Origin of the sequence: Lachnospira sp. CLA-JM-H23, from assembly GCF_040096425.1 — a bacterium.
GTDB classification, from domain to species: domain Bacteria; phylum Bacillota; class Clostridia; order Lachnospirales; family Lachnospiraceae; genus Lachnospira; species Lachnospira rogosae.
On record NZ_JBBMET010000005.1, the window covers coordinates 230,686 to 271,600 of the forward strand.

A 40,915-nucleotide genomic window follows, 5' to 3' on the forward strand; every position below is an offset into this window, starting at 1 on the left:
TCTTATAAATATATTAATAATGGTAGAGCAGATATGTTAGCGTTATGTTCGGGCGATTATAATCATAGACCTGAGCATAAGAGCGCATTTAAAAATGTAGTTGCGTTAACTGATAACAATATGATAATGATTTGCGATAATAAGGTATTTTGCTTTAGCCAGATAAAATATATATCATTATTTATAAAATGGGTAAAACAGTTAAAAAGTATTTTTACAGAGTTAGATGAGAGGTTATATTATAGTGGACAGATACTTAAAGTGTTTGTTGCTTATAATGATTGGCAAAATATATGTAAGAAAAATAATATAGCTGTTAGATTATTAATGACTTATTGTGATGTGATGCCAGTTGACAGTTATTTTACACAAAAGTTTAACAACGATAATAAAATGACAATAACATTACAACATGGTACCTTTAATATTAATAATAATTCTTGGGGATACCTAGGTTCTAGGAGTACATATTTTTTAGCTGAAAGTCAGGCAGCAAAAGATACAGCAATTGAAGCAGGTTACAAAGGTAATATGATTGTAGCAGGGTCACCACATCATTTAGGTGATAGTGGTGAAAACAAAGAAAAAGTAATGAACTCAATAGGTGTAGTGATGAATAGTCCAATGCAGCCGATTGAAGATAATTTGCAAATGCTTAAATTAGTACAAGATTATTGTAAACAGAATAATAAAAAGCTATATATAAAATGGCATCCAGCGGATGACAATAGTAAATATTTAAATATTTTAGATAAGGATAATGTATATACATATGGTACTGAAATTAGCATAGACAATTTTTGCTCAATGATGGAGATAGTGGTTGTATCAGCATCAACTTCATTTTTAACAGCTATTAAATTAGGTATTCCAACCTTTTTGTTTATAAGAAAAGAAAATGATATAAATTTGTTCCCTAAAACTGATTATGTTAAATTTTCTAATATAAAAGAATTGGAAAAACTTATTTCTGAAATAAATACAGAATTTTATAATCAGAAAGTGATGGAAATAAAGCAGTATTTGATTGGCACAAATAACTTAAAAGAAAATTATAGGAATATAATAAACAAAATAAGAGAAACAGGTTAAATAGAACAATTGAAAGGAAAAAGAAGTTGTTAAAAAAAATAAAGCTATTTTATAACAAAATACCACAAGGGATAAAAGCAAGTATATGGTTTACTGTTTGCAGTATTATTCAGAAAGGGATTCAGTTAATTACGGTTCCTTTTTTTACAAGAATATTGACAGCAGAACAATACGGACAATATTCGTTATATCAATCTTGGCTTAGTATAATTAGTATTTTTGCAACATTAAATCTTTCATCTGGAGTATTTAATAACGGAATGTTGAAATATAAAGAAGAAAGGACAAAGTATATTTCTTCTATGCAGGGATTATCAACAATTGTTTCTCTATTAGTTATAGGTGTTTATATAAGTTGTAAAAATATGTGGAATAAAATAATAGGGTTACCAGATATAGTTATAGTTGCGATGCTTATAGAAATATTTTTTACACCAGCATTTCAGTTTTGGTCAATGAAACAAAGATATTTATTCAAATATAAGGCGTTAGTAATTATAACTTTGGTAATTGCAGTTTTTAATCCAGTAGTTGGTTTGATTGCCGTTAGTAATACAAGCCAAAAGGGAATAGCTAGAATTTTATCGGTTGTAGTTGTAAATGTTTTTGTTGGACTATTTTTTTATATTTATAATTTTATAAAGGGAAAGACTTTTTATTATAAAGAATATTGGAAATTTGCATTACTGTTTAATCTTCCTCTAATACCACATTATTTGTCAATGGTTGTATTGTCACAGGCAGATAGGATTATGATTGAAAAAATGTTTGGTCAGGAAAAAATTGCTATATATAGTGTTGCTTATTCAGTATCGATGGTTATGAATATTATTGTTACTAGCATCAATTCTTCATATGTTCCTTGGACTTATCAAAAAATTGAAAATGGACAATATAAAGAATTTAGAAAAATGTCAAATATATTGTTATTTATAGTCGGAATAATAACATTAATACCAATGTTGATGGCGCCAGAGATAATATCAATAATGGCACCAAACAGTTATTCAGGTGCTATATGGGTCATTCCACCAGTAGCGTTGAGCGTCTATTTTATTTTCTTATATTCTTTATTTGCTAATATAGAGTTTTATTTTGAGGAAAGTTATTTTGTTACAATAGCATCAGTATTGGGAGCGGTATTGAATATAATATTGAATATGATATTTATGCCTATATTTGGCTATATAGCAGCAGGCTATACAACATTGATTTGTTATATGATTTTTGCAATAGCACATTATTTGTTTATGAAAAAAGTGTGTAAAAAACATATTAATGGTAAGAGATTATATGATATAAAAAATATAATTATAAATATTGTTATTTTGTTATTTATTAGTGGTATAATAATGTTATTATATTCGTTTGTTTTGATTAGGTATATTATTATATTGTTAACTATTATAATTGCAGTTGCTAAAAGACAATACATTATGAATATATTGAGGCAAATAAGAAATAAATAAAAAGGTAAGGTGATAAAAATGATAACAGCAATTATTCCTGTAAGAGAAGGAAGCCGAAGGTTAAAGAATAAAAATGTAGCTCCATTTGCTGGTACTAACTTATTAATTAATAAGATTAATCAATTAAAACAAGTGAAAGAGATTACTAATATTGTAGTATCATCTGATTCTGATAATATGTTAGAAATGGCAAGGTTACAAGGAGTTAGTACACATAAAAGGGCAGTGGAATTCTGTGATGAGAAAAGTAAAACTTTTGGTGAGGTTGTAGCTCATATATGTGAGAATGTTGATGGTGATGATATATTATGGGCAACTTGTACAGCCCCTTTGGTGTTTCCTAAACAATATAAAGAAGCAATTTCTTTATATTATAAAGCTTTAGAAGATGGATATGATTCATTGGTATCTATGGAAAAGTTCAAGAGATATCTGTGGGATGATAATGGACCAATAAATTATGAATTAGGAATTAAACATGTCCCATCGCAGCAATTAAAACCATTATATTTTGTTACAGATGGAATTTTGTTAGCACCAAGAAGAAAAATGATAGAATGGAAGTATTTTCATGGGTCTAATCCATATAAATATATATTAGATAAAAGAACAAGCATTGATATAGATGATGGATTAGATTTGGCATGTGCAAGAGCTTGGTTAGATATGGATGAAAGTGTATCACAGATAGACCCTTATTCAATAGATAACTATGAAAATAGGGGGGAATAATCTCCGATTAAATTACATTGATGTTTGTTATATGTCTACTTCTAAGGAGGTGGCATAATGAAAACAGAGTGTTTTGTTCCTATCAAAGCAAATAGTGAAAGAGTTCCTGGAAAAATCTTAGAGAACTTAATGGAAAGTGCAGGATAGGCAGAAAACCATATATGCATATAGTAAATAAATATGAAGCTGTAGATATTAATACAGAAGAACATTTGCTTATTGCAGAATGTATAGGTAATATAATATATAATAAATATATTAAGAAAGACATAAATTATGAAAAAGGTATTAATAACAGGTGGAGCAGGATTTATAGGAAGTGAGTTAGTTAATCAGTTATATGATTTAGGTGAATATGAAATTACAGTGTTAGATTGTATGACAGAACAGATACACGGTTCGGATTGGCATAATTCATATTTGTATAACAAAATTAAAGATAAATGTAATTTTATATATGGTGATGTAAGAGATTATGATGTAGTAGAAAAAGCAGTAGATGGTAAAGAGTATATTATTCATTTAGCAGCGGAAACAGGAACAGGACAATCTATGTACAGAATTAATCAGTACAATGATGTTAATATTATGGGAACATCAAATCTTTTACAGGTTATTTCATCAAAAGGTGAAGATAGTAAAGTTAAAAAGATTTTATTGTCATCTTCACGTTCAGTTTATGGTGAAGGAAAGTATAGCTGTCCTAACTGTGGGATTGTCTATCCTAAGAGCAGAAAAAAGGAAACGATGTTAAATAAAGATTTTAATCTTTATTGCGATAAATGTGGTGAGAAGCTTACTTTGTTACCTACAACGGAAGACAGTGTTATTATACCTGGTTCATTGTATGCTTATACAAAATATGCACAGGAAAAAATGTTGCAGACAATGTGTCCGGCATTAGGAATAGATTATACAATATTTAGATTTCAGAATGTTTATGGAGTTGGACAATCACTTAAAAATCCATATACAGGTATTTTATCAATATTCTCTACATTATTGTTAGAGAATAAGTCTGTCAATATATTTGAAGATGGTCTTGAAAGCAGAGATTTTATTAATGTTGTTGACATTGCAAAAGGTGTTATAGCAGCTATAGATAATGCTAAGAGTAATTCGGAGATTATTAACCTTGGAAGTGGCGTTGGAACAAGTGTAATAGATATTGCTAATATGTTAAAAGAAATTTATGATAGCAATAGTGATATTAATATAACTGGTGACTTTAGAATTGGTGATATAGCACACAATATAGCTGATATACAAAAAGCTGAAGATATATTAGGATTTAAGCAGACTATATCGTTAAGAGAAGGATTAACACAATTCTGCCAATGGGTTCTTGGCGAAGATAAAGATAATAGTGGCTATGAGAATTCACTTATTGAGATGGAAAAAGCAGGGATGTTTATAAGGGGATAAATAATATTAGTTATAAAAAGTGTGAGGTATGTTATATATCTTACGCTTTTTGTATATTTGTAAACATTCTACATTATATATCTAGGGTGGAGTGTTTACGGTAAACGCTCCAACCTATGTACCTACAAATATCACGAAAAATTTGATATAACCATAATAATCCAGTTGCACAAGTTGTACGATTTTAACGAATTGTACAATTCGTACAACTATCACAAATTTTTCAGGAGGTTACAATTATTGAACGCTAAGGAGTTAGAAACACAGCACAATCTTAAAAAGTGGGCAGCTATAATAAAAGAATGCCGTTCAAGTGGCATGAAGATACTTCAGTGGCTTGAGATAAACAACATATCAAAAGACCAGTATTACTACTGGCAGAAAAAGCTTAAAGAAATATGTATTGATACTTTTGAAAGACAGGCAGCTACATTTGTGGAACTTCCTGTAACTAAAGAAGTCCCGGCATCAACAGAATTAACTATTACACATACTATATGTGAAAACAAAAATGATGGCTGTTCTTTTAAAGATAATACAATAGCTGCTGTAATAAAAACCAATGGAGTTACATTTGAAATCACTAATACTGCTACACCTGATTTTATAAAAAATCTTATAGAGGCATTTAACCATGCTTAATGATGCAGCCGGTTTTAAACGCATATTTATAGCAGCCGGCTACACGGATTTACGGAGAGGAATAGACGGACTTGCAGGAATCGTACAGTATCAGTTTGAACTTGATCCACACGATAAAGATACAATCTTTTTATTCTGCGGAAGAAAGAATGACAGGATAAAAGCACTTCTATGGGAAGGTGACGGATTTCTGCTTATGTATAAAAGGGTTGAAGAAGGCAGTTTCAAATGGCCAAGAAATGTAACAGAAGCACTGGAGATAAATGAGCAGCAGTTTGAACAGTTAATGAAAGGCTTTGAGATTATAGCAAAACGCCCGATTAAGCCACAGGATAATCCTGGAACACTGATGTAAACATTGTGCAGAAAGTAGATTTTTTATAATATAAAAAGTTTTCAAAACTATAATCGTGACAGCAAATATATGGATTATCCACTAAATGCAGGACATAAAAGAATTAATACATCCCTGTGTCCTGCCTTATGTGGATAATAGTTCTAAAGAACCAGAAATACCGGCTTTTTAGAAGTGTTATCCACCGTCATAATGACGAATCAGACAAATGCCATAAGTGGCGAAATAACACGATTTCTGCTATACTTAATGCCATGAAAAGGAGTATGTGGTTATGGAGATTAAGTATACAGAGAAAGAACTGAATAGCATAGATAAGACACTTCTTATAAAGATGTTTCTTAATCTTCAGAACCAGATGGAAACTCTTACAGTAGAAATGAAAGCACTTAATGATAAGATGCAGAAAATGATGGAACAGCTGGTGCTTGCCAATAATAACAGGTTTGGAAGAAAGACAGAAAAAATGTCTGATACAAACCAGATATGTTTTATGGAAGTAGATGGAAAGATAGTATTCTTTAATGAAGCGGAAGCAGTGTCTGATCTTGATGCAAATGAGCCGGAAGAACTGGAAATAAATGCCATACATGGAAAGAAGACAGCCGGCAAACGTGCCGTGGATATGGAAGGACTTCCTGTTGAGCGAATAGACCATTACATGACCGAAGAAGAATTAAAAGCAGAATTCGGTGAAAATGGATGGAAACAGCTTCCGGATACAGTCGTTAAAAGGTATCACTTTACACCGGCTAAGATAACAGTTGATGAGCACCATATAGGTGTATATGCCGGCAAAGAAGACGGACATATGAAGCGTGCACCACATCCAAAGGGATTACTGCCATCAAGTCCTGTAACGCCATCACTTGCAGCGGCAGTCATGAATGGCAAATATGTAAATGCTGTACCTTTATACAGGCTTGAAAAAGAGTTTGAGAGATACGGACTTGCCATAACACGCCAGAACATGGCTAACTGGATGATACGTCTTGCAGATGAATATCTAGGAGTAATGTATGATTATCTTCATATGAAGCTTTATGGATTTCATGTAATCCAGGCAGATGAGACTCCTGAGCTTGTAAACAAAGACGGCAGACCAGCCGGTTCCAAGAGCTTTATGTGGGTATACCGTTCAGGATATATGTATTCAGATGAGCAGATAGTCCTGTATGAATACCAGCGGACAAGAAATGCTTCACATCCAAGGCAGTTTCTTAAAGATTATTCCGGGGTATGTGTAACCGATGGTTATCAGGTATACCATACAGTAGAAAAGGAACTGGAAGATCTTAAGATAGCCGGATGCTGGGTACACTGCAGGCGAAAATTTGATGAGGCATTAAAGGCAGTTCCAAAGGCTGCCCAGAAAGAAAGCCTTTCATATCTGGTAATAAAACAGATACAGGCAGTCTACCGTGAAGAGGATAAGCTGAAAGAACTCAAACCAGAAGACAGACTTAAGCAGCGTCAGGTGGTAATAAAGCCACTGGTTGATGCTTTATTTGCGTACCTTAAATCAAACGAAAGAAAAGCCAGCACAGCTAAACTGAAACAGGCTGTCACTTATGCACTCAATCAGGAAAAATATCTGAGAGTATTTCTTGAAGATGGTGAAGTCCCAATGGATAACAACGCATCGGAACGTGCAATAAGGGGCTTCTGTATAGGCAAGAAGAACTGGGAAATGATAGATACAATAAATGGAGCGACATCATCAGCGATAATATACAGCATAGCAGAGACAGCCAAAGCTAATAACTTAAAGCCATATGAGTACTTTGAATATCTCTTGACCCAGATACCGGCACATATGGATGATACAGACCGCTCATTTCTGGAAGATCTTCTTCCATGGTCACCAAAGCTGCCAGAATATATCAGAAAACAAAAAGACCGTGGTTAGCGGTCTTTTAGAAGTCAAGGTATATGGGTTGGAGCGTTTACTGTTTACGAATGGATAGCTTAAAAGTAAGCGCCTTATAATCAGGCGGTATACCATATGGCATCGTTTTGCCATTATTAAAAATGAAATAAGAGCATTTCACTCCACTTTAATTATGGCAGGTTTAAATTACTTCCTGTTTCCATGGCAGAACAGCTGACAGCTGTTCATCAGTCATCTTGTAATTAGGACGATGTTCTAAAAGATATTTTAAATATTTATATATGTTCAGATTATGTGCTTTGGCCATTTCTACCATTGAATAAACTATTGCACTGGCTTCAGCTCCTGTCTGGGATTCTGAAAACAGCCAGTTCTTTCTGCCAACCGTAAATGGTCTGATAGCATTCTTTGATAAGTTATTAGAGAAGCTACAGCGGCCATCTTCAAGATATGTCTCCAGAAACGGCTTACGATTTCGGACATAAGTTACTGCTTTGTCCATTCTTGAGCTCCTTACAGGATGCTGTTTATCAAGCCACGACCAAAAAGCATCCAGTACAGGCTTTTCCTGTTCCAGACGCATTGCACCTCGTTTTTCGTATGAGAGACCCTGTTTTTTATACTTGTCCTCATATTTAAATAATTCATTGCAGAATGAAACACCCTGCACAGCTGGATTGCTGTAATCATACTCTTTGCCTTTGGGCACTGCTTCAATAAAGTACCTGCGCATATGTGCCCAACAGCAGCACCTTTTTATTCCGGACACCTTGTTGTATCCCTGATATCCATCAGTTTCAAGATATCCACAGAATCCCTCAAGGAACTCTCCGGCATTATATCCACCTCTGGTTGGCGTATATCCGTAAAGGATTATGGTTGGAAGACCATCTTCACCGGAACGGAACAGCCACATGTACGACTTGTTCTGTGGTGTTCTGTCAGGTTCTTTTAATACCTGGACAGTTGTCTCGTCAGCCATTAAAAACTGCCGCTTTAACAGTTCTTTATGCAGATGGTCATACACCGGCTTAAAATAGTTTCTGGCGCAGTAGATAATCCAATTAGCCAGCTGTGATCTGCTAAGTTCTATACCGTATTGCAGCCAGTCCTTTTCCTGTCTGTAAAGAGGCAGACCATTAGCATACTTCTGATACATAGTCCATGCGGCTGAAGATTCTGATGCAATGCTATGTTTCATTAATGCCCTGGGCACAGGAGCTTTTATAATAAATGATTCATCCTCAGCTTTACAGGCAGGGCATCCATAACGGACACTTATATGTTCAATAACCTTTACTCTGGCAGGAATGTATTCAAGTTCCCTGCGGATAACTTCACGCCCGATTTCTTCAAGGGCTGAACCACATATCTCACATATGCGTTCTTCTTCAGGAATGTCGTGAATCACCTGCTCTACATGAATTCCTTTAAGTTTTTCTGTCAAAGATTTTCTGGACTTGCGTGTATGAGATTTAACTGTGGTTTCAAGCTTTGGCATTTCCTCTTCGGATGCCACATTTTCAGCTTCATCAAACAGGCTTAACTGTCCCTCGAAATCATTACGTTTTTCACTGGATGATCCAAAGAGCTTTTTTGTAAGGTAAGCTATCTGTTCATTAAGCACTCAAACCATTCAACAAATCGAGTTACTGGATAGCCAATTAGAAAAGATTGAAGCTGAGATGACGGACATCATGAAATTTAACGATTCTGTCTATAAAATGTCAAGACCGAATGTACAAAAAATATTATATAAAAATGTACAATTAGTCTGTTTGCCTTAAATGATCTTTTAGCCTGTATGATTTTCCTGATATGGGTACTACATGTGCATGATGTAATATTCTATCCATGATTGCATTTGCAACTACTGCATCATAAAACACTCCGTCCCATTCATTAAAATTCATATTTGTAGTAAGTATTGTGCTTTTCTTTTCATAACGCATATCTATAAGCTGAAAGAACAGATTTGAATCCTCTTTGTTAATCGGCAGGTATCCTAATTCATCTATGATAAGAAGACGATATTTGCCAAAGTGTTTTAATCTTGCATCAAGGCGGTTTTCCAACTGTGCACGCTTTAATTGCTGCAATAAATCATTACATTTAATAAAATATGTGCTTGCATGTTTTTTAGCAGCTGCAATACCTATAGAAGTTGCAAGATGCGTTTTCCCAACACCGCTGGGTCCTAAAAATACGATATTTTCATTCTTTTCCAGGAAACCAAGGCTGGCAAGTTCCCTCATTTCCTGTTCATTTATACTTGGCTGAAATTCAAAGTCATAATCCTTTAGTTCTTTTACAAAAGGAAATGCTGCAGCTTTTATCATAGATTTGGAGGCATTCTGTTCTTTAAAATCAACTTCATAATTGCTCAGTTTCAATAAGCCTTCCGTAAACGATAGTCCGTTTGTTGTCACAAAATCTCTTATTTCATCAAGATGTAGTTTCATCTGGGTTAATTTCAGCAGCTCCAGATTAGCAGTCAGCTGATTGTATGTACTGTTACTCATAATCATAAACCTTTCCTATAATTTCTAAATTTTCTTTTGCCCTGTCCATTATATGCTCATCCCTGAAAATATGTGATTTTCTTGCAATTGCAGCATAATGCTCAGAAATATAATTCAATTTTTTTGAACTTAATTGATGAATGGTTATGAATTCTGTGTTACAATACACGTGTATATAACCATCATATACTTGTAATGAGACAATCTTATCAATGTACTCTGGTGGTACAGAGTATTGACAGCCTTTATAATTAAACATACTTGAGTGATTGACTTTTACAGTATTTGTGGCGATCTGGTAAGGCTTTCTTATGTTATCAGCGGGCAGGCTGTTTAAGAAAGCCTTTTCTTTGTTATAATACATCAGCGGAATTCTTCCTGTTCCCTGGTTTACCTGTGCATTGACACGATTATTTATTCTTGTCACTAATTCAACTAATTTCATGTAATTCAGTTTTCCATTATAAGCTCTTATTTCATCCAGTATTTTCATGGGTGCTTCAACCTTGGCTTTAGTATGGGGATGTCTGGCAATGCAAGGCTGGACTTTAAAACCATAATCATCAGCAAACTGCTGGAATTTATTATTAACTTTACCGGTTTCAAAGGCATCATCAAGAAATGAAAAGAGTATTTCCTGGTTTTTTGAAAGTGAAACTCTGTATACACGAAATCTTGAATACGAAAGTAATAGAACAAAAATGTTTACGTCTATAGTTTCACCAGAAGAAAGGATAAATGGAATTGATTCTTTCCAGTCCAGCTGAGCCTGTTTACCCATAGGTGTTTCATATCTGATGGTAACCTTATTGGTATTTGATGGTCTGCTTTTTCTGAAATAGGAATCGAATTCAGGATATTTTCTAAGATAATGACAAAAGTTACAATAAACACCCGTAAAGCCATGGTTATCGACCAGGTACTGCCATAATACTTTTCTATAGTAGAATACCTGCTGATTTTTATCAGATAACAACTCTGCAATAGTGTCATAAAAAGGTGTAATACAGTCGTCACAATTTCTTGTTTCCGGCTTTGTATATCCATTTATATATTTATCAACAGTACGCCTATCTACCTCCAATTCTCTAGCTATTTGACTTTTATTAATCTTCAATGTGCCATCCTCCAAAAATGGTTTTAATTTGTATAGGTCATTGACACTTTCTATTCTTATATCTGTTATGATTTGATGCTTTAGTATCATTATGAGTTCCTCCTTGCAACTCATATATCATAACATTTGTACATTCTTATTTAATATTTATTGTACATACTTAAGTATAACTTTATACTGTCATCATGACCATTCCTGGTATCGGTTATATCAATGGTGGAATGATCCTTGGTGAAATAGGTGATATGCACCGTTTCTCCAATCCAAACAAGCTGCTTGCTTTTGCAGGTCTGGATCCTTCTGTTTATCAGTCTGGTAACTTTCAGGCTAAAACAACAAGGATGTCAAAACGCGGCTCTCGTGTTTTACGATATGCCCTTGTAAATGCAGCTTGGAACGTTGTCAGAAACAACGCTACCTTCAAGGCTTATTATGATGCCAAGAGGGCTGAAGGCCGGTCTCATTACAATGCACTTGGGCACTGTGCCGGCAAGCTTGTCAGAGTCATCTGGAAAATGCTCACTGACGAAGTAGAATTTAACCTCGAATAAGAGGTCTGTATATCAATATCGATAGATTTTGAAAAAGCACCTTAAGGGAGCTTTATTAAAGTTACCCTTTTTTGCCACCGATATGAAAAAGAAATTTTCTGCTAATTTATGGTTGACTTTTCATAGCTGGTCTCCTTTATGTATTTTAAAAATATATCATAATTGATTAAAAATAGTAATATATTATTACAAAATACAAAAACAATGAGTGTGTGTGATGATATCAGAATAGTTTCAATATGTACAGATTATTAAAGATTATTCTGGCGAGGTTGTTTTTGTTGAAATTAATTATGGCGTTGGTAAAGCTTGAATATATAAAACTGACTTGAAATTATGGAGGAGAAAAGTGTTAATTTTAAATGTACCATATAAAGAAAAAGATCAGGCAAAGGCACTTGGAGCAAAATGGAATCCAGACATAAAGAAATGGTATGTACAGAACAGGCAGGATTATGTTAAGTTTTGTAAATGGGTTGTGCCACAAGGAAATATAATAGTTTGTAATAATCTTTATGTGTTAGAAGGAAGACAGAGCTGTTTTAAATGTGGTAAGGAAACAAGAGTTATTGGTTTTGGAATAGAAGATTTTTATGATTTTAGTGATTATGATGTGGAGGAGAGCTCCTTAGATGAAGTTGAGTATTGGAGTGGGGTAATAAGAATGGCAGGTCATATCAATCCGATTCCAGAGAAAATACTTATATATCTTCAAAAGAATTATAATTATAAGATGAGATATTCTAAAACAACTAATGAAAGTCACATAAACAATTGTTGTGATAATTGTGATGTGCTTCAGGGAGATTTTTATTTGTTTTCTGAGGTGGATAGCCCGTTTTGGATAGATTCAGAAGAAAAAGTAAAGGCTTTGAAGATATATAAGATACCATTGAAACAGGATATTATAATAGATGCGAATATTGGATATTCAAATACGGATGAGTGGTTAAAGCTATATGGAAATATAGAATTATTAGATATTGAAAAATATATTGGATAAAATTTGCTGGAGCAATTCAGCAGATTGAATTAATAAAAAGACAGTATAAAAAACGCCTGTAGCTACTAATAAATCGCCCCAAAAGCAATCGTAAAAAAATACGATTGTTTTTTTGTGCATTTCTGCATATAATATATTTAATAAGAACAAAATGGAGGCAATTGATATGCGTGAAACAAGGACATTAGAGTTCAAAGAAACGATTACGAACACATTTTTAAAAACAGTCAGTGCCTTTTCAAATTATGACGGCGGAATAATCCTTTTTGGAGTAGATGATGATGGGAATATAAAAGGTTTGTCAGATGTAAAGCAAGCTTGCCTGGATATTGAAAACAAAATAAATGACAGCATTACACCGCAGCCGGACTATATGCTTGAGATACAGAATAATGATCAGATGATAAAACTTACTGTGAAAAGCGGATTCCATAAACCATATCTATATAAATCGAAAGCATACAAGCGTAATGATACAGCAACGATAGAGGTAGATACATTGGAATTTTCAAGGCTCGTATTGGACGGAAAAAATATTCGATTCGAGGAATTGCCTTGCCAATATCAGGAGCTGTCCTTTGAAATTTTACATCGTAAGTTGAAAGAAAATATCCGGATTAAAAATTTTGATAAGGATACGTTGAAGACATTAAACTTATATGATGATGTAAATGGATTCAATAATGCAGCAGGGATTTTAGCAGATAATAATCATTTTCCGGGAATTGATATTGTTAAATTCGGAGAAAACATCAGTATTATTCAAAAAAGGTCAACTTTTGAAAATATATCAGTTTTAGAGGTATATGAAAAAGCAATCGATGTATTCAGGGACTATTACCAGTATGAAGTTATACAAGGTGCTGCTCGAAAGAAGATGGACAAAATACCGGAAGAGGCTTTCCGAGAAGCAATCGCAAATGCTTTGATTCATAGGGTATGGGATGTAGATTCGCAAATTAGAGTTTTGATGTTTGATGATCGAATCGAAATTGTTTCTCCAGGTGGGTTACCATCTGGAATAACAGAGGAAGAATATCTATCTGGTAAACTTTCTGTTTTAAGAAATAGAAATCTTGCAAATGTATTTTACAGATTGGGATTCGTAGAGATATTTGGAACGGGAATTACAAGAATAAAACAGTTGTATGCGGAAGGCTTGATAAAACCGGCGTTTGAAGTTTCAGAAAATGCTATAAAAATTGTGCTTCCGATATTTGAAAAAAATGCTGATCTGACAGAAGATGAAATCGTTATCTATAAACTTTTAAGCAAGACGATGCTAAAGCCAATCAGTGAAGTTGCACCATATGCACCTTTTGGTAAATCAAAGACAACAAAGCTGCTAAAAGAAATGTGTCAAAAAGGTGTTATTACAGTGGAAGGCAAAGGCAAAGGCACTAAATATATTATTAGCTAAGATTAAAATTTCCTAAGCAGTGTTTATGTTTTTTTGCGGGCGTATAATTATATAAAAGAGATTTTATATTGCTAAATGCTGTGAAAAAAGTTGGATTTTAAGAATACTTTTCGAGATATGACCTAGAAGAGATTCTGGTTGGATTCGCACCAACAGGGAAAGATTTCTCTATTAAAACGGCAGTTCATATCCGTAGAATATTTGAAAAATTCGGATATTATTGAGCCGATATCTGGACACGGAAAAGGCAAATATAAGTTTAAAAATCAATAATCAGTTTGAGGTGTTGGCAAAATGCGATTTTCTATTTTATGAGAGTAAGGATTAAGAAATAGTAAATTATGATACAGTAAAGGGAATTCCAGAAGATGATGATAGAATTGAATTGTTAAGATTACTTGAAATAGAGACTAGTCAACCAGATTTGGAATCAATTGAGAAACAGTTGATAGAGGAAACTCAGCCAGATAAAGAATATCTACCTATTGATGTATCTGAAAGAGTAAGAAAAGATGTGTTCTGGAATGGTAACATTATATGTGATTACGGTGGCTGTAATATTGGTTGGAAAAGTATTGTGGACCTGTTATAAAGAAGAGGGGGATTTTTATGTTATTCAATTATATTCCTTGGATATATAAAGTTATAATAGAAATTCTTAATACAATAGATATAATAAGTATAAGACCGACAATCCAATAAAGTAAAGACGAGGAGTGAGGGCAATTATGAAGGACTTAAATATTTCTGTTGGAGTATCGGATTTTACAGAAATTCGGAAGAATGGATATTATTATATAGATAAATCGGAATTTATAAAGGATATTTTAAAAACAGCTTCTACTAAGGTTACTTTGATTACAAGACCACGGAGGTTTGGAAAAACATTAGCAATGAGTATGCTTGATTCATAATTTGATATTCGCAAAGACAGTAAACAATTATTTGATGGATTAGAAATATCACGGAATCAGGTTTTATGTAGTGAATGGATGAATAAATATCCAACAATCTTTGTGTCGTTCAGACAAGTTGAAGGACTTGATTTTAAAGGTGCTTACGATATACTTACAGTAGTTATTTCTAATCTTTTTAATGAATATATTTATCTCCTTCACAGTAAGAAAGCAACTGAATTTCAGAAGACTTCATTTAAGAATTTACTTAGTGGTAATGCATCTGTAAAAGAAGTTAAGAGTAGTATATATCTTCTTATGAATATGATGAATGATTATTATAATGAACCGGTCATTCTGCTTATAGATGAATATGATGTTCCAGTAGTAAAGGCTAATAATAATGGTTACTATAATGAAATGTTAGATGTTATGAAAAGTCTTATGCAGACAGTAAAGGATAATAAAACACTTAAGTTTGCTATTATTACGGGATGTCTTAGAATTGAGAAGGAAAGCATATTTACAGGTATGAACAATTTTGTTTCAGATACGATTGTGTCTTCGCGTTTGAATGGATATTTCGGTTTTACTCAGAAAGAGGTTAATAAAATTCTAAGTGATGCAGATGCAATAACGTATGCTGATATTATAAAAGAATGGTATGATGGATATCATTTTGGTAATTATGATATATATTGAAGGAACACTGCCAGTTGGAGGATTGTCATCTTCAGCGGCAGTTATTCTTACATATCTTAATGCTGTATGTATAGCTAATGATATTCAGATTACAAGGCCTGAGATTATAAGTAATGCTATATGGGCGGAGCGTAATTATATAGGAGTTAATGTCGGCAAGCTTGACCAGAGCTGTGAGGTATATTGCAGGAAAAATGGCCTATTATTTCTTGATACACTGGATGATTCCAATGAGATTATACCGGTAAGTTCCAATATGAAACCATTTGAGATTATGATTGTATTTGGTGGAAAGGAAAGACAGCTTGCTGGTTCTGCATATAATACCAGAGTTGATGAGTGCAAGGCGGCGGCGTATGCATTACAGGCGTATGCAGGTATGGATTATGGTAATTATAAAGATACATATTTAAGAAATGTACCTATAGGCGTTTATTTGCAGTACAAGGACAGGCTTCCAGAGAACTGGAGAAAAAGAGCAGAGCATTTTTATGGTGAAAGACAGAGAGTGAAAGACGGAATTAAGGCCTGGAAGAAAGGTGATATTGAAGAATTCGGACAACTTATGTTCCAGTCTAGAAGAAGTTCCATAGAGCTTTATGAAACTGGCTCTGATAATCTGAGAGATTTACAGGATATATTTGAAAATACAGATGGAATATATGGCGGAAGATTTTCTGGTGCAGGCTTTAATGGTTCAAGTATTGCTCTTATTAATCCAGATAAGAAAGAAGAGATTGCTGATAAGGTAAGAAAAGAGTATATAAAGAGGCATCCTAATTTAGAGAAGGATTTTGCTATTTATTTTGTTAATACAGCAGATGGAGTTAGATTGTAAGAATCTGATTCTGATGAGAATGTAAGGTGTATATATTATTCACCTTGCATTTTTTTACTATTATAGAATAGTTTAAATAATATTATTATATTGACAGAATTTTAATTGTGTAATATTATAATAATAAAAGAAATAGTAATACTAAAGTTATAGCGTAAAGAGGCAGGTATGAAATTTATATTTGGGACATATTTAGAGAATAGCATTGGTACTTATAAAAATATTATTAAAATATATAATAGATTTATTTATGGCTGCAATGAGGATATAATATTGGATTTTTCCAATACTAAAAGATTTGAAAGCAATTTAATGGCTGTTTTATATCTTGTAATAGAAGATGCATATAAGAAAAATATAGATGTCAAATTTATTCTGCCGGATAATAAGGAATATGTTGGAAAAGATGGTGCATATAAGTGCTTTAACTATTATACTGATGAAGAATATCGTAGGTCATTTTTTAAACCAAGATGTATAGCAGGTAATCCTAACACAAAGGAAGTGGAGGATGTATTAACAAAATTTTTGTTTGAATTGGATTTATGTGAACAAGATAAAATTTCAATAATAATTAGCGAATTGATAGCTAATATAAAAATGCACGTTATTAATAGAAAAATAAATTGTAAAGGCTTTATGAGTTCGACTGTTATTAGAAAAAATAGTTCTTTATATATTACAATTGTAAATAATGGTCGAAGTATACGAAATATATTAATAGATAATGGGATAATATTTAATACTGATATAGATGCAATATATTGGATACTCAAGAAGACTAATTCTACAAGAAGGTATGATGAAACAGGAGGGCTGGGGTTGTATCTGGTGAGGAAATATATAAGTGAACTTGGTGGGGATATAATAATCTGTTCAGGTAGCGAGATTATATCATTGGAAAATGGAGGCTACATATTGGAAGATGAAAATTATTATCTAAGAGAAAATAAGTCGGAAATAATTAATGATGCTTTTGAAGGGACATTTATTACACTAAGGATTCCATATAAGAAAAATATGTTTGCTAGTGATAAATCTCAAAATCAAGAGACAGATACTGATTTGATAAATATTTTAAAGGAGTAGAGATATGGATTGTATTAAAGATTTTTTGGATGATAGTTATCAGGCAAAACTTAGAAAATTTGCACAGGGATTGAGCGAAAGGCATGAAGATACAATAGATAGTTATAGAAAATTATTTATAACACATTATAATTATGTCAAATATGAAAATGAAAAATGTAAAGAATGTAGTTTGTTGAAAAGTTGTAAGCAGATAAGAAATAAAATTTCAGACATTGAAGAAAAAGACATAGAAGATTTTTTTAACTGCGTTAAGGAGATATATTTGAAATGGATTAATTCAAACCCAGTTGATGCTATTAATGCATTTGAAGATTTATTAAATAAACATAATTTATTAGGGTATGAAAAAGAACTCAGTAAAGAGCAGATATATTTTAAAGCTCGTAATTCAGACAAAGTATTAACTCGTTGGGATATGTTTCATATACCGTTTAATAAAAGATATTTAATAGGTAATCAAAGGTATAGCCTGACAGGACAGCCAATGTTATACATAGGAAGCTCTGTGATAGATGTAGCGACAGAGATAGATGTAAAAGATATTAATAATTTAAAAGTATCAGTTGTAAGACTTCCTGATAATAATTTTAAGATATATGATTTAAGATGCAGTATATTAGATGTGTATACTGAAATTTCATTTAATAATATGACAGAAAGTGAAAAAAGAACATATACAAGTTCAGATTTCTTTAAAATGATATTGGCATCTGTATGTAGTTTTCAAAAGAAAAGTGAATTAAAAGGGTATAGCTTCTGCGAAGAATATATAATACCACAGATATTAGCTCTTATTTTAAAAAATAATAATTATAATGGCATATCATATACATCTACTAAGAAGTATTATGAATATATTGCGACAAAAAGTGATAATTATAAAGAAAATATTGCAATTTTTACTAAATTAGATAGTGAACATGTGTATGATAGAGAATTATATGATAAAATAAATTTGACTGTTCCAGTTGATATAAGTAAAATTGATATAATAACGGAAGATGAGATTATAGATTTGCTAAAAGAGATTGAAAAATTACATTCACAAGAAAAAATAACATGTTCTCAAAAAATTTATAGCTCATATAAATATATAAGTGATGAAGTGTCAGTTGGCGGCAAGGAATATTCTGATACGGATTATGGAAAAATACATTTATATGAATTATATACAGTGCTTAACAACATTCTTGTGGAATAGGAGATGAATTGTATGAATAATGCTGATAAAAACATAGAATTAAAAGTTAAAGAAATAATAGATTCAAAAATTGCATTTGATGATTCCAATGGAGATAAATTATTTGAAAAAATTATTGAGGTTACCAATGGCAATTCCCAAACTGTAATTTTAGATTTTGATGGTATTGATTTGGTTAATACTGCGTTTTTAAATAATGCAATAGGTAGATTATTTGACAAAGAAGTTTATAATATTGAAAAAAATAGAGTGCTTATTCGTAATATGGATGATACTAAAAAAGATTTATTAAAAGAAACAATATCGAATGCGGTAAAGAGATATTCAGATAGAGTTTCATAAAATATATAATATAAAATATAATAATACGAGGAATGATTATGAAATGTATAGTATTAGCAGCAGGTTATGCAACAAGATTATATCCATTAACAGAGAATTTTCCAAAGCCATTATTAGATGTTAAAGGGAAAAGTATATTGGACTGGCTGTTAGAAGATGTTAAATCAACGGGTATGGTTGATGAAGCTATTATTGTGTCTAATCACAAGTTCTATAATATATTTAAAGATTGGACAGATAAGGCAGATAATTTATCAGGTGCAATGAAGCTTACTCTGTTGGACGATGGTTCAACAGATAATGATAACAGGTTTGGGGCTGTTAAAGATATAGCATTTGCAATTAATAAGTGTCAATTGATCAAGGAATGCAACGAAGATGAGAAGAATGATGGTGTGCTTGTGCTTGCAGGAGATAATTTGCTTGATTTTTCAATTAAAGGATTTCTTGATTTTTATAAAGAAAAACGTGCAACCTGTATAATGAGACATTTTGAGCCATCATTAGAAAAGTTACAGCGTACAGGAGTTGTCGAGGTTAATGATTATGATAAGGTTATTTCAATGGAAGAAAAGCCGGCAAAGCCAAAGAGTAATTGGGCAGTTCCACCATTTTACATATATGGTAAAGATGATTTGCCAGTGATTGTTAATTGTGTCAATGACGAGGAGATTAATCTTGATGCACCAGGTGGATTTATCGAGTGGTTCTGTAAAAAACGTGAAGTCTATGCGTATGAAATGCCAGGAAAAAGGTATGATATAGGTAATAGAGAAAGTCTGGAATGGATTAGGGAGAATTATTAAAAATAATAAACCAAGAGGTTGTTTATGGAATATAGAAAAATATATATTGAGAATTTTGTAAAAATAAGGAGTGCAGAGATTGAGCTTGCTCCTATGTTGCTTTTTGTTGGTGATAATAATAGTGGAAAAAGTTATCTGACATCATTGATATGGGGACTTCAGAATTATGGAAGAACAGAATTTTTTTCACCCCAAAATATGAGAAAAAGCACTTTTTATAAAGAAATTTATGATTGGATTGATAATAACATTGGTAATTCTGTTACTGGAGATTGCAGCTTAGAATTAAAAGAATATGGCGCTATTATTCAGAATTTAATTAATGATTGTCTTGATTATGAAAAGAAGAATTTTGTGAAATGGCTTTTTAATACAGACGAAGTCGGTATAGATAAGATGCAGATAATGATACCGGCTTTAGAGTCGGTTAAAGTTGAATTCAGCATTAAACATAATAAAAAATTACTGGAAAATGATAGCGAAACTGAGCGTATTGAATTAACTATGCAGATAGCTCAAAAAAGAAGAAGAAGCAGAGCAGTATGTCTGTTTTCTGCATTAGATGAATTACATGACGTACACAATATTGAGTTTATGATGTCTGTGCTATGTTATTTCTTATTAGGAACTAATTATTCTAAGGATACATCTATATACCTTCCGGCATCAAGAACTGGTTTTATGTTGACCAAGGATATTATTAATCAGGTAGGAAGAGACAATACATTTAATGAAACACAGGGGAATATTATTACGCCGTTTACACGTCCTATTAATAATTTCCTTACAGTTATTAATAATTTATCGCAATATTCGCAGACAAAGAATGATAAGTATGGTGGTATAGTTGGTTATATAGAGACTGATATGGCAGATGGAGTGATTGCTGTGTCAGATTTACCTAACAAGGAAGTTAGATATGTTCCTAATGGACGAAGCAAAAGTCTGCCATTAAGAGTTGTATCGGGCGTTGTAACGGAATTATCACCACTATTGTTATTATTAAAATACAGTAGAAAAATTACTAATATATTTTATGAAGAACCAGAAATAGGTCTGCATCCACAATTACAGAAGGCTATGGGAAGAGTATTATGCAGAATTGTGAATTCTGGAATTAACGTATGTATGACAACACATAGTGATTTAATAATACAGCATATTAATAATATGATTGCCTTGAATAATAATTCTGAAAATGAGAAGTTAATGGAAAAATACAATTATTCATATGAAGATTTGCTTGATTATAGGAAAGTCAGAGTATATCAATTTAATACAGAAGTGTTTAGGGCAAAAAAAAGAACAATTCTAGAAGAAGTTGAATGTGGTGTTAATGGGTTTGCAGTACCAACTTTTAATGATACTTTAGATGATATAACTGATGAGGCGTATAATATACAGGAGTAAATAATTTGCAATGATATTATAAAAAATAATTGCTGTTATAGATACTTGTAAATATGTGGTAAATGTACATTAGAGTGGGAATTAATATGAAAAAAAGAATACAGTTTATAATCGATGAATTATTAAAAGAAAATTTTATTACAGTAAAAGAAGATGATAATGTCATTATTCTTGAAGAGAATGAAGAAGGCGGAGAAAGCAGACTTAAATTTAAGACAAAATCTAGTAATACAATGACAATAGAGAATATAGATAAAAAACATACGGAAATGTACTTTTTTAAAGATACTTCTAAGTTTTCAATGTATAAAAGAGTTGATCATATTATTATGGATAATGTGGATATACAAAATAATAAATGGGATATTTATTTAATTGAAATGAAATCTAATATAGCAGATAATACATGGATGGAAGTTAAAGGCAAATTTAGGGCAAGTTATTTATTTATAAAAGCATTTGCAGCAATGATTGAAATTAATATAAATAATGTGTATATGTATACAACTTATAGGAAAGCACATTTTGAAAGTTGTACAATTCCTTCATCAAAGAGAATAAGAACTGGAACAAGGAATGTACCTCATATTGAAGAATTTGAGGGTGATAAATTCGCTATAAATCTAGGGGAATATATTAAATTTAAGCATACACCTATTCTGATGAGAGATGATATTACCGAACATAGACTTATAGGAGAATATGAAGTATCTGATTAATTAATCTGACATTTTGCAAAATAATTAACAAATTTTTATTTTTGTATGGTAAATATACTTGAATTATGATATTATTACAATATCGGTGTTATATAGACTTGAATAATTTGATAAAATAGTTCGAAGATACGATATTTTACAGACATTTATAGCTTGTTCTGCGTTAATAAGGACTGTGATAGTATGTCTGTTGCTGGGAAATGGGAGTTGTATTTTATAACCCGCTGTTGTGCGTATATAGGAGAATGAAAGTATATGTTTAGAAAAAAGACAGAAGAGAACTTATTGCCAGAAGGTGATGTCAGGCGAATGATTGAGGCAATTGACAATATAGCCTCAGGTGATTTTAATGAGATAGATGCGACGGATTTTAATAATCCGTTGTATGCAGATAAGCTTAATTCAATGCTTAAAGCGGTTAAGCAGGTTAATAATCCAGTTGTTATGCGACTTAATGAAACTATGGAGATTCTTGGCGATAATACTTTGATTAAAGATACACTTAATCAGGTAGAAACACAGACTAAGTCGATACAGCATATGGAGAATGCCAGCCAGCATCTTGAGAGTTCTATAGAGAACATTTCTATGGCTATGGGACATATCCGTGATAATGCCCACGATATAATATCAGTGTCTCATAATGTAACGGTAGATATGAACGATAGTATCAAAGCCGTTAATGCGTCATCTAAGAAGATTCAGTCTATCAATAATAAAGTTCAGGATTTTAAGGGTAAGATTGGTAAGATTGAAGCGATTGTAGACCTTGTTAAGAAGGTATCTAACCAGAGTAATCTTTTGGCTTTAAATGCTTCTGTTGAAGCTGCAAGAGCCGGAGAAGCAGGAAGAGGCTTTGCCGTTGTTGCTGATCAGGTAAGATTATTATCTAATAATACAGCAGAGTCTGCTGGAAGTATAGTCAAGTATGTTAAAGAATTAAGAGATAATATAGATGAGCTTGCAAAAGCAATGGATGAGACTACCATAAGCCTTGGTGAAGGGAATGAAAAGGTAGAGAAGTCACTTGAAGTTATGCAGCAGATGAACAGCCAGATTGATGACATAAGTGAGAAGGTTGACAGTGTCTTTAATGACATAGATACACAGACAGGTGTTACAAAGTCATTTTCTAAGCAGATAGAGAATATTTCACAGAGCTACAGCATACTGTCTGATGACTGCCTTAAATCAGGACAGAGGGTATTTAAGGTGGGCAGATATCTTGATAAGACAAGAAGTGATCTTGTAAGAGGCTGTTCTAAGATTACACAGCAGGATTGGATGAGAGTGTTTGAAGTGGATCATTATATTCTTACATGGAGAGTATATAACAATATCGTAGGATTTGAACATCTTTTAAAGAAGCAGGTAGATGATCCGTCACGTTGTAAACTTGGTAAATGGATTGCACAGTTAAAGGATGATAAGATTGTAAATAGTTCTGAATTCAAGCAACTTGTAAAGGCACATAATGATTTGCATCATTATGCAGAGCTTTCATGGCATGCTAATGAAGATGGAGATAAAGAAAAGGCAATGCAGTATTTTGATGATACATATAATACTTTTTCACAATTTGATGAGGCACTTAATAAGCTTCAGAAGAAAATGCAGCAGCTTGGTTATAATGATATTACCGCTATTGTGACATTTGAGAAGTGATTAACAGGAAGAATTAATAATAAAGATTAATAATAAGGATTTATATAAGAGTTGATAAAGGGTGAAATATAGTCGTAATCTATGGTGGACGTGAAAAGCAGAAGTTAATAAAATATGGACTTAAAATAAATATTCTATACTCTTGTAATTAGGAACGGAATAATATATTATAAAGTGATATGAATTTTTAAAAGAGAGGAATATATCTATGTGTGGAATAGTTGGATATGTAGGTAATGAACAGGCAGCACCAATACTTCTTAACGGTCTTGCAAAGCTTGAATATAGAGGGTACGATTCGGCAGGTATTGCAGTTCGTGACGGCGATAAGCACGTTGAGGTTGTTAAGGCGAAGGGAAGGCTTAAGGCATTAGAGGAAAAGACTAATAATGGTCTTGCCATTAAAGGGACTTGCGGTATTGGACATACAAGATGGGCAACACATGGTGAGCCTTCTGAGAATAATGCACATCCTCATATATCAGATGATTATAATGTTGTTGGCGTACATAATGGAATTATTGAGAATTATCAGGAATTAAAGGATAAGCTTGTTAAGAATGGATACGAGTTCTATTCATCAACAGATACAGAAGTGGCTATTAAGCTTATAGATTATTATTATAAGAAATATGAGCATACACCTGTAGATGCTATTAACCATGCTATGGTTCGTATCCGTGGTTCTTACGCATTTGCGATTATGTTCAAGGAATATCCTAATGAAATATATGTAGCAAGAAAAGACAGCCCAATGATACTTGGTGTCAGTGATGGCAACTGCTATGTTGGCTCTGATGTACCGGCTATACTTAATTATACAAGAAATGTATATTATATTGGCAATATGGAGATTGGACGTCTTGCAGATGGTAATATAACATTTTATAACCTTGATGGTGATGAGATAGAAAAAGAGCTTGTAGAGATTAAATGGGATGCTGAGGCAGCAGAAAAGGGTGGATATGAGCATTTTATGATGAAAGAAATCCACGAACAGCCAAAGGCAATTGCTGATACACTTAATTCTGTATTAAAGGACGGGAAGCTTGATTTATCAGCAGTAGAGCTTTCAGATGAAGAGATTAAGAAGATTTCACAGATATATATCGTAGCCTGTGGTTCGGCATATCACGTTGGCGTAGTTGCACAGTATGTTATGGAAGATCTGGCTAAGATACCGGTAAGAGTAGAACTCGCTTCTGAGTTCAGATACAGAAAGCCTTTGTTAGATCCTGATGGACTTGTGATTGTTATAAGCCAGTCAGGTGAAACAGCAGACAGTCTTGCGGCATTAAGGCTTGCTAAGGATAAGGGACTTAGGACACTTGGCATTGTCAATGTAGTTGGAAGTTCAATTGCAAGAGAAGCAGATAATGTATTCTATACACTTGCCGGTCCGGAGATTTCTGTTGCTACAACTAAGGCTTACAGTACACAGCTTATAGCCGCTTACTGCCTTGCAATTCAGTTTGCCAGAGTAAGAGGTGAGATAACAGATGATGTGTACAGCACATATTTAGAAGAACTTAAGACTATACCTGATAAGATTGAGAAGATTCTTGAAGATAAGGAAAGAATTCAGTGGTTTGCCGCAAAGGTTGCCAATTCAAAGGATATATTCTTTATAGGAAGAGGGATTGATTACGCAGTCAGTCTTGAAGGAAGCCTTAAGCTTAAGGAGATATCTTATATTCATTCAGAAGCGTATGCCGCTGGTGAATTAAAGCACGGAACTATAAGTCTTATTGAAGATAATATTCTTGTTATTGGTGTGCTTACACAGAGTGAGCTTTATGAGAAGACGATAAGCAATATGGTTGAGTGCAAGAGCCGTGGTGCATATCTTATGGGACTTACTACATATGGAAAATATGAAGTTGAGGATACAGTTGAATTTACTGTATACATTCCAAAGATAGATGAACATTTTGCAGCATCACTTGCTGTTGTGCCACTTCAGTTACTTGGATATTATGTAAGTGTAGCTAAGGGACTTGATGTAGATAAGCCAAGAAATCTTGCTAAATCAGTTACAGTGGAATAAAATGAACTATATCCGTTCCACATAATAGAGTGGGACGGATTTTTACATTATTGACAATTATGTCGAATATAGTATAATTATTCAGATTGCATAAATAATAATATACTATCAGGGGGCTTATGACGAATATTAACAGAACTAAGGAAAGTATACAGAATATACTTATATTTTTTACAGATGCAATAGCGATAGTGTTATCGTATTATGTTGCAGGAATAATCTGGCTGGGGTTATATTGGGGAATGAATAACAGACAGATTTTTAGTGAACTTAATAATAACTGCGTATCAATACTGGTTGCGACAGTTATTACAGCAGTATTTTATAATGTCAAGAATGATTTTATAAGCAGAGGTTATTTTGAAGAATTCAGGTCTGTAGTATGCAAGAGTGCACTGTTTGCTGCTATACTCGCTGTCTATGAATTATTAAGAAGAGATGCAGAAGGCATCCAGAGAGGCATATATATTGTTACAGTTATCGTTGCAATAGTTATTATGTATGTATCAAGACTGCTTGTTAAGGCATATCTTAAATCACATAACGAAAGCAAGAGGTCAAGCCGTGTCATAATGGTTACAGTTAAGGACAGGGCTAAGAATACACTTTCAAAGATTGATGAGAAGGACGACTGGTTAAGAAAGATAGACGGAATTGTAATTATGGATGAGAATATGACAGGTCAGGATATCAATGGAGTTCCTGTTGTCGCAGATATCCATACGATGATGAAGTTTATTAAGAATGAAATCGTTGATGAAGTCTACATAGATGTTACAGATCGCATAAGAGAACGTATCAAGCCTATGGTTATGGAACTTGAGGATATGGGTGTTACTGTACATCTTAAGATTGAAGTATTAGATGTATACAGGGATTTCGATGCGAAGCTTGGTTATCTTGGAAGTATTCCAGTTATTACATTTGCTAACAGGATATATAGCTGGAAGTCTTTATTCGTAAAGAGATGTATTGACATAGTTGGAGCTATCGTGGGTCTTGTATTTATGACAATTGCGATGATATTTGTTGCACCAGCTATTAAGATTGAGTCAAAAGGTCCATTATTCTTTAAGCAGAAGCGTGTAGGAAAGAATGGACGTTATTTCTATATTTATAAGTTCCGTTCAATGTATATTGATGCCGAGGAACGTAAGAAAGAACTTATGGCACAGAATGAGATGAATGGTCTTATGTTCAAGATGAAGGATGACCCTAGAATTACCAAAGTTGGTAAGTTCATAAGAAAGACAAGTATAGACGAGCTTCCTCAGTTTATTAATGTGTTAAAGGGAGATATGAGCCTTGTCGGAACAAGACCACCTACGGTGGGTGAGTTCAAGCAGTATAAAGGACACCACAAGAGAAGACTGTCTATGAAGCCGGGTATTACAGGAATGTGGCAGGCATATGGACGAAATAGTGTTATGGACTTTGATGAAGTTGTAAAGATGGATTTGGAGTATATCGATAACTGGAGTGTAATGCTTGATATTAAAATTTTATTTAAGACAGTTGTTACAGTGTTTACTAATCACGGAACATAATTGATATAGTAAGTGTCAGAATATTTAAGTATATAGAATTTTATGAAATACGAATACATAATGTGAGATAAGGGAGATTAAGCGATGATTATTACTAAGACACCTTTTAGAATGTCTTTTTTTGGTGGTGGAACAGATATGGAGTCATTTTTTATGGAAAATGGTGGGGCAGTTTTATCGACAACATTTGATAAATATTGTTATGTTAATGTAAGACACCTGCCAAGATTCTTTGACTATAGTACAGAGTTATCATATGCCAAAATAGAAAGAGTAACAGATGTTAATGATATTCAGCATCCAGCAATAAGAGAGGCAATGAAAATGCTGGATATGCATGAAATCAGATTAACATATGAAGCAGATCTTCCAGCTAGATCCGGTTTAGGTACATCTAGTTCATTTGCCGTTGGAATGATTAATGCTTTTTATGCTTTGAAGGGAAAGTATGCAGATAAGAAAAAGCTTGCTGATGCTGCAATATATTTAGAAAGAGAATTGTGCAAAGAAGCAGGTGGATGGCAGGATCAGATTGCTGCATCATATGGTGGATTTAATAGAATTAATTTTAATTCAGATGGATATGAAGTGCTGCCATTAATTATTAATCCGGAAAGAAAGAGACAGCTTAATAATAATTTAATGATGTTTTTCACGGGATTTACAAGATTTTCATCAGATGTTCAAAAAGCAAACGCATCCAACAAAGCAGATAAAGTAAATCAGCTCAAAGAAATGCTTGCTTTAGTAGATGAAGCAGAAAAGGTTTTAGTGGATAAGCAGAGTGACTTAGATGAATTTGGAAGACTTCTTGATCATACATGGAGAATTAAAAGAAAAACAGGTAATACAGTATCTACTAATAGTATTGATGAATTATATGATAAAGGATTAAAGGCTGGAGCTTTAGGTGGGAAATTACTTGGAGCAGGAGGCGGTGGTTTCTTAGTGTTTTATGTAGAGCCAGATAAACAGGAAAAAGTGAAAAAAGCAATGGAAGATCTGTTGTATATACCATTTGAATTTGAAGATGGTGGAACAAGAGTAATTCATTATAGTCCAGAAACATATGAACCTATAATATAATTTGAATTACAAGGAGACTAAATTGAAAGAGAATATTGCGAAACATATAGATGTATTATTTGAAAGATATCCAGAATTGGATTTTAATAGGGAATACATAAAAAAAGCATATGAATTATTAGAACAGACTTTTTTGAATGGTGGAAAGCTTTTAGTTGCAGGTAATGGTGGTTCAGCTTCGGATGCTGAGCATATTGTCGGTGAGTTAATGAAAGGCTTTGAAAAACAAAGAAGACTTCCTGTGGAATATAAGGATAGATTAATTAATGAAAATGAGAAACTTGGAAATGTTTTAGCTGATAATTTACAGATGGCACTACCTGCAATTGCGTTAGATGGTCATATAGCATTATCTACTGCATATATGAATGACTGCAGACCAGAGTTATGTTTTGCACAGCAGGTTAATGGGTATGGAAATAGTGGAGATATTTTCTTAGGGATTTCAACATCTGGTAATAGTAAAAATATTTTATATGCTGCAATAACTGCTAAAGCGAAAGGGTTAAAAGTTATAGGACTCACAGGTGCAAATGATAGTGAATTATCTAAAATAGCAGATGTAACAATCCGTTCATCACAGACAAGAACATATATGATACAGGAGCATCACTTACCTATTTATCATTGTCTATGTTTAATGCTGGAAGAAAGATTTTTTGGAGAGGAATAGCTGATGGAAAAGCAGGCACTTTTAAATACATATGTAAATAATGTAGATATGTCAGAGACAATTTGTGCGATAGAAGAGATGATTGCGTCTAAGAATAAATCGTACATAGTTGCTATTAACGTAGATGTGGTTATGAAGATTGAGAATGACAGCTATTTGAAAAAAATTGTTGATGATGCAGATATGGTTCTGGTTGATGGAAAACCATTAGTTTGGATTTCTAAGCTTCATAAAAGACCGGTAAAGGCTAAAATATCAGGTTCTGATTTGGTTCCAGAGTTATGTAAAGTTGCACAAAAGAAAAAATATACAATATTTATTATTGGTGGTAAAGATGGGATAGCTGAAAAGGCTAAGGCTAATTTAGAAAAAAAGCTTCCTGACATAGAGATTGTTGGTGTATATGCTCCTCCATTTGGCTTTGAAAAAAATCAAGATGAGTTAGATAGAATAAATGCAATGATTTCTGATGTTCATCCGGATTTATTAATTGCTTGTTTTGGATGTCCTAAGCAGGAAAAATGGATATATGAAAATATAGATAAATATGATGCAAAGGTCACTATATGTGCAGGTGCAACAGTGGATTTTCTTGCTGGAAATGTCAAAAGAGCACCTCGCTGGATGAGTGACCACGGATTGGAATGGTTTTATAGGTTATTACAAGAGCCTAAAAGAATGTTTAAAAGATATTTAATAGATGATGTAAAAATATTACGATTGGTAAGAAAATATAAATAATATAATGAGGGTATAGTTTTGGATAATAAAAAAGATGTTGCGGTTATTATATTAAATTTTAAATCTTGGCAGGAAACAATACAGGAAGCCGATATATGTAACGAATTTCTTGGGATTGATTATGAAAATATCATTATTGTTGATAATGCTTCTCCTAATGATTCATATGTAAATCTTAAAAGTACTTCAAAAGAAAAGAATTTCATATTAATTAAATCAGAAAATAATAATGGATATGCTGCTGGAAATAATATCGGAATGAGGTATGCTTATAAGGCAGGGTATAAATATGCATGGATATTAAATAATGATATTTTAATTAATGACAAAGAGATTGTTACAAAGCTTACGGATGTATTTAAAAAAGACTCTAGTGTAGCGGTTGTTAATCCAGATATATATGCTTCAGATGGGCATATGTATAATAGAGATTCTATAAGACCCGATTTTTTTGATTTGACATTTGGAATGTTAAATTATAAGAAAAAAGGTCGTAAGATAGAAGATAGAGGTGGATATTCATATATATACAGACCGCAGGGGTGTTGTATGATGGTTGATTTAAATAAAATGAATGAAATCGATTATATGGATGAGCATACATTTTTATATGTTGAGGAACCAATTCTGGCAGAAAGATTAATGCAGAAAAATTACAAATGTGCCTGCTGTATAGCAACAAGTATAATACACAATCATTCAACAACAGTAAAATCTGTATTTGCTAAAAATAAGATTCGTAAAATGAATAATGAGAGTTTTAAATATTATTTAAAGCAGTATAGAAAATTTAATATAGTTAAAACAAATATATGTTTATTCTTTAATTATTTAAAATTACTTATGTTAGATTAATCTAAGTTATAATGGAGAAGAAATGAAAAAACGTAAAATCTTGTATATTTCAATGAGTATACCATATGATAATGTTCCTCATGCAGGAGGAAAAACTTTCAATTATTATATTAATGGATTTGCCAATGATATAGATAATGAAGTTACTATGATTGCAAAAGTTTTACCAGAAGAGGAACATCAGATCGAAAATATTAATCCCAATATTAACACTATAATAGTAAGAACACCGAAGAATAAGGTAAAGAAATATATTTCATATATTAAAAGTTTGAATTCAAAAATAAATCCGTTATACCGATATGGAAATGTATTAACTAAAGAGATATTTAACCAGATAGGGAATGAGTTAGATAAATTAAAAAATACAGGATATGTACCTGATATTGTAATACTTGAATGGACGTGGATGTTATTATTTATAGATCAGGTAAAAAAAAGATTTCCTAATGCAAAATATATTGCTTCGGAACATGATGTTTCTTTTTTAGGTGCACAGAGACAATATGAAAACGCTAAAGGTTTTAAGAAGATATATAAAAAATTATATTATAATAATTTGTATAAGAGAGAAATATTAAGTATTAATAAATGTGATTATGTTGTAACACATAATGCAAAAGATAAAAAATTATTACTTAAAAATGGAGTTGAACAATCTAAACTAGGTGTAATTGTTCCATATATTAATTTACCAGAACAAGTTGCAAGAAAAAATATAAATAAAAATATATTATTCTATGGTGCAATGAATAGAATGGAAAATGAAATAAGTGCAGAATGGTTTATTAAAAATGTTATGCCTGAAATTAAGGATACTGGTGCAAAATATGTAATTGTTGGAAATAAACCTAGTGATGAGTTAAAAAAATATGAGTCTGATAATGTTATAATTACAGGTTTTGTTCAAGATATTCAGCCATATTTTTCAAGTGCAATGTGTCTAGCAGCACCTATTCAAGCTGGAGCTGGTGTTAAAGTGAAAATTCTGGAGGCTATGGCTATGGGAGTTCCAGTTCTTACTAATAATATTGGAATTGAAGGAATAGAAGTTGACGATGGCATACATTATTATCATTGTGAGACACCAGAGGATTATAATGGCAAAATAAGATATATTATACAGAATAGAGATGAAGCAGAAAAAGTTGCTCAAAATGCTTTAAAGTTCATAAATGACAATTATAATTTAAAAAATTCTTTCAAGGAATATAGTGAAAAAATTTATTCTTTATAATATGGTTAGATTCAGAGGTTAAGAATATGATTAAAAAAGTTAATGCATATTATATTTTTGCAGTTATATTTGTATTATATTATATTCCAAGATATATAGAATATACGACGTTTATTAAAATTGATGAGATAAAATTAATAGTGACATTTACAAAATTAATTTCTTATATGTTAGCATTTTCTTATATTGTATATAAGGTAGTACAGAAGAAAAGTATATCATTATTACTTTCTACAATAATGCTTTTTTTCTTGTTCCAGTCTTTTTTAGGTGAAAGAAAAAGTGTATTTGTTGTATTATTGTTTTCAACAATATTTGAAGAAGAGTATATGGATAAATATATTCGTTCTTTATTTAATATTTCTGTCGTTTTATATGTAATAACTTTCATATCTTCAAAGGCAGGAATAATAGAGAATGTAATTACATCGCGTGATAAATTAGGTGGGGCATGGATAGCTGGTGGTAATGGATTTGAATATCCAGGGCAAATGATAATGATGTTGATGCCTATTGTATTTATGTATTATTATTTAAAAAGTGGTAAAATAACATGGAAGGATAATGTATTCTGGCTGGTAGTAGATGCATTCATATTTAGCCAGTGCCTTACAATAACAGGAACAGTAATGATAGCATTATTTATTGCCTGTTATAATGTTTTACAATATAGAAAAAAAACAAAAGATAGTAAAATATTGGCTTCTGGTATAATAAAATTTCTGCCATTTATATTTTTATTCATTACAATAATATTACTTGTTATATATAAGGTGTTTCCATTAGTGGGAAATATATTAGACAAAGCCTTAAATGGAAGATTGAATATAGGTAATATAATAATTAAAAGTTATGGAATAAAGATATTAGGTACTAATTTTACTAATGGAATTAATAATGGATATTATGAGATATTAGATTCTGAATATATGCATATGCTTGTTGCGGAAGGAATTTTATTTTTAATTGTTGCATTAATATTATGCTGTTTTGTTCTTAAATATACTCAATTAATAAATAATCAATATTTAACATTAATTTGGATATTTATTCTTTTGAATTCAATTGTTAATAATGGGATATTTAATTTGGTATTTAATCCATTTAGTATATTAATAACTATATATATAAGAAAAAATCTTAATAATGCTTATTTAAAAGAAAAGTTTGACAAATTTAAAAGAACGATAAAAGAAGAATGATAAAATAGAAATTATAGATTATAATTCATTAAGGAGACAATGGAAATGTCAATAGTTACAACTACAGAAATGTTTAAAAAAGCATATAAAGAAGGATATGCAATTGGTGCTTTTAATGTTAATAATATGGAAATTATACAGGGAATTATGGAAGCAGCCGGTGAGTTGAGATCTCCGGTTATATTACAAGTATCTAATGGAGCTAGAAAGTATGCGGGACATAATTATATTGTTAAACTGGTTGAAGCAGCAACTATGCAATATAAGGATATTCCAGTTGCTTTACATCTTGATCATGGAGCAGATTTTGAAATGTGTAAATCGTGTATAGATGGTGGTTTTACATCTGTTATGATTGATGGTTCTCAGTATTCGTTTAAGGAAAATATTGAACTTACCAAAAAAGTTGTAGATTATGCACATGAGCGTGGTGTAGTTGTAGAAGGAGAGCTTGGACAGTTGGCAGGTGTAGAAGATGATGTTAATGTAGAGCATCATTCCTATACAAAACCAGAAGAAGTAGAAGAATTTGTATCTAAAACAGGTGTTGATTCATTAGCAATAGCAATAGGAACAAGTCATGGAGCGTTTAAATTTAAACCAGGTACAAAGCCACAGCTTAGATTTGATATTCTGGAAGAGGTTTCTAAAAGACTTCCAGAATTTCCGATTGTTTTACATGGAGCTTCAAGTGTATCTGCTAAATATGTTGATATAATTAATTCAAATGGTGGAAAATTAAAAGATGCAGTAGGCATTCCAGAAGATATGTTAAGAAAGGCTGCCAAGAGTTCAGTATGTAAAATTAATATAGATTCTGATATAAGATTAGCAATGACAGCAGGAGTAAGAGAAGCTTTAGTGGAGAATGAGGATATGTTTGATCCTAGAGTATATCTTAAACAAGGCCGTGCGTATGTTAAAGAATTGGTTGAACACAAAATGATAAATGTATTGGGTAGTAATGGAAAGGCATAAGTAATATGAAAACAGTAATAATGGCAGGTGGAAAAGGAACGAGAATATCAGAAATGTTTCCAGATATCCCTAAACCACTTATTCCTATTGATGGTGTACCTGTATTAGAAAGAGAAATAATATCCCTGCATAATCAAGGTTTTGATGATATAATCATAACAATTTCACATATGGGAGATAAGATAAAAGAATATTTTGAAGATGGAAGAAAATGGAATGTAAATATACAGTATTTTGAAGAAAAAATTCCATTAGGAAATGCAGGAGCATTATTTAAAATAAGAAACTTACTGGGAAAAGAGCCTTTTTTATTATTAAATGCAGATGCAATGTTTGAGGTGGATTTTAATAGAATGTTAAAGTTTCACAAAGAGCATAAAGCATTAGTTACATTATTTACCCATCCTAATAGTCATCCGTACGATAGTGGATTAATTGTAGCAAATGAAAAGTCAATAGTTGAAGAGTGGCTTACCAAAGAGGATGCTAGACCACAATGGTACAAAAACAGGGTTAATGCAGGGTTACATATAATAGATCCGTCTGTTCTGGATATGCTTTCAATAAATGAAGATGATATTGGCAGGGAAATTAATGGAAAAGTTGTTAAGGTGGATTTAGATCGTCAGATTTTAAAACCATTGTGTGGTAAAGGTTTTATGTTATGCTACGATAGTCCCGAGTATGTAAAAGATATGGGAACACCTGAGAGGTATTATGCTGTAGAAAACGATTATAAAAAAGGAATAGTCAGTGCAAAGAATTTAGCAAATAAACAGAAAGCTGTTTTTTTAGATCGTGATGGCACAATTAATGTATATAAGGGATTTTTAAGAGATATTGATGAATTTGAACTGCTTGATGGTGTTGCAGATGCAATTAAAAAGATAAATAATAGTGGATATCTGTGTATTGTAGTTACTAACCAGCCAGTTATAGCAAGAGGTGAAGTTACATATGAACAGTTAGATATGATCCATAAAAAAATGGAAACTCTGCTTGGATTAGATGGAGCTTATATTGATGGATTATATTATTGCCCACACCATCCTCATAAGGGTTATGAAGGAGAAATACCAGAATTAAAGATTGATTGTAAGTGTAGAAAACCAAAGCCAGGAATGTTATATATGGCAGAAAAAGATTTTAATATCAGTCTTTCAGATAGCTTTATGGTTGGAGATGGTGAAAATGATATTATTGCCGGAAATGCAGCTGGTTGCAGGAGCGTATTAATTGCAAATAAACAAGAAAATACTATTGATAAAGGTATAGCAGCAGATGTCGTAAATGATGTCGTTGAGTTTGTCGATAAATATATAAGTAATATATAATACTAAAAATATTTGCTGATAAGACTGTATAAATAAGTATTATGATATGGATGCAACAATTGCTTCTGTACTTGATAAATGTAGTGAGATATTTATATAATGTTACATTAATATGCTTTATATAAAAATAGAGGTGCAAAGTGAATAAAAGAACATTAAAATCTATTATAATAATGGGAATATCATCAGTAGTAGGTTATCTGGTTACATTATTTTTAACATCATATGTTACTGAGAATATAGGTATTGAGGCATATGGCTTTGTTTCTATTTCAAAAACATTTGTTAGTTATGGAGAAATAGTTACAATTGCATTGACTTCATTTGTAGTAAGATATATTACGATTAATTATCATAAGCACGATATTGAGGCGGCTGAATCCTATTATGTATCTTCTATCAATGCAAGTATAGTGTTATGTATATTATTATCTGTGGTTTTTTCCATTTTGACAATTAAAATTGATTGTATAATAAAGATACCGCTGGAATTGCTGCATTCAGTGCGATTATTGTTTGCAACTATGTTTGTGGCGTTTGTGGCAACAACAATGTCAACGCCTTTTAGTACGGGATTTTATATTAAAGACCGATTAGATATTTCTGGAATAATAAAAATAATATCATATACAGCTAATATGTGTGTATTAATTGTATTATTTTCTATATTTAATCCTTCGTTATGGTTTGTGGGTGTTGGATCCATAGTAGCAGCGTTAATTATCTTATTAGGTTCATATTTTTCAAATAAAAAACTTGTTCCTGATTTTAGATATAATATGAGGTTACATTCAAACCAAAAAGTAAAAATGCTTCTTACCAATGGTTTATGGAATTCAATTAACCAGTTAGGTAATACGTTAAATAGTGGTCTGGATTTACTTTTTTCCAATGCAATGCTTACAGATATTCAGACAGGACAGATTGCTGTGTCTAAGAGTATTGGAACAATATTTAGTTCATTGGCAGGAATTATATTTCAGCCATTACAGCCAGAATTATTAAGAACTTATTCAGAAGGCATTAATGGAAAGTTTTTAAATCAATTAAAAAAATCCATGAAATTATGTGGCTTTTTCGGAAGTTTAGCATTTAGTGGATTTTTTGCATTAGGATTTTTGTTCTATAAATTGTGGCTGCCAAGTCAGGATTATAAGCTGCTTCATATTTTGACAATAATTACTGTTTTTACATACATAATGGATATATTCCTACAACCAATATATTATGTTAATACACTTACTGTTAAGAATAAGATTCCCTGTTTTATAACAATTATTGGAGGTTTGTTAAATGTTGTCGGAATGTTTATTTTAATAAAATATACCAATTTGGGTGTATACGCAGTACCTATAACAACGGCAGTTATAATGTTTTTAATAAATTTTTGTTTTAATCCTGTTTATGCCTGTTGGTGTTTAGGAATAAAGAGATCATATTTTTATCCTTTGATTTTTAAACATTTGTTTGCAACTGTATTAATGTGTTTTATTTTTAAAGTAATCTCAATATTATTTAATCCTGATAATTGGATAGGATTAGTGATTTGTGCTATAGTAATGGTTATTTTAGGAACGATTGTTTATTTTGTTATAACATTTAATAATGAAGAAAAAAATGTAATTATAAAAAAATTCGTAAAAAAATAGCATTTTTAAAATAAAAGTATTATATTTATATAGGTCTTAATTCTTTAATTAAGATTAATAATTATGTGTATAAGGAGATGATATTTTTGAAAAAAATATTAATGTTTACAGGAGCGGTACTTGGAATAACTTTATTGTGTAATACAAAGGTGTTGGCATATGATGGTAATCATAATGCTGTATCAGTAAAAAATGAACAGACATATGAGGATACAACAGCTGTTCAAAGTAATTATACAGGAATAGTTAAATCCGGTGATAAGCTGGTATATGTAGAAAATGGTAAGATAAAAGATGATTATACAGGTGTAAGAGAATATAATAATCAATGGCTGTATGTAAAAAATGGTGTTGTTGATTATACATATACAGGAATAGCCGAGAATGAATTCGGCTGGTGGCGTATAGAAAATGGCGTAGTTAATTTTGATTACTATGGAGTAGCCGAAAATGAATGTGGCTGGTGGAAAGTAGAAGGTGGAAAAGTTAATTTTGATTACTATGGAGTAGCCGAAAATGAATGTGGCTGGTGGAAAGTAGAAGGTGGAAAAGTTAACTTTGATTATTATGGAGTAGCCGAGAATGAATATGGTTGGTGGCGCATAGAAGGTGGAAAAGTTAACTTTGATTATTATGGAATAGCCGAGAATGAATATGGCTGGTGGAAGATAGAAGGCGGCAAGGTTAATTTTGATTATTATGGAGTAGCTGAAAATGAATGTGGCTGGTGGAAAGTAGAAGGCGGCAAGGTCAATTTCGATTATTATGGGGTAGCTGATAATGAATATGGTTGGTGGCGCATAGAAGGTGGAAAAGTTAACTTTGATTATTATGGAATAGCCGAGAATGAATATGGCTGGTGGAAGATAGAAGGCGGTAAAGTTAATTTTGATTATACTGGTTTAGCTGATAGTGATAACGGAAGAATGTATGTATCAAATGGTGGCGTGGATTTTGCTTATACAAATGTTATTCAGGATGGAGATGTCTGGGTATATGTAGAGAACGGCAAAGTAAGATATGATTATACAGGTATTAGAGAGAATGCTAATGGCTGGTGGAAAATAGAGTCAGGTATTGTTAATTTTAAGTTTACAGGTATTGCTTCCAATGAGAATGGTGAATTTTACATAAAGGATGGAAAAGTCGATTTTGATTATTCTGGAACAATTAATCAGTCAGATTGCATATATACAGTAAAATCAGGCTGGGTTGTATCTAAAGAAGGTATATCTGGTATAATTAAAGGGGTAGATGTATCACACCATAATAATGACAATGGAGAAGGCGTACTTAACTGGGCGGAAGTAGCAAATGCAGGTTACAAATTCGCAATGGTAAAAGTTGCTGGAAGATCTATAGGTGATGATGGAAGTCTTTATACAGATAAGTATTATGAAGAGAATATAAAAGGTGCACTTTCCAATGGTTTACAGGTAGGTGTATATTTCTTCTCTCAGGCAATGTCTGTAGATGAAGCTATTGAAGAAGCTAATTATATTTGTGATTTAATTGCTGGTTATAATATCTCATATCCAGTTGTATTTGATTGGGAAACAACAAGTGGTTACAGAACTCAGGATTTGCGCAGTAATAGTGAATTACGTACAGCAATGAGTGTAGCATTTTGTGATACAGTAAAAAATAGGGGATATGATCCTATGATATATATCAACAAATTTGATTATCTTAATTATGTTGATACAGAAAAATTATCTTCAAGTTATGATATATGGCTTGCCTGGTATTGGAATGATTATGATGAAACAGGTAAAGTATGGCAGGAAGGTGACAAGGTTCCTAATATTGGATATAATTACAGAATGTGGCAGTATTCAAGTACAGCAGGAGTTCCTGGAATAGCAGGCGGCTGTGACGTTAATATTGCATATGGAACAAGATAAAATAAATTAATTGATTTAATCCAGCATAGCATTTAATATGTATATGCTGGATTTTGATATAAAATCCCATTTTATAGGGTTACTACCTGGAAAGGAAATACAACATGGATAATAAAAGATTGGATATAGAACTTATAAGGATTATAGCTGTATTTTTTGTGATTTTTAATCATACAGGTACTATGGGATATTTTTTGTTTGCATCTTATGAGCCACGAAGTATTCAATATTGGATATATCTGTTTATTTCGGTATTTTGTAAAATATCAGTTCCACTTTTTTTTATGATAACAGGGGCACTTATGTTAAACCGTAAAGAGGAATCGCTTAGATATTTATGGAAACACAGGGTGTTACACATATGTTGTATTTTGATAATATGGTCATTTTTTTATTATATGGTTTTAGTAAAAGAAGGGGTTGAAGCTTTTAATATTGTGCGATTTTTCAGACAGCTTTATGTTTATAACTGGAATTTTTCATTCTGGTATTTATATGTATATATTGCATTATTAATATGTCTGCCTTTATTACAGAAGATTGCACAGAGTCTTAGCAATAAAGATTATATATATATGACTATTTTATATATCACTTTTAAAATGATTATTCCAAGCTTACAGTATATTTTATGGCGGGGAAGATACACATTAAATAATAATATTGATTTAGGATGGATAACATCTAATATAGTAATATTTCCATTAATGGGTTATTTTCTTAGTTATAGAGTGAAGGAATTTTGGAACAAAAAAAGAATTTTAATTCTCTGGGGTATTAATATATGTACTATTTTTATGTCATGTTATTTGACATATTATAGGGCATCAGTTATGGGGGTATGTAATGAAGAGAGTTCTCAGGCATTTCACGATACGTTTGTATTGATTAACTGTATAACGGTATTTGTTACATGTCAGTATTTAAATGATAAATCGCAGCTCCTTTCTAAAATTAGTAAACAGATTATTTCATTGGGGGGATGTACCTTTGGGATTTATCTTACACACATATATATTAAGGATCATACAGCTATAACAAGATATATTAGTAAGTTGTTTCAAGATATAATACCAATACCACGAATGTTGTATGCATTTATATATTGTATTATTATTTTTATATGTGGATATATAATTACATTGTTATTAAAGAAAATACCATTCATAAAAAGAATAGTATCCTGATTTATAATGTACTTGCAAAAAAATACATATACTATAAAAATGTGTTCAATCGTGTTTATGGATCCATAGCTTTGTATGAGGGTAATTGAGAATAGGTATGCTCATAATTATGCAATAAATAATAATATACATTGGACAATTTTGAATAAATAGATTATAAACTGGTTTATGTTAACTTATTTTTAATAATTAGCATTTTTACTGAATATTTAGTAGAAATGCTGGTTATTGAAAGTCAGAACATAGACCATTTTTTGTTTACTTATAATCTCATATATAATATAATATATATAAGATTAGACTTACTTGTAGACGTGAATAATAGCATAAGAATTTTATATAAAGATATTAGTTTGATAAAATTAGGTAAAAATTAATATTGTTACATAAGACAAGTATATGAAAATCGCAATACAGAAACGGAGGAATTATATGGCTGATAGCAATATTAAAAGAATTATGTAGAAAATGGAAAAGTAAGATATGACTACACAGGTATAAGGTCAAGTGAAAGTGGATTTTGGCGTATAGATAATGGTAAGGTTAATTTCGATTACTATGGAGTAGCCGAGAACGAATTTGGCT

34 protein-coding genes and 2 pseudogenes (1 of these 36 cut by a window edge) are annotated in these 40,915 nt (G+C 31.8%); 33 read left to right on the forward strand and 3 right to left on the reverse strand.

The genetic code is table 11. The features are described 5' to 3' along the window. From WMO42_RS08465 to WMO42_RS08495, 7 genes are all read left to right on the forward strand, one after another. On the forward strand, nucleotides 1-1,092 hold the 3' portion of the coding sequence (locus WMO42_RS08465) for a hypothetical protein (protein ID WP_055174143.1). Its footprint begins 159 nt before the window's first position; 1,092 of the gene's 1,251 nt are visible here — the last part of the coding sequence; its start codon lies off the left edge, out of view; its stop codon occupies nucleotides 1,090-1,092. Between the two features lie 26 nt (nucleotides 1,093-1,118). Continuing rightward, the gene (locus WMO42_RS08470; RefSeq protein WP_055174144.1) at nucleotides 1,119-2,561 is read left to right on the forward strand and encodes an oligosaccharide flippase family protein; all 1,443 of its coding nucleotides are present in this window, start codon (nucleotides 1,119-1,121) and stop codon (nucleotides 2,559-2,561) included. 18 nt (nucleotides 2,562-2,579) lie between these two features. After that, nucleotides 2,580-3,293 (forward strand): acylneuraminate cytidylyltransferase, encoded by a 714-nt coding sequence (locus tag WMO42_RS08475; protein WP_055174145.1) that lies wholly within the window; start codon nucleotides 2,580-2,582, stop codon nucleotides 3,291-3,293. Between the two features lie 276 nt (nucleotides 3,294-3,569). Next, nucleotides 3,570-4,718, forward strand: coding sequence for an NAD-dependent epimerase/dehydratase family protein (locus tag WMO42_RS08480; protein WP_207643408.1), 1,149 nt, complete (start codon nucleotides 3,570-3,572; stop codon nucleotides 4,716-4,718). Nucleotides 4,719-4,958: 240 nt separating this feature from the next. Continuing rightward, nucleotides 4,959-5,360: a hypothetical protein gene (locus tag WMO42_RS08485; RefSeq protein ID WP_055174147.1), complete on the forward strand. Its 402-nt coding sequence runs from the start codon at nucleotides 4,959-4,961 to the stop codon at nucleotides 5,358-5,360. Continuing rightward, entirely contained in the window at nucleotides 5,353-5,715 is a 363-nt protein-coding gene (gene tnpB, locus WMO42_RS08490; RefSeq protein ID WP_055174148.1) for an IS66 family insertion sequence element accessory protein TnpB, read from the forward strand. Before WMO42_RS08485 ends, tnpB begins: the two co-directional genes overlap by 8 nt. Before the next feature lie 274 nt (nucleotides 5,716-5,989). After that, nucleotides 5,990-7,624, forward strand: a complete 1,635-nt coding sequence (locus WMO42_RS08495) for an IS66 family transposase (RefSeq protein WP_349192029.1) — start codon at nucleotides 5,990-5,992, stop codon at nucleotides 7,622-7,624. A gap of 163 nt (nucleotides 7,625-7,787) precedes the next feature. Here WMO42_RS08495 and WMO42_RS08500 read toward each other — a convergent pair. From WMO42_RS08500 to WMO42_RS08510, 3 genes and pseudogenes are all read right to left on the reverse strand, one after another. Then, nucleotides 7,788-9,230: pseudogene (locus WMO42_RS08500) on the reverse strand (IS66 family transposase); the annotation flags it as partial. 145 nt (nucleotides 9,231-9,375) lie between these two features. Continuing rightward, nucleotides 9,376-10,128 (reverse strand): IS21-like element helper ATPase IstB, encoded by a 753-nt coding sequence (istB, locus tag WMO42_RS08505; RefSeq protein WP_055174332.1) that lies wholly within the window; start codon nucleotides 10,126-10,128, stop codon nucleotides 9,376-9,378. Next, nucleotides 10,121-11,335, reverse strand: coding sequence for an IS21 family transposase (locus tag WMO42_RS08510; RefSeq protein WP_349172878.1), 1,215 nt, complete (start codon nucleotides 11,333-11,335; stop codon nucleotides 10,121-10,123). Before WMO42_RS08510 ends, istB begins: the two co-directional genes overlap by 8 nt. A 95-nt stretch (nucleotides 11,336-11,430) precedes the next feature. On the opposite strand from WMO42_RS08510, the gene WMO42_RS08515 reads away from it, so the two are divergent. The 26 genes and pseudogenes from WMO42_RS08515 (at nucleotide 11,431) to WMO42_RS08640 (ending at nucleotide 40,330) form a co-directional block, all read left to right on the forward strand. Next, nucleotides 11,431-11,796 (forward strand): transposase, encoded by a 366-nt coding sequence (locus WMO42_RS08515; RefSeq protein WP_278320105.1) that lies wholly within the window; start codon nucleotides 11,431-11,433, stop codon nucleotides 11,794-11,796. A 349-nt stretch (nucleotides 11,797-12,145) separates the two neighbouring features. Continuing rightward, nucleotides 12,146-12,799 (forward strand): DUF5710 domain-containing protein, encoded by a 654-nt coding sequence (locus WMO42_RS08520; protein WP_055174152.1) that lies wholly within the window; start codon nucleotides 12,146-12,148, stop codon nucleotides 12,797-12,799. A gap of 166 nt (nucleotides 12,800-12,965) precedes the next feature. Further along, nucleotides 12,966-14,219 (forward strand): ATP-binding protein, encoded by a 1,254-nt coding sequence (locus tag WMO42_RS08525; RefSeq protein WP_055174153.1) that lies wholly within the window; start codon nucleotides 12,966-12,968, stop codon nucleotides 14,217-14,219. Nucleotides 14,220-14,664: 445 nt separating this feature from the next. Beyond that, nucleotides 14,665-14,811, forward strand: coding sequence for a hypothetical protein (locus WMO42_RS08530; RefSeq protein WP_156333725.1), 147 nt, complete (start codon nucleotides 14,665-14,667; stop codon nucleotides 14,809-14,811). A gap of 136 nt (nucleotides 14,812-14,947) precedes the next feature. Continuing rightward, nucleotides 14,948-15,817 (forward strand): annotated as a pseudogene (locus tag WMO42_RS08535) (AAA family ATPase). Next, nucleotides 15,804-16,655: a GHMP kinase gene (locus tag WMO42_RS08540; protein WP_349172879.1), complete on the forward strand. Its 852-nt coding sequence runs from the start codon at nucleotides 15,804-15,806 to the stop codon at nucleotides 16,653-16,655. The pseudogene WMO42_RS08535 and the gene WMO42_RS08540 overlap by 14 nt, the downstream one beginning before the upstream one ends. A 168-nt stretch (nucleotides 16,656-16,823) precedes the next feature. Beyond that, a complete protein-coding gene (locus tag WMO42_RS08545) occupies nucleotides 16,824-17,744 on the forward strand; it encodes an ATP-binding protein (RefSeq protein ID WP_055174157.1) in 921 nt (306 codons plus the stop codon). A 4-nt stretch (nucleotides 17,745-17,748) separates the two neighbouring features. Next, nucleotides 17,749-18,948 carry a hypothetical protein gene (locus WMO42_RS08550; RefSeq protein ID WP_055174158.1) on the forward strand — a complete coding sequence of 400 codons (1,200 nt, stop codon included), beginning with the start codon at nucleotides 17,749-17,751 and terminating at the stop codon, nucleotides 18,946-18,948. Nucleotides 18,949-18,960: 12 nt separating this feature from the next. Continuing rightward, a complete protein-coding gene (locus WMO42_RS08555; protein WP_349192031.1) occupies nucleotides 18,961-19,290 on the forward strand; it encodes an STAS-like domain-containing protein in 330 nt (109 codons plus the stop codon). Between the two features lie 38 nt (nucleotides 19,291-19,328). Next, entirely contained in the window at nucleotides 19,329-20,096 is a 768-nt protein-coding gene (locus tag WMO42_RS08560; protein ID WP_022501498.1) for a nucleotidyltransferase family protein, read from the forward strand. A gap of 24 nt (nucleotides 20,097-20,120) precedes the next feature. Then, nucleotides 20,121-21,506, forward strand: coding sequence for an AAA family ATPase (locus tag WMO42_RS08565; RefSeq protein WP_022501499.1), 1,386 nt, complete (start codon nucleotides 20,121-20,123; stop codon nucleotides 21,504-21,506). Between the two features lie 86 nt (nucleotides 21,507-21,592). Continuing rightward, a complete protein-coding gene (locus WMO42_RS08570; RefSeq protein WP_022501500.1) occupies nucleotides 21,593-22,225 on the forward strand; it encodes a hypothetical protein in 633 nt (210 codons plus the stop codon). Between the two features lie 255 nt (nucleotides 22,226-22,480). After that, nucleotides 22,481-23,890 carry a methyl-accepting chemotaxis protein gene (locus tag WMO42_RS08575; RefSeq protein WP_055306110.1) on the forward strand — a complete coding sequence of 470 codons (1,410 nt, stop codon included), beginning with the start codon at nucleotides 22,481-22,483 and terminating at the stop codon, nucleotides 23,888-23,890. Nucleotides 23,891-24,098: 208 nt separating this feature from the next. Continuing rightward, entirely contained in the window at nucleotides 24,099-25,937 is a 1,839-nt protein-coding gene (gene glmS / locus WMO42_RS08580) for a glutamine--fructose-6-phosphate transaminase (isomerizing) (protein ID WP_055174163.1), read from the forward strand. Between the two features lie 119 nt (nucleotides 25,938-26,056). Further along, nucleotides 26,057-27,484 (forward strand): sugar transferase, encoded by a 1,428-nt coding sequence (locus tag WMO42_RS08585; protein ID WP_349172883.1) that lies wholly within the window; start codon nucleotides 26,057-26,059, stop codon nucleotides 27,482-27,484. Between the two features lie 84 nt (nucleotides 27,485-27,568). Next, nucleotides 27,569-28,570: a kinase gene (locus tag WMO42_RS08590; RefSeq protein ID WP_055174164.1), complete on the forward strand. Its 1,002-nt coding sequence runs from the start codon at nucleotides 27,569-27,571 to the stop codon at nucleotides 28,568-28,570. Between the two features lie 22 nt (nucleotides 28,571-28,592). Then, entirely contained in the window at nucleotides 28,593-29,243 is a 651-nt protein-coding gene (locus WMO42_RS08595) for an SIS domain-containing protein (protein ID WP_318255987.1), read from the forward strand. A gap of 3 nt (nucleotides 29,244-29,246) precedes the next feature. Next, nucleotides 29,247-29,984 (forward strand): WecB/TagA/CpsF family glycosyltransferase, encoded by a 738-nt coding sequence (locus WMO42_RS08600; RefSeq protein ID WP_055174166.1) that lies wholly within the window; start codon nucleotides 29,247-29,249, stop codon nucleotides 29,982-29,984. A gap of 18 nt (nucleotides 29,985-30,002) precedes the next feature. Next, complete coding sequence (locus WMO42_RS08605; RefSeq protein WP_349192034.1) at nucleotides 30,003-30,839, forward strand: glycosyltransferase; 837 nt, start codon at nucleotides 30,003-30,005, stop codon at nucleotides 30,837-30,839. Nucleotides 30,840-30,861: 22 nt separating this feature from the next. Next, nucleotides 30,862-32,076: a glycosyltransferase gene (locus WMO42_RS08610; RefSeq protein WP_349172886.1), complete on the forward strand. Its 1,215-nt coding sequence runs from the start codon at nucleotides 30,862-30,864 to the stop codon at nucleotides 32,074-32,076. Nucleotides 32,077-32,102: 26 nt separating this feature from the next. After that, nucleotides 32,103-33,278 (forward strand): hypothetical protein, encoded by a 1,176-nt coding sequence (locus tag WMO42_RS08615; RefSeq protein WP_055174169.1) that lies wholly within the window; start codon nucleotides 32,103-32,105, stop codon nucleotides 33,276-33,278. Between the two features lie 45 nt (nucleotides 33,279-33,323). Further along, nucleotides 33,324-34,256 (forward strand): class II fructose-1,6-bisphosphate aldolase, encoded by a 933-nt coding sequence (fba, locus tag WMO42_RS08620; protein ID WP_055174334.1) that lies wholly within the window; start codon nucleotides 33,324-33,326, stop codon nucleotides 34,254-34,256. A 5-nt stretch (nucleotides 34,257-34,261) separates the two neighbouring features. Continuing rightward, the gene (gene gmhB / locus WMO42_RS08625; protein ID WP_055174170.1) at nucleotides 34,262-35,590 is read left to right on the forward strand and encodes a D-glycero-beta-D-manno-heptose 1,7-bisphosphate 7-phosphatase; all 1,329 of its coding nucleotides are present in this window, start codon (nucleotides 34,262-34,264) and stop codon (nucleotides 35,588-35,590) included. A 140-nt stretch (nucleotides 35,591-35,730) separates the two neighbouring features. Then, the gene (locus WMO42_RS08630; RefSeq protein ID WP_349192038.1) at nucleotides 35,731-37,239 is read left to right on the forward strand and encodes a lipopolysaccharide biosynthesis protein; all 1,509 of its coding nucleotides are present in this window, start codon (nucleotides 35,731-35,733) and stop codon (nucleotides 37,237-37,239) included. 86 nt (nucleotides 37,240-37,325) lie between these two features. Continuing rightward, entirely contained in the window at nucleotides 37,326-39,143 is a 1,818-nt protein-coding gene (locus WMO42_RS08635; RefSeq protein WP_349192040.1) for a GH25 family lysozyme, read from the forward strand. A 104-nt stretch (nucleotides 39,144-39,247) separates the two neighbouring features. Further along, nucleotides 39,248-40,330, forward strand: coding sequence for an acyltransferase (locus WMO42_RS08640; protein WP_055174173.1), 1,083 nt, complete (start codon nucleotides 39,248-39,250; stop codon nucleotides 40,328-40,330). Nucleotides 40,331-40,915: the final 585 nt, after the last annotated feature.

Bases quoted from the DNA above. Each gene is read 5' to 3' on its own strand.
- glmS (WP_055174163.1), top strand. From the start codon at position 24,099: ATGTGTGGAATAGTTGGATATGTAGGTAATGAACAGGCAGCACCAATA.
- WMO42_RS08545 (WP_055174157.1), top strand. From the start codon at position 16,824: ATGAAATTTATATTTGGGACATATTTAGAGAATAGCATTGGTACTTAT.
- WMO42_RS08525 (WP_055174153.1), top strand. From the start codon at position 12,966: ATGCGTGAAACAAGGACATTAGAGTTCAAAGAAACGATTACGAACACA.
- tnpB (WP_055174148.1), top strand. From the start codon at position 5,353: ATGCTTAATGATGCAGCCGGTTTTAAACGCATATTTATAGCAGCCGGC.
- WMO42_RS08585 (WP_349172883.1), top strand. From the start codon at position 26,057: ATGACGAATATTAACAGAACTAAGGAAAGTATACAGAATATACTTATA.
- WMO42_RS08640 (WP_055174173.1), top strand. From the start codon at position 39,248: ATGGATAATAAAAGATTGGATATAGAACTTATAAGGATTATAGCTGTA.
- WMO42_RS08570 (WP_022501500.1), top strand. From the start codon at position 21,593: ATGAAAAAAAGAATACAGTTTATAATCGATGAATTATTAAAAGAAAAT.
- WMO42_RS08610 (WP_349172886.1), top strand. From the start codon at position 30,862: ATGAAAAAACGTAAAATCTTGTATATTTCAATGAGTATACCATATGAT.
- WMO42_RS08480 (WP_207643408.1), top strand. From the start codon at position 3,570: ATGAAAAAGGTATTAATAACAGGTGGAGCAGGATTTATAGGAAGTGAG.
- WMO42_RS08495 (WP_349192029.1), top strand. From the start codon at position 5,990: ATGGAGATTAAGTATACAGAGAAAGAACTGAATAGCATAGATAAGACA.
- WMO42_RS08615 (WP_055174169.1), top strand. From the start codon at position 32,103: ATGATTAAAAAAGTTAATGCATATTATATTTTTGCAGTTATATTTGTA.
- WMO42_RS08565 (WP_022501499.1), top strand. From the start codon at position 20,121: ATGGAATATAGAAAAATATATATTGAGAATTTTGTAAAAATAAGGAGT.
- fba (WP_055174334.1), top strand. From the start codon at position 33,324: ATGTCAATAGTTACAACTACAGAAATGTTTAAAAAAGCATATAAAGAA.
- WMO42_RS08550 (WP_055174158.1), top strand. From the start codon at position 17,749: ATGGATTGTATTAAAGATTTTTTGGATGATAGTTATCAGGCAAAACTT.
- WMO42_RS08515 (WP_278320105.1), top strand. From the start codon at position 11,431: ATGACCATTCCTGGTATCGGTTATATCAATGGTGGAATGATCCTTGGT.
- WMO42_RS08575 (WP_055306110.1), top strand. From the start codon at position 22,481: ATGTTTAGAAAAAAGACAGAAGAGAACTTATTGCCAGAAGGTGATGTC.
- WMO42_RS08560 (WP_022501498.1), top strand. From the start codon at position 19,329: ATGAAATGTATAGTATTAGCAGCAGGTTATGCAACAAGATTATATCCA.
- WMO42_RS08540 (WP_349172879.1), top strand. From the start codon at position 15,804: ATGATATATATTGAAGGAACACTGCCAGTTGGAGGATTGTCATCTTCA.
- WMO42_RS08590 (WP_055174164.1), top strand. From the start codon at position 27,569: ATGATTATTACTAAGACACCTTTTAGAATGTCTTTTTTTGGTGGTGGA.
- gmhB (WP_055174170.1), top strand. From the start codon at position 34,262: ATGAAAACAGTAATAATGGCAGGTGGAAAAGGAACGAGAATATCAGAA.
- istB (WP_055174332.1), bottom strand. From the start codon at position 10,128: ATGAGTAACAGTACATACAATCAGCTGACTGCTAATCTGGAGCTGCTG.
- WMO42_RS08475 (WP_055174145.1), top strand. From the start codon at position 2,580: ATGATAACAGCAATTATTCCTGTAAGAGAAGGAAGCCGAAGGTTAAAG.
- WMO42_RS08510 (WP_349172878.1), bottom strand. From the start codon at position 11,335: ATGATACTAAAGCATCAAATCATAACAGATATAAGAATAGAAAGTGTC.
- WMO42_RS08600 (WP_055174166.1), top strand. From the start codon at position 29,247: ATGGAAAAGCAGGCACTTTTAAATACATATGTAAATAATGTAGATATG.
- WMO42_RS08555 (WP_349192031.1), top strand. From the start codon at position 18,961: ATGAATAATGCTGATAAAAACATAGAATTAAAAGTTAAAGAAATAATA.